42 protein-coding genes and 2 pseudogenes are annotated in these 50,239 nt (G+C 73.7%); 32 read left to right on the forward strand and 12 right to left on the reverse strand.

The genetic code is table 11. The annotated features are described in order from the left end of the window. The first annotated feature begins 34 nt into the window (after positions 1 to 34). From C3486_RS10870 to C3486_RS10885, 4 genes and pseudogenes are all read left to right on the forward strand, one after another. A pseudogene (locus tag C3486_RS10870) lies at positions 35 to 3,039 on the forward strand (GNAT family N-acetyltransferase). Between the two features lie 58 nt (positions 3,040 to 3,097). Beyond that, positions 3,098 to 3,688, forward strand: coding sequence for a DUF5998 family protein (locus C3486_RS10875; protein WP_103832415.1), 591 nt, complete (start codon positions 3,098 to 3,100; stop codon positions 3,686 to 3,688). Further along, positions 3,688 to 4,887: an alkaline phosphatase family protein gene (locus tag C3486_RS10880; protein ID WP_103832416.1), complete on the forward strand. Its 1,200-nt coding sequence runs from the start codon at positions 3,688 to 3,690 to the stop codon at positions 4,885 to 4,887. The genes C3486_RS10875 and C3486_RS10880 overlap by 1 nt, the downstream gene beginning before the upstream one ends. Before the next feature lie 282 nt (positions 4,888 to 5,169). Next, on the forward strand, positions 5,170 to 5,823 hold the full coding sequence (locus C3486_RS10885) for a thymidine kinase (protein WP_103832417.1): 654 nt from the start codon (positions 5,170 to 5,172) through the stop codon (positions 5,821 to 5,823). A gap of 59 nt (positions 5,824 to 5,882) precedes the next feature. Here the strand turns inward: C3486_RS10885 and C3486_RS10890 are convergent, their stop codons facing one another. Continuing rightward, positions 5,883 to 6,656, reverse strand: coding sequence for a VOC family protein (locus C3486_RS10890; protein WP_103832418.1), 774 nt, complete (start codon positions 6,654 to 6,656; stop codon positions 5,883 to 5,885). 277 nt (positions 6,657 to 6,933) lie between these two features. Between C3486_RS10890 and C3486_RS10895 the strand changes: the two genes are divergently transcribed. Then, the gene (locus C3486_RS10895; protein ID WP_103832419.1) at positions 6,934 to 7,770 is read left to right on the forward strand and encodes a sulfurtransferase; all 837 of its coding nucleotides are present in this window, start codon (positions 6,934 to 6,936) and stop codon (positions 7,768 to 7,770) included. Positions 7,771 to 8,123: 353 nt separating this feature from the next. Here C3486_RS10895 and sepH read toward each other — a convergent pair whose 3' ends face one another. Further along, positions 8,124 to 9,233, reverse strand: a complete 1,110-nt coding sequence (gene sepH / locus C3486_RS10900) for a septation protein SepH (RefSeq protein WP_103832420.1) — start codon at positions 9,231 to 9,233, stop codon at positions 8,124 to 8,126. 485 nt (positions 9,234 to 9,718) lie between these two features. On the opposite strand from sepH, the gene C3486_RS10905 reads away from it, so the two are divergent. After that, positions 9,719 to 11,131 (forward strand): hypothetical protein, encoded by a 1,413-nt coding sequence (locus C3486_RS10905; RefSeq protein WP_146074984.1) that lies wholly within the window; start codon positions 9,719 to 9,721, stop codon positions 11,129 to 11,131. A gap of 91 nt (positions 11,132 to 11,222) precedes the next feature. Here C3486_RS10905 and C3486_RS10910 read toward each other — a convergent pair whose 3' ends face one another. Continuing rightward, complete coding sequence (locus C3486_RS10910; RefSeq protein ID WP_103832422.1) at positions 11,223 to 12,542, reverse strand: D-arabinono-1,4-lactone oxidase; 1,320 nt, start codon at positions 12,540 to 12,542, stop codon at positions 11,223 to 11,225. After that, entirely contained in the window at positions 12,502 to 13,773 is a 1,272-nt protein-coding gene (locus tag C3486_RS10915) for an MFS transporter (protein ID WP_103832423.1), read from the reverse strand. Before C3486_RS10915 ends, C3486_RS10910 begins: the two co-directional genes overlap by 41 nt. A gap of 153 nt (positions 13,774 to 13,926) precedes the next feature. On the opposite strand from C3486_RS10915, the gene C3486_RS10920 reads away from it, so the two are divergent. Together C3486_RS10920 and C3486_RS10925 are read left to right on the forward strand one after the other, a co-directional pair. Beyond that, a complete protein-coding gene (locus C3486_RS10920; RefSeq protein WP_103832424.1) occupies positions 13,927 to 15,075 on the forward strand; it encodes a ferrochelatase in 1,149 nt (382 codons plus the stop codon). A 126-nt stretch (positions 15,076 to 15,201) separates the two neighbouring features. Then, on the forward strand, positions 15,202 to 16,032 hold the full coding sequence (locus tag C3486_RS10925) for an inositol monophosphatase family protein (protein WP_103832425.1): 831 nt from the start codon (positions 15,202 to 15,204) through the stop codon (positions 16,030 to 16,032). Between the two features lie 206 nt (positions 16,033 to 16,238). On the opposite strand, the gene C3486_RS37215 is transcribed toward C3486_RS10925, so the two are convergent. Continuing rightward, positions 16,239 to 16,412 (reverse strand): hypothetical protein, encoded by a 174-nt coding sequence (locus C3486_RS37215; RefSeq protein WP_169746148.1) that lies wholly within the window; start codon positions 16,410 to 16,412, stop codon positions 16,239 to 16,241. 356 nt (positions 16,413 to 16,768) lie between these two features. On the opposite strand from C3486_RS37215, the gene C3486_RS10930 reads away from it, so the two are divergent. From C3486_RS10930 to C3486_RS10945, 4 genes are all read left to right on the forward strand, one after another. Next, on the forward strand, positions 16,769 to 17,422 hold the full coding sequence (locus C3486_RS10930; RefSeq protein ID WP_103832426.1) for a response regulator transcription factor: 654 nt from the start codon (positions 16,769 to 16,771) through the stop codon (positions 17,420 to 17,422). A gap of 10 nt (positions 17,423 to 17,432) precedes the next feature. Further along, positions 17,433 to 18,677, forward strand: a complete 1,245-nt coding sequence (locus C3486_RS10935) for a cell wall metabolism sensor histidine kinase WalK (protein ID WP_103832427.1) — start codon at positions 17,433 to 17,435, stop codon at positions 18,675 to 18,677. 438 nt (positions 18,678 to 19,115) lie between these two features. After that, the gene (locus C3486_RS10940; RefSeq protein WP_003982531.1) at positions 19,116 to 19,418 is read left to right on the forward strand and encodes a DUF4193 domain-containing protein; all 303 of its coding nucleotides are present in this window, start codon (positions 19,116 to 19,118) and stop codon (positions 19,416 to 19,418) included. A 192-nt stretch (positions 19,419 to 19,610) separates the two neighbouring features. Next, positions 19,611 to 20,408, forward strand: a complete 798-nt coding sequence (locus C3486_RS10945) for a hypothetical protein (RefSeq protein ID WP_258052702.1) — start codon at positions 19,611 to 19,613, stop codon at positions 20,406 to 20,408. Positions 20,409 to 20,626: 218 nt separating this feature from the next. On the opposite strand, the gene C3486_RS10950 is transcribed toward C3486_RS10945, so the two are convergent. Then, positions 20,627 to 21,070 carry a DUF3093 domain-containing protein gene (locus C3486_RS10950; protein ID WP_103832428.1) on the reverse strand — a complete coding sequence of 148 codons (444 nt, stop codon included), beginning with the start codon at positions 21,068 to 21,070 and terminating at the stop codon, positions 20,627 to 20,629. A gap of 58 nt (positions 21,071 to 21,128) precedes the next feature. Between C3486_RS10950 and C3486_RS10955 the strand changes: the two genes are divergently transcribed. The 7 genes from C3486_RS10955 (at position 21,129) to C3486_RS10985 (ending at position 27,985) form a co-directional block, all read left to right on the forward strand. Further along, entirely contained in the window at positions 21,129 to 21,722 is a 594-nt protein-coding gene (locus C3486_RS10955; protein ID WP_103832429.1) for a PaaI family thioesterase, read from the forward strand. After that, positions 21,719 to 22,252 (forward strand): dUTP diphosphatase, encoded by a 534-nt coding sequence (gene dut / locus C3486_RS10960; RefSeq protein WP_103832430.1) that lies wholly within the window; start codon positions 21,719 to 21,721, stop codon positions 22,250 to 22,252. The genes C3486_RS10955 and dut overlap by 4 nt, the downstream gene beginning before the upstream one ends. A 1-nt stretch (position 22,253) precedes the next feature. Next, positions 22,254 to 23,015 (forward strand): DUF3710 domain-containing protein, encoded by a 762-nt coding sequence (locus C3486_RS10965; RefSeq protein WP_103832431.1) that lies wholly within the window; start codon positions 22,254 to 22,256, stop codon positions 23,013 to 23,015. A 405-nt stretch (positions 23,016 to 23,420) separates the two neighbouring features. Beyond that, entirely contained in the window at positions 23,421 to 25,967 is a 2,547-nt protein-coding gene (locus tag C3486_RS10970; protein WP_103832432.1) for an ATP-binding protein, read from the forward strand. A gap of 65 nt (positions 25,968 to 26,032) precedes the next feature. After that, positions 26,033 to 26,716 carry a response regulator gene (locus tag C3486_RS10975; protein WP_103832433.1) on the forward strand — a complete coding sequence of 228 codons (684 nt, stop codon included), beginning with the start codon at positions 26,033 to 26,035 and terminating at the stop codon, positions 26,714 to 26,716. Positions 26,717 to 26,806: 90 nt separating this feature from the next. After that, complete coding sequence (locus C3486_RS10980) at positions 26,807 to 27,205, forward strand: OB-fold nucleic acid binding domain-containing protein (protein WP_103832434.1); 399 nt, start codon at positions 26,807 to 26,809, stop codon at positions 27,203 to 27,205. A gap of 3 nt (positions 27,206 to 27,208) precedes the next feature. Then, complete coding sequence (locus C3486_RS10985; RefSeq protein ID WP_103832435.1) at positions 27,209 to 27,985, forward strand: DUF3159 domain-containing protein; 777 nt, start codon at positions 27,209 to 27,211, stop codon at positions 27,983 to 27,985. Between the two features lie 68 nt (positions 27,986 to 28,053). Here C3486_RS10985 and C3486_RS10990 read toward each other — a convergent pair whose 3' ends face one another. The 3 genes from C3486_RS10990 to C3486_RS11000 all read right to left on the reverse strand — a co-directional run bounded on the left by C3486_RS10990 (position 28,054) and on the right by C3486_RS11000 (position 30,274). Further along, positions 28,054 to 28,725 carry a TrkA family potassium uptake protein gene (locus C3486_RS10990; protein ID WP_103832436.1) on the reverse strand — a complete coding sequence of 224 codons (672 nt, stop codon included), beginning with the start codon at positions 28,723 to 28,725 and terminating at the stop codon, positions 28,054 to 28,056. Further along, entirely contained in the window at positions 28,722 to 29,390 is a 669-nt protein-coding gene (locus tag C3486_RS10995; RefSeq protein WP_103832437.1) for a TrkA family potassium uptake protein, read from the reverse strand. Before C3486_RS10995 ends, C3486_RS10990 begins: the two co-directional genes overlap by 4 nt. A gap of 188 nt (positions 29,391 to 29,578) precedes the next feature. Beyond that, positions 29,579 to 30,274 (reverse strand): acetoacetate decarboxylase family protein, encoded by a 696-nt coding sequence (locus C3486_RS11000; RefSeq protein WP_103832438.1) that lies wholly within the window; start codon positions 30,272 to 30,274, stop codon positions 29,579 to 29,581. A gap of 123 nt (positions 30,275 to 30,397) precedes the next feature. Here C3486_RS11000 and C3486_RS11005 point away from each other — a divergent pair, with 123 nt between their 5' ends. The 4 genes from C3486_RS11005 (at position 30,398) to C3486_RS11020 (ending at position 37,571) form a co-directional block, all read left to right on the forward strand. Further along, positions 30,398 to 32,434 carry an NAD-binding protein gene (locus C3486_RS11005; protein ID WP_103832439.1) on the forward strand — a complete coding sequence of 679 codons (2,037 nt, stop codon included), beginning with the start codon at positions 30,398 to 30,400 and terminating at the stop codon, positions 32,432 to 32,434. 87 nt (positions 32,435 to 32,521) lie between these two features. Continuing rightward, entirely contained in the window at positions 32,522 to 33,628 is a 1,107-nt protein-coding gene (locus C3486_RS11010; protein ID WP_103832440.1) for a CdaR family transcriptional regulator, read from the forward strand. 462 nt (positions 33,629 to 34,090) lie between these two features. Next, positions 34,091 to 36,142 carry an APC family permease gene (locus C3486_RS11015; RefSeq protein WP_103832441.1) on the forward strand — a complete coding sequence of 684 codons (2,052 nt, stop codon included), beginning with the start codon at positions 34,091 to 34,093 and terminating at the stop codon, positions 36,140 to 36,142. Between the two features lie 100 nt (positions 36,143 to 36,242). Further along, positions 36,243 to 37,571 carry a class I SAM-dependent RNA methyltransferase gene (locus tag C3486_RS11020; RefSeq protein WP_103832442.1) on the forward strand — a complete coding sequence of 443 codons (1,329 nt, stop codon included), beginning with the start codon at positions 36,243 to 36,245 and terminating at the stop codon, positions 37,569 to 37,571. Positions 37,572 to 37,574: 3 nt separating this feature from the next. Here the strand turns inward: C3486_RS11020 and C3486_RS11025 are convergent, their stop codons facing one another. Further along, on the reverse strand, positions 37,575 to 38,567 hold the full coding sequence (locus C3486_RS11025) for a GlxA family transcriptional regulator (protein ID WP_103832443.1): 993 nt from the start codon (positions 38,565 to 38,567) through the stop codon (positions 37,575 to 37,577). Between the two features lie 164 nt (positions 38,568 to 38,731). Here C3486_RS11025 and C3486_RS11030 point away from each other — a divergent pair, with 164 nt between their 5' ends. The 6 genes from C3486_RS11030 (at position 38,732) to C3486_RS11055 (ending at position 45,978) form a co-directional block, all read left to right on the forward strand. After that, positions 38,732 to 39,325: an isochorismatase family protein gene (locus C3486_RS11030; RefSeq protein ID WP_103832444.1), complete on the forward strand. Its 594-nt coding sequence runs from the start codon at positions 38,732 to 38,734 to the stop codon at positions 39,323 to 39,325. A 51-nt stretch (positions 39,326 to 39,376) separates the two neighbouring features. After that, entirely contained in the window at positions 39,377 to 41,002 is a 1,626-nt protein-coding gene (locus tag C3486_RS11035) for a CdaR family transcriptional regulator (RefSeq protein ID WP_103832445.1), read from the forward strand. A 374-nt stretch (positions 41,003 to 41,376) separates the two neighbouring features. Then, positions 41,377 to 42,744: a diaminopimelate decarboxylase gene (locus C3486_RS11040; RefSeq protein WP_374936850.1), complete on the forward strand. Its 1,368-nt coding sequence runs from the start codon at positions 41,377 to 41,379 to the stop codon at positions 42,742 to 42,744. A gap of 179 nt (positions 42,745 to 42,923) precedes the next feature. Continuing rightward, positions 42,924 to 44,378: an amino acid permease gene (locus tag C3486_RS11045; protein WP_103832446.1), complete on the forward strand. Its 1,455-nt coding sequence runs from the start codon at positions 42,924 to 42,926 to the stop codon at positions 44,376 to 44,378. An 88-nt stretch (positions 44,379 to 44,466) separates the two neighbouring features. Then, on the forward strand, positions 44,467 to 44,997 hold the full coding sequence (locus tag C3486_RS11050) for an NADPH-dependent FMN reductase (protein ID WP_103832447.1): 531 nt from the start codon (positions 44,467 to 44,469) through the stop codon (positions 44,995 to 44,997). Between the two features lie 219 nt (positions 44,998 to 45,216). Then, a complete protein-coding gene (locus C3486_RS11055) occupies positions 45,217 to 45,978 on the forward strand; it encodes a DUF4232 domain-containing protein (RefSeq protein WP_258052703.1) in 762 nt (253 codons plus the stop codon). Here the strand turns inward: C3486_RS11055 and C3486_RS11060 are convergent. After that, entirely contained in the window at positions 45,941 to 46,768 is an 828-nt protein-coding gene (locus C3486_RS11060; protein ID WP_103832448.1) for an AraC family transcriptional regulator, read from the reverse strand. The genes C3486_RS11055 and C3486_RS11060 overlap by 38 nt on opposite strands. Positions 46,769 to 46,818: 50 nt before the next feature. On the opposite strand from C3486_RS11060, the gene C3486_RS11065 reads away from it, so the two are divergent. Continuing rightward, positions 46,819 to 47,283, forward strand: a complete 465-nt coding sequence (locus C3486_RS11065) for a DUF2000 domain-containing protein (protein ID WP_103832449.1) — start codon at positions 46,819 to 46,821, stop codon at positions 47,281 to 47,283. 20 nt (positions 47,284 to 47,303) lie between these two features. Here the strand turns inward: C3486_RS11065 and C3486_RS11070 are convergent, their stop codons facing one another. After that, a complete protein-coding gene (locus C3486_RS11070; RefSeq protein WP_103832450.1) occupies positions 47,304 to 48,074 on the reverse strand; it encodes an IclR family transcriptional regulator in 771 nt (256 codons plus the stop codon). 197 nt (positions 48,075 to 48,271) lie between these two features. On the opposite strand from C3486_RS11070, the gene hutH reads away from it, so the two are divergent. Then, on the forward strand, positions 48,272 to 49,813 hold the full coding sequence (hutH, locus tag C3486_RS11075; protein ID WP_103832451.1) for a histidine ammonia-lyase: 1,542 nt from the start codon (positions 48,272 to 48,274) through the stop codon (positions 49,811 to 49,813). A gap of 33 nt (positions 49,814 to 49,846) precedes the next feature. Then, positions 49,847 to 50,239 (forward strand): annotated as a pseudogene (locus tag C3486_RS11080) (urocanate hydratase); the annotation flags it as partial.

Below are 50,239 nucleotides of genomic sequence, written 5' to 3' on the forward strand. Positions count from 1 at the left end.
CCCCCGTATACGCAGCCGGTCGTACGCTGTCCGCATGGAGACGCCGTCGGACACCGCCGCCTACCCCGCCCACTGGGAAGCCGACGTGGTGCTGCGAGACGGCGGCACCGCCCGGATCCGCCCCATCACCCCGGACGACGCCGCGCGCCTGGTCGCCTTCTACGAGCAGGTCTCCGACGAGTCGAAGTACTACCGCTTCTTCGCGCCCTACCCGCGCCTCTCCGACCGCGACGTGCACCGCTTCACCCACCACGACTACGTCGACCGGGTCGGGCTCGCCGCCTTCGTGGGCGGCGAGATGATCGCCACCGTCCGCTACGACCGCATCAACGCCGACGGCCGGCCCGCCACCGGCCCCGACGCCGACCAGGCCGAGGTCGCCTTCCTCGTGCAGGACGCGCACCAGGGCCGCGGCGTGGCCTCCGCCCTCATGGAGCACATCGCCGCGGTCGCCCGCGAGCGCGGCATCCGGCGGTTCGCCGCCGAGGTGCTGCCCGCCAACACCAAGATGATCAAGGTGTTCACGGACGCCGGGTACACCCAGAAGCGCACCTTCGAAGACGGCGTCGTCCGCCTCGAATTCGACCTCGAACCCACCGAGCAGTCCGTGGCCGTCATGCGCGGCCGCGAGCACCGCGCCGAGGCCCGCTCCGTACAGCGGCTGCTCGCCCCCGGCTCGGTCGCCGTCATCGGCACCGGACGCGCCCCCGGAGGCGTCGGCCGCTCCGCCCTCCGCAACATCCTCGACAGCGGCTTCACCGGCCACACGTACGCCGTCAACCACGCCTTCCCCGAAGGCGGCAGCACGCTGGACCCGGAGGGCGTACCGGCCTACCGCTCGGTCGGCGACATCCCCGGCCCCGTCGACCTCGCCGTCGTCGCCGTGCCCGCCGCCCACGTGCCCGACGTCGTACGGGACTGCGGCGAACACGGCGTACAGGGGCTGGTCATCCTCACCTCCGGATACGCCGAGGCCGGCCCCGAAGGACGCGAGAAGCAGCGCGCCCTGTTGCGCCAGGCCCGCTCCTACGGGATGCGACTCGTCGGCCCCAACGCGTTCGGCCTGATCAACACCGCACCCGGCGTCCGCCTCAACGCCTCCCTCGCGCCCCAGCCGCCCGGCGCCGGCCGCGTCGGCCTGTTCACCCAGTCCGGCGCCATCGGCATCGGCCTGCTCAGCGCCCTCCAGCAGCGCGGCCCCGGGGACGGCGCCATCGCCGGGGTCTCCACCTTCGTGTCCGCCGGCAACCGCGCCGACGTGTCCGGCAACGACCTGCTCCAGTACTGGTACGAGGACCCCGCCACCGACGTGGCCCTGCTGTACCTGGAGTCCATCGGCAACCCGCGCAAGTTCACCCGGCTCGCCCGCCGCACCGCCGCGGCCAAGCCCGTCGTGGTCGTCAAGGGCGCCCGGCACAGCGGCACCGTCCCGCCCGGCCACACCGTCCCCACCACCCGCATCCCCGACTCCACCGTCTCCGACCTGATGCGGCAGGCCGGCGTCATCCGCGTCGGCACCGTCACCGAACTGATCGACGTGGGCCTGCTGCTCGCCTCCCAGCCGCTGCCCGCAGGGCCCCGGGTCGCGATCCTCGGCAACTCCGAAGCGCTCAACCTCCTCGCCTACGACGTCTGCCTCACCGAAGGGCTGCGCCCGCAGCGCCCCCATGTGCTGCCCTTCGCCGCCACCACGGCCGAGTTCCGCGCGGCGCTCGCCGACGCCCTCGCAGGGGACCGCATCGACGCGGTCCTCCTCACCGCGATCCCCTGGGTCGCCGAGGGCAGCAGCGCCGACCCCGAGGAGATCGCGGCCCTCGCCACCGCCCTGCGCGAGGCCGCCGCCGACGGCCCGGCCAAGCCCGTCGCCGTCGTCCACCTCGCCATGGAAGAACTGGCGGGCGCGCTCTCGGGCACGGCGGCGACGGGCACGGCGGCCACGAGTACGACGGCCACGAGTACGGCGGGGGAGCGGGGAGCCGGGGATGCGCCGGAGGCCGCCGACGGTCCGCGCGCCCCGGAAGCCGCTGCCGGTCCCCAGGCCCCGGAAGCCGCTGAGGGCACCCCCGCCCCGGAAGCCGCCCAGCGTGCTGCCCAAGACGTCGCCGCGGACGCCGCCGAGGACGCCGCTGCGACGCCCGGGACGCGCCCCGGCGGTCTGCCCCGCATCCCCGCCTACCCGGCCGCCGAGCGGGCCGTACGCGCCCTCGCCGAGGCCGTCCGGTACGCGACCTGGCGCCGCGAGTCCGCGGCCCCCGGCAAGGTCCCCGAGTACGACGACATCCAGGAGGCGGCCGCCGGCGCCGACATCGAGCGACTGCTCGACGAGCTCACCAGCGACACCGAGCCGCACCGCTCCGTCGCGCTCCCCGCCGACGAAGCCGCGGCCCTCCTCGGCCGCTACGGCATCCGTGTACGCGCCGCCCTCCCCGCACCCGACGCGGACGCCGCCGTACGCGCCGCCGAGGCCCTCGGCTACCCCGTCGCCCTGAAGACCACCGCACCCCACCTGCGCCACCGCGCCGACCTCGGGGGCTACGCCTCGACCTCCCCGGAGAGCGCGCCCTGCGCCGCGCCTACCAGGAGCTGACCGACTTCCTCGGGAAGCCCGAAGAGCTGCGCCCCGTGGTGCAGGCGATGGTCCCGCGGGGCGTGGACACCGTCATCCGCGCCTCCATCGACCCCGCAGCCGGCGCGGCGCTCTCCTTCGGGCTCGCCGGCGCCCCCTCCCAGCTCCTCGGCGACGTCGCGCACCGCCTCGTCCCCGCCACCGACCGGGACGTCGCCGAACAGATCCGCTCCATCAGGAGCGCGCCGCTGCTCTTCGGGTGGCGCGGCTCGCAGCCCGTGGACAGCGCGGCCCTTGAAGAACTGCTGCTGCGCGTCTCACGGCTCGTCGACGACCACCCCGAGGTCGTCGGCGTCGACCTGGAACCCGTCGTCGTCTCCCCCCAGGGGCTCTCCGTCCTCGGCGCCTCCGTGCGGCTGGCCCGCCCGCCCGCCACCACCGACCTCGGCCCCCGCCGCCTCCCCGTGTACTGACCCCCGGCCCCGCCGCCTGCGGCCCGTACCGGGCCCGGCGCCCCGTAGGATGGACCCCATGGCTAAGACCGGTACGACGACCCAGGGGCTGCGCGCGGCGATCGAGCGCAGCGGCTATTACCCGGCACTCGTGGCCGAGGCGGTGCAGGCCGCGATCGGCGGCGAGCCCGTGGTGTCGTACGTGGTCCACCAGGAGACGACCTTCGACGCCAACGAAGTGCGCCGCCACGTCACCGTCCTGGTCCTCACCAACACCCGCTTCATCGTCAGCCACACCGACGAGCAGGCCGCCGACGCCACCTCGCCGACCCCGTACGCCACCACCTCCACCGAGTCGGTGAAGCTGGGGCGCATCTCCTCCGTCGTGCTGAGCCGCGTCGTCGCCAACCCGGAGGCGTACACCCCGGGCCAGCTGCCCCGCGAGGTCGTGCTGACCATCGGCTGGGGCGCCGTCTCCCGGCTCGACCTGGAGCCCGCCAGCTGCGGCGACCCGAACTGCGAGGCCGACCACGGCTACACCGGCTCCTCCACCGCCGACGACCTCTCGCTGCGCGTCAGCGAGGCCGGCGACGGCCCGGACACCGTCCGGCAGACGCTCGCCTTCGCCCAGGCGCTCTCCGAAGCCACCGCAGCCTCGGCCGTCCGCTGATGGCGGGGTACGCCGTGGACCCGGCGTCCGCCTGGCCCGAACCGCTCGACCTCGCCACAGCGCCCGTACCCCGCTACGGCACCGGCTCGCTCGCCGACCTGCTGCCCGCCATCACCGCGGGCCAGGGCCTCAGCCACCCCCGGCCGACCGGCCTGGAGCTGGCCCCCGCCGACCGCGCCTGCGTCTTCCTGATCGACGGCCTCGGCTGGGAGCTGCTGCGCGCCCACCCCGACGAGGCGCCCTTCCTGACCTCACTGCTCGGCACGTCCATGAACGGCACCGGGCGCCCCATGACGGCCGGTTTCCCGTCCACCACGGCGACCTCCCTCGCCTCGGTCGGCACCGGCCTGCCGCCCGGCGCGCACGGCCTCGCCGGGTACACCGTCCAGGACCCCGCCGCCGGCGCGCTGATGAACCAGCTGCGCTGGTACCCGTGGACCGACCCGCACGCCTGGCAGCCGTACCCCACGGTCTTCCAGCAGGCGGACGCCGCGGGCATCCACACCTGCCAGGTCTCGGCGCCGAACTTCGAGCGCACGCCGCTCACGGAGATCGCGCTCAGCGGCGGAACGTTCCACGGGCGGCTCTCCGGCGAGGAGCGGATGGACCTGGCCGCCGAGCAGCTGGCCGCCGGTGACCGGTCGCTGGTCTACACGTACTACTCGGAGGTCGACGGCAAGGGACACCGCTACGGCGTCGACTCCGACGCCTGGCGCGGCCAGCTGATGTACGTCGACCGGCTCGCCGAGCGGCTGGCCGAACAGCTGCCGCCGCGCTCGGTCCTGTACGTCACCGCCGACCACGGCATGATCGACATCCCGTTCGACGACGAGCACCGCGTCGACTTCGACGAGGACTGGGAACTGAGCGCCGGCGTCCGCCTCCTGGGCGGTGAGGGCCGCTGCCGTCACGTGTACGCGCATCCGGGCGCGGCCGAGGACGTGCTCGCGGTCTGGCGCGAGGTGGTCGGCGAGCAGATGTGGGTGGCCGGGCGCGAGGAGGCCATCGCCGCCGGGTGGTTCGGGCCGCACGTCGACGACCGGGTGCGGGAGCGGATCGGGGACGTGGTGGCCGCCGCGCAGTCCGACATGGTGATCATCGCGAGCGAGAACGAGCCGCGGGAGTCGGCCATGGTCGGCATGCACGGCTCCATGACCCCGGCCGAACAGCTCGTCCCCCTCCTGGAAGTCCGCACCTGACACGGCGGGCTCAGCGCCACGCCCGTACGTGCGGCGTGCCGATGCCGGAGTTCCGTGCGGTGCCGGAGTTCCGTGCGGTGCCGGAGGGACTCACTGTCAGAGGCGCTCGCTACTGTGTTGAGCAGGGGTTCTCCGCACCCCCAATGGGGGAAGTGGAGGGCGAATCGATACGGCGTGCGCCCTTCCCTGTGCGGCGCACCACTCAGCCCCCTGCCCCCTGTTTTGTACGACTCCTCGCCCGTCGGTACGGTCCGGCGGGAGCGAAAGGCGACCACACCCCCCATGGCTGAACTGGTGTTCTTCAGCGGCACGATGGACTGCGGGAAGTCGACGCTCGCGCTGCAGATCGAGCACAACCGCTCCGCCCGCGGCCTCCAGGGCATGATCTGCACGCGGAACGACCGCGCGGGCACCGGACGGCTCTCCTCCCGGCTCGGTCTCGCCGTCGACGCCGTGGAGGTCGCCGACGACCTGGACTTCTACGCCTGCGTCGTCGACCGCATCAGCGCCGGGGCCCGCGTCGACTACGTCATCACCGACGAGGCGCAGTTCCTGACCCCGGACCAGGTCGAGCAGCTGGCCCGCGTGGTGGACGACCTGGAGCTGGACGTCTTCGCCTTCGGCATCACCACCGACTTCCGCAGCAAGCTCTTCCCCGGCTCCCAGCGGCTGGTCGAACTGGCCGACCGCATAGAGGTTCTTCAGGTCGAGGCGCTGTGCTGGTGCGGTGCCCGCGCCACCCACAACGCCCGTACGGTCGGCGGGCAGATGGTCGTCGAGGGCGACCAGGTGGTCGTGGGAGACGTGCACGCGGCCGGGACCGAGGTCGGGTACGAAGTGCTCTGCCGGCGCCACCACAGACGCCGTCAGACCGCCGCCTCCGCCCACGCCGCTGCCCTCTCCCCGGACGTCCTCCCGGTCGACGCGGGGGAGTGAGGGAGGAGCGGCCCGCACTCCGAGCCCTCGTACCCCTCGTACCCTCGTACCACTCGTCCTCACCTCGGCGGTCGCTGGATCACCGTGAACGCCGCGCCCTCGGGGTCGGCGACCACCGCGATGCGTCCGCGCGGCGAGTCGCGCGGGGCGTCCGTCACGCGTCCGCCCAGCTCCACGACCCGGCGGGCCGCGGCGTCCGCGTCGGAGACGGCGAAGTACGTCGTCCAGTGCGGCCCCCGCTCCCGGAGGACCGCGTCGGCCGCGCTTCGGATGCTCGCCACCGGGCGTCCCTTGAGGCACAGCGTCAGCCGGTGGGAGCCGGCCACCGGCTCGGCCTCGAAGCCGAAGACGGCTTCATAGAAGCGGCCCGCCGCGGCGGTCTCCCGGGTGACCAGCTCGTTCCACACCAGGGTGCCCGGTTCACCGAACACCGCGGCGCCCTTCATCGTGTGCCCCTGCCACACCCCGAAGACCGCGCCCTGCGGGTCCGAGGCGAGCGCCATCCGCCCCGACCGCTCGGCGTCCAGCGGGCCGACGCCCACCGTGCCGCCGCAGGCGCGGATGCGCTCCGTCGCGGCGTCCACGTCGTCGCTGGCGAGGTAGGGCGTCCAGGCGAGGGACAGCTGCCGTTCCGGAGGCAGTACGCCGATGCCCGCCACCTCACGGCCGGCGAGCAGCGCCCTTACGTAGGGGCCGAGTTGCTGCGGCCCCGGACGGAACTCCCAGCCGAACAGGGCACTGTAGAAGTCCTGTGTCGTGGCCATGCCGTGCACCATGAGGCTCACCCAGCAAGGGGTGCCGGGCACCCGCGGACTCGCTGCCTCGGTCGTCATCTCGCTCGCTCCTCGGGCCTTCGGGGGGGACCGTACGGGTAAGGGCCGTGCCGTGCAGATGCTCGCACCCTCGGGCGCGTGCCGGGGTCCGGCCGCGCCGCCGGAGGCGCGACCTGATGGGCGGCGCTGTCGGGAAGCGCCCGATCTGATGACGCAGGTTCGTTTCTGCCGATGTCACCGTCCGGCGTGACCTTCTTGTGCGGCGGGCCGCGCACTTCCCTTGCGCGACTTGCCGATGATCGGCGTGGCCCGCCCGTGACTGCGCAAGGATGGGGCCATGAATGCCATCATCTCCGCTTCCGAACTGGCGAGCGAGCTTGCGGGCGATACGCCTCCGGTGCTCCTCGACGTCCGCTGGCAGCTCGGCGGGCCGCCCGGCCGTCCCGAGTACGAGGCGGGCCACCTGCCCGGCGCCGTCTACGTCGACCTGGACACCGAATTGGCGGGGCCCGCGGGCGACGCGGGCCGCCACCCGCTGCCGGACCCGGAGGTCTTCGGCGACGCCATGCGGGCCGCCGGGGTCTCCAAGGACCGTGAGGTGGTCGTGTACGACGGCGGGCAGGGCTGGGCAGCGGCCCGCGCCTGGTGGCTGCTGCGCTGGGCGGGGCACGAGTCCGTACGCGTCCTGGACGGCGGCCTGGCGGCGTGGCGGGCGGCGGGCGGTGAGCTGACCGACGAGAAGGCCGCTCCGGAGCCCGGGGACTTCACGGTGGCGCCCGGCGCCGTGCCGGTGCTGAACGCCGACGAGGCGGCCGCCCTGGCCCGTCGCGGGGTGCTCCTGGACGCGCGGGCGGCCGAGCGGTACCGCGGTGACGTGGAGCCGATCGACCGGGTCGGCGGCCACATCCCCGGGGCGCGGTCGGCGCCGACGAGCGAGAACGCGGCCCCGGACGGCACGCTGCGGCCGGCCGCCGAACTGGCCGAGCGCTTCGCCGCGCTGGGGGCGGTGCCGGGGGCCGAGGTCGGCGTCTACTGCGGCTCCGGCGTCTCCGCTGCGCACGAGGCGCTGGCGCTGGCCGTGGCGGGCGTGCCGGCCGCGCTGTACGTGGGGTCCTGGAGCGAGTGGTCCTCCGACCCGTCCCGGCCGGTGGCCACGGGCCCGGAAGCGGGCTGACCGGACGAGCCCGCCCGTCACCGCCGCTACCGCCGCCGGGTCGCACCGGGGCGGCAGCCGGCAGCCGGCAGGCGAAGGCCCGGCAGCGGCCCCTTGGACTGGGACGGCTGCCGGGCCTTTTGCGTCCACTCTGGAGGACCGTTTCCGCGCCGGATGCGATGGTGCGGGCGCGGGGCCTCTCGTGCTTGCCCCGCAAGATCCTCGTGCCCGCCCGCAGGACCGCTTCCGCGCCGGATGCGGTGCTGCGGGCGCGGGTGGCTCGTACTCGACCGCAGGACCGTTTCCGCGCCTGTGGATCCGGCCGCGAGACCGTCGTCGTGGGGCTCGGCCGTGTGCGCCTGACCGCTGGGCGGTCAGGCGTCCGGCTTCTTGCGCCGCGTGCCGAAGACGATCTCGTCCCAGCTGGGTACGGCGGCGCGGCGGCCGGGGCGGACGCCGTCCGCCTCGGCCTGGCGGTCGGTGGTGCCCTTCAGCCGGTCCCGGTGTCCCGCCACCGAACGCGGCATCAGCACGTCGGCGTACGCGGAACCCGCGCCCGCGCTCGCCGCGGGGGCCGGCGGCTCCTCGACCTCGGCCTCCGTCGACGGCTCGTCGTCCGGCGGCGTCTTCGGCTCGGGGACGACCAGGTCACCGCGGAAGCTCGGCACCGCCTCCAGGAGGCTGGTGAGCGAGTCGCGCGGGTCCCGCTCCTCGACGTCCTCGGCCGAGGACGCCGCGGAGGCCGCGGGGGCGTCGTCCTCGGCGGCCGGCGGTGCCGGCCGCTCGGCGGACTGCTGGTGGTCCAGGGAACGGTCCAGCGGCCGGTCCCGGGGCAGCCGCGCGATCCGCGGCACGAACGGGAAGCTCGGCTCCGGGGTGTCGTCGGTCTCGCCGATCAGCGCCCGCGCCTCGTCGTCCACGGCCTGCACGAGCCGCCGGGGCGGGTCGTACGTCCAGCTCGCGGAGTGCGGCTCGGCGGCGACGCGGTAGACCAGCAGCACTTCCCAGGTGCCGTCGTCGCGGCGCCAGGAGTCCCACTGCACGCTGTCCTTGTCGGCGCCGCGCAGCAGCAGCCGCTCGGCGACCGCCTCGCCCAGCTGCGGACCGGTGTTCTCACCGGGCCGGCGCACGGGTGTCTTGCGGGCCCGCTCGGCCATGAACGCGCGCTCGGCCAGCACGGGGCCCTCGAAGCGCCGCACGCGGTCGACGGGGATGCCGGCGAGCTGGGCGACCTCCTCGGCGGACGCACCGGCCCGTATACGGGCCTGGATGTCGCGTGGCCGGAGGTGGCTCTCCACCTCGATCTCGATCTGGCCCAGGCGTGCGCGGTCGTTGCGCACCGCGGCACGCAGCCGCTCGTCGATCGGCAGCGTGTACTCGGTGCTGTCCGCAGCCTTGAGCACCAGCCGTGTGCCGTCGTTCGAGACGGCCACGACACGCAGTTCGGGCATGGGGACCTCCCGGGTGGTGCCTGCCGACGTCACGTGCGTCGCTGCTTCCGCTAGTCGAGTGTGGCCTGCCCGGGTGCAGCCTGCCACAACATTGCCGAGTTGCCCGGCGCGTCAGGCTGTGGCCCTGAAACGCCGTTATGACACGGTAACCAGTTTGCAACCTCCGGTGACCGTACCGGTTGCCCTGTGTACCAGCACCCCGTGCCGGATGGCGGCGCCCGGGGCGAGTGCCGCCTTGGAGGCCCCTCCCGTGGGTCCGGGCAGCCGGACGGGAAACCGGGGCCAGGATTCGCAACAGTACTCCATTCGGACCACCGGGGGTGGGTCGCCGCGCCGCCGAGTTTCCGCTGGACAGCGGAGTTCGGTCGCCTTGTCGACCTCTCTACTTCCGGGCCGTGCGGTGACGTACACCGAAAATGTGGCGTGCTTCACAGAACAGTCAGAAACGGAACTATCCAGTTCGCCCAAATGTCCCTTCTTTGTGCAAGACCGATCGAAGCGTCGATCAAGGGCGTGGAATGGACGACAGAACCGATAGCCACACAAAGAAGACCGGGAAGGAGAAACGGCTCGACCTGAGCGTCGCCCAGGTGGCGGGCAGTGCGCTCGCGGCGGCGGTCGCCGCCTATCTGGCGGGTCGGCTCGGCGTCTACGGAACGGTCATCGGTGCGGGCGTGGTGAGCGTGGTCGCCACCACGGGCGGGTCGATCTTCCAGCATCTCTTCCGCCGTACCGGTGAGCAGGTCAAGGAGGTCACGGTCAGCACGCGGCCCAGGCCGCGCCGCCGGCAGCAGGTCCTCGGGGGCCGCGCCGCCGCTTCCGGTACGCGTGCGCGCGCGACCTCGGGGGACAGCCCGGCGGGGGCCACGATGGTGCTGCCGACGTTCGGCCGCGACGGCACGGAGGACGAGGTCACGTCCGTGGCGGCGGCCATGGACCGGGCAGCCGAGCGGGAACCCGCCGGCGGTACCGCGGTGGCGCCCGGGCTTCCCGGTGCTTCCGGAGCGGCGGACGCGACACGGGCCCTTCCGATGCTGTCGGAGGTGGCCACCCGGGCGCTGTGCCCCACCTCTGTGGAGGGCGCGGACGACGAGACCCGGATGCTGCCCCGGCCGGACCACGAGACGCAGCTCCTGCGGAGCGTCGGTCCTGAGACGCGGCCTCTTCACGACGCCGGCCAGGAGACGCAGCTTCTCCATGGCGCGGACCAGGAGACGCAGCTCTTCAATGGCGCCGACCGGGAGACGCAGCTCCTGAGGAGTGCGGACTCGGCGACGCGGTCCCCGAAGGGCGCCGACGAGAAGACGCAGCTCCTGAAAGGCGCCGGCCCGGAGGCGCAGCTCAACGATGCCGACCGGGAGACGCAGCTTCTCCAGGCGCCGCCGGACGCCGCCGAGGAGGAGCACGAGCCCGCGCTCTACGGCACCCGGTGGCGCGGGCGGCGCCGCACCTGGCTCGCCGGCCTGGCGGTCTTCCTGCTCGCGATGGCCGGGGTCACCGTCTTCGAGCTGGCCACGGGGCACGACGCGGCGGGCGGCACCGGCACGTCGGTCACCAACCTCTTCCACTCCCGCGGCAGCGGCGGCGCCCCCGCGACGCCCACGCCGTCGCCCGGCGCGGCCACCGAGGACACCGACCGGGGCGGCGCCACGGACGGGCCCACGCCGCAGCCGGACGCCACCGGCGGCACCGCCGACACCGGGTCGGGCTCCGGCTCCGGTACGGAGACCGGCTCCGACGGCGCCACACAGAAGGGCACCGGCAGCGGCACGGACGACTCGTCGGCCACGCCCGGCCCGACGCCGAGCGACGACGGCGGGAGCGCCGAGCCGACGCCCACGCCGTCGCCCTCCGACGGGACCGGGGGCGCGAGCGACAGCCCCGACTCCGCGGACCAGGAGACCGAGCAGCCCTCGGACTCCGGGAACTGACGCCGAAGGGGCCCGGGCACGACCGCCCGGGCCCCTTCGCGCGTCCCCGGCCGCCGGCCGCCGGGCCCGCCCGTGAGCCCGTCTCCGGCCGTCAGTCGCCGAGCACCCGGCTCAGGTACGGGTTGGCGAACACCCGCTCCGGGTCCAGCCGGTCGCGCAGCGCGGTGAACTCCCCGAAGCGCGGATAGGCCGCCGCCAGGTAGTCCGCGTCCCGGGTATGCAGCTTGCCCCAGTGCGGCCGGCCGCCGTGCGCGGTCATGATGCGCTCGGCGGCCGTGAAGTACGCCTCGTGCGGCGTGCCCCGGTACATGTGCATCGCGATGTAGGCGGTGTCCCGCCCGGAGGCCGTGGACAGGGGGATGTCGTCGGCGGGCGCGGTGCGCACCTCCACGGGGAAGCTGATCCGGAAGCCGGAGCGTTCGACCAGCGCGCGCAGCTCCCGTAGTGCCGCGACCGCGGCCTCCCGGGGGACGGCGTACTCCATCTCCACGAAGCGCACCCGGCGCGGGCTGGTGAACACCTTGTACGGGATGTCGGTGTACGTACGGGCGGAGAGCGCGCGGCTGGAGAGCTTGGCGATGCCGGGGATGGTGGCGGGCAGGGCCTTGCCGACCGCGCAGGCCACCTGGAAGACGCCGTTGGAGAGCAGTTCGTCGTCGACCCAGCCGCTGACGGTGCCGTTGGGCGCCGCGGGGCCCTGGCTGCGGTTGTTGCGCTTGGTGTTGCAGTTCCCGGTGTGCGGGAACCAGTAGAACTCGAAGTGCTCGTTCTCGGCGACGAGGGCGTCGAAGTCCTCGGTCACCCGGTCGAACGGCATCGGCTCTTCCCGGGCGGTGAGCAGGAACTCCGGTTCGACCGCGAAGGTCAGCTCCGTGAGGACGCCGAGCGCGCCCAGCCCCAGCCGGGCAGCGGCGAAGACGTCCGCGTTCTCCTGTGCGGAGCAGCGCAGTACGGAGCCGTCGGCGGTGACCATCTCCAGGCCGACGATCTGCGCGGACAGGGAGGCGGAGTCCCGGCCGGTCCCGTGGGTGCCGGTGCTGGTGGCGCCGGAGACCGTCTGCTCCATGATGTCGCCCATGTTGGTCAGCGACAGGCCCTGCCCGGAGAGCGCCGCGTTGAGGACCTTCAGGGGCGTGCCGGCGGCCACGGTGACGGTGCCGGCGGCGCGGTCGACCTTCCGTATGCCGGTCAGCCGCTCGGGGCGTATGAGGAGGCCGTCGGTGGCCGCGGCCGGGGTGAAGGAGTGGCCGGTGCCGGCCGCCTTCACGGTGAGCCCGTCGGCGGCCGCCTCCCGTACCGCGGCGGCCAGTTCCTCCGTGGAGGCCGGTGCGACGCTCCGTACGGGGTGCGCCTCGACGTTCCCCGCCCAGTTACGCCACGCGCTCTCCCGAGTCGCTCGAACCACTGTCATGTGCGCTCAGCCCTCCCGTGACCGGGGGCAGCGGCGCCCCCGCCCGCTTCGGCGCCGGCCGCAGCCGGCGGTATCCGAGGAACGCGACCGCGGCCGCGAGCGCTCCGGCCACGGCCGGCACGGCGTACCCCGCACGGGCCCCGGCCGCGTCCACCACCCAGCCGGCGGCCGACGAGCCGAGCGCCACCCCGACCGCGAGCCCGGTGCTCGTCCAGGTCATGCCCTCGGTCAGTTGCGCGCGTGGTACGTGCTGCTCGACCAGGGCCATGGTGGTCACCATCGTGGGAGCGATGGTCAGGCCCGCGACGAAGAGCGCCACGGCCAGGAACGGCAGGTTCCCGACCAGTTGGAGCGGGATCATACTCACGGCCATGGCCAGCACGCCCAGTATCCAGCGGCGTGCTGCCGGGCCGGCCGGGCGCAGCATCCCGAAGACCGCGCCGGCCAGGCAGGAGCCGAGCGCGTAGATCGCGAGGACGAGGCTGGCCGCGCCCTTGTGGCCCTCGGCCTCCGCGAAGGCGACGGTCACCACGTCGATGGCGCCGAAGATCGCGCCGGTGGCGGTGAAGGTGACCACCAGGACCTGCAGGCCCCGGGAGCGGAGCGCGGAGCCCTTGGTGTGGTGCTCGCGGGGGTGCGGCACGGGTTCGGTCGCGCGCTGCGCGGTCAGCCAGAAGACGCCAGCGGCGAGGAAGAGGCCGGCCAGCAGCGGCCCGGCCTCGGGGAACCACGACGTGGACAGCCCGATGGCGAGGATCGGCCCGACGATGAAGCAGAACTCGTCGACGATCGACTCCCAGGAGTACGCGGCGTGCAGCATCTCGGGGGAGCCGCGGTGCACCTCGGCCCACCGGGAGCGGACCATGGCGCCCACGCTCGGCACGCAGCCCGCGCAGGCGGCGAAGAGGAACAGCGTCCAGTCGGGCCAGCGCTGTTGGGCGGCGACCAGCAGGGCGGCGAGCGCGGCGAGCGACACGAGGGTGGCGGGGCGCAGGACGCGGCGCTGGCCGTGCCGGTCCACCAGCCGGGAGATCTGCGGGCCGAGCACGGCGGCGGACAGCGCCACCGTCGCGGAGAGCGCGCCCGCCAGGCCGTAGCGGTCGGTGAGCTGGGAGACCATCGTGACGATGCCGATGCCGGTCATGGACAGCGGCATCCGCCCCAGGAACCCGGCGGCCGAGAAGGACTTCGTGCCGGGCCGGGCGAACAGGGCGCGGTAGGGACTGGGCAAGGGGGGTGCTCCGCCGAGTGAGTTCCGCGGCAGCCGCGGTGAGCCGGGTCAGGACTGCAGTAAGGAACGTACTGCAGTCATACAGCTTACGGGCGGCGCGCCATCGGTGCCTCCGGTTTCCCGGCTGTCAGTGGCGGGTGGGAGGATCGCCACATGTCCGAACAGCCAGTGCCTGCTCCCTATGATGCTTTGCTCCTCCTCTCCTTCGGCGGCCCCGAGGGCCCGGACGACGTCGTCCCGTTCCTGGAGAACGTGACGCGCGGCCGCGGCATCCCGCGCGAGCGCCTGAAGGAGGTGGGGCAGCACTACTTCCTGTTCGGCGGCGTGAGCCCGATCAACGCGCAGAACCGCGAGCTGCTGGACGCCCTGCGCAAGGACTTCGCCGAGCACGGCCTGGACCTCCCGGTGTACTGGGGCAACCGCAACTGGGCGCCGTACCTCACCGACACCCTGCGCGAGATGGTCCGGGACGGCCGCCGCCGCATCGCCGTGCTGGCCACCAGCGCGTACGCCTCGTACTCCGGCTGCCGGCAGTACCGGGAGAACCTGGCCGACGCGCTCGCGGCGCTGGCGGCCGAGGGCCTGGAGGTGCCGCAGGTGGACAAGCTGCGGCACTACTTCAACCACCCCGGTTTCGTCCGCCCCATGGTCGACGGGGTGCTCGCCTCGCTCGCCGAGCTGCCCGAGGATGTCCGCGCCGGCGCGCACATCGCGTTCACCACGCACTCCATCCCCACCGCTGCGGCCGACACCTCGGGGCGGCCCGAGGAGCACACCGAGGGCGGCGCGGGCGGCGCGTACGTCGCCCAGCACCTGGACGTGGCACAGGTGATCGCCGACGCGGTCCGCGAGGAGACCGGCACGGCCCACCCCTGGCAGCTCGTCTACCAGTCCCGCAGCGGCGCCCCGCACATCCCCTGGCTGGAGCCGGACATCTGCGACCACCTGGAGACGCTGCACGCCCAGGGCGTCCCGGCCGTCGTCATGGCCCCCATCGGCTTCGTCTCGGACCACATGGAGGTCAAGTACGACCTCGACACGGAGGCCACCGCCAAGGCCGCCGAGCTGGGCCTGCCGGTCGTCCGCTCCGCCACCGTCGGCGCCGACCCGCGGTTCGCCGCGGCCGTCCGCGACCTGCTCCTGGAGCGTGCAGCGGCCGAGCGGGGCCGCTCCCCGGAGCGCTGCGCGCTGGGCGCCCTCGGGCCCAGCCACGACCTCTGTCCGGTCGGCTGCTGCCCGGCCCGCACCCCCCGGCCCGCCGCGGCCGGCGCCGACTGGAGCGGCGCGCCGGCGGGGGCCTGAAGCCCGTCCCGGGCCGCCCGACGGCGTGCGGCCCGGCTGCCCGGCCCGCGGGCGCCCACCCCGCGGCGGCCCGCCGACCCGCCCCGTGCGGCCTCGGCGGGACCTTCCGTACGAACAAGGAGCACCGTGTCCGATCCCCTGCAGGACGCCGCGCCGCACAGCGGTGAACCGACGGACGAACTTCTCGCGCTGGCTCTGGAGGCCGCCCGCCGGGCCGGTGAGCTGCTGCGCGACGGCCGCCCCGCCGACCTCGGCGTGGCCGCCACGAAGACCAGCCCCATCGACGTCGTCACCGAGATGGACGTCGCCTCCGAGAAGCTGATCACCGCGTTCCTCTCCGAGCGCCGCCCCGAGGACGGCTTCCTGGGCGAGGAGGGCGCCAGCACCGAGGGCTCCAGCGGCGTGCGCTGGGTGATCGACCCGATCGACGGGACGGTCAACTACCTCTACGGGCTGCCCTCCTGGGCCGTTTCCATCGCCGCCCAGAAGGACGGCGAGACGATCGTCGGCGTGGTCGCGGCCCCGGAGCGCGGCGAGACCAGCCACGCCGTGCTCGGCGGCGGCGCCTTCCTGAATGGCGCGCCGGTCCGGGTGCGGCCCGCGCCGCCGCTCTCCCAGGCGCTGGTCGGCACCGGCTTCGGGTACGTGGCCGAGCGGCGCGCCGCCCAGGCCGCCGTGCTCGGCTCCCTGCTCCCGCAGGTGCGTGACATCCGGCGCGGCGGCTCGGCCGCGATCGACCTCTGCGACGTGGCCTGCGGCCGGCTCGACGCCTACTACGAGCGGGGACTGAACCCCTGGGACTTCGCGGCCGGCGAGCTGATCGCCCGCGAGGCCGGCGCCCGCACCGGCGGCCGCCCCGGCGAGCCGGTGTCCCCGGAGCTCACCGTCGCCGGCTCCCCGGCCGTGTTCGAGGCCCTGCAGCCGCTGCTGGAGGACCTGGGCGCCTGGCACGACTGACGGGGCCCCGGAGGCGCCGTACGGGTCCCGCAGACCCGCAGGACGCCGTACAGCGCGTACAGCCCGTACGCCGCCGTACGACCCCGCCCCGGCCGCGTACGGCCCGCACAGCGGCCGTGCAGCCCCCGTACGGGCCCGGACACGACAAAGCGCCCCGGCACCGTCCCCTCGGTGCCGAGGCGCCCTCGTCACTGGGCGAGGCGGAGTCAGGCGCTCGGAGCGCCGACCTCCACGCCGTGCTCGGAGGCCAGCCGCTGCAGGTCCTCCAGCTCGGCCTGCTCGACGTCGGCGAGGAAGTCGTCGCCGGTTTCGCGGGCCCGGTCCAGGTCGGCTTCGGTGTTCTTTATGCGCTGCAGAATGCCTGCGGTGAACGCGTCCATGGTGCGCCCCCTCGTCGTGGGTCGGTGGCACGGGGGTGTGCCGACGGGTGTGGGCCCCTCGTCCACGGGGGTGTGGCAGAGGGAGATCACGGCGTGGTCCCTGCGGGCTGCCGTCCGGAGCATCTGGGTACGGCGTCGTGCAGGGCGTGATCGCGAGTGTGCAATCGTCCTCCCCATGCCGAACCTCACGGAAACCTCAGAGGGGCGGTGAATCGCTGCCAATCGGGTAGCCGCAGTCACCCTGTGGGCCCCCGCACCTCCTCTTACAGCCGGTTTACGGCTCTTCGGGGCAGGATGGACGTGCTCGAATTTTGTGTGCGCCCTGCCCGGCGGGGCCGTGAGGAAGGACTAGCGACGTGCGTGTACTCGTCGTCGAGGACGAGCAGCTGCTCGCCGATGCGGTGGCCACCGGACTGCGCCGGGAGGCCATGGCGGTCGACGTGGTGTACGACGGCGCGGCCGCGCTGGAGCGCATCGCGGTCAACGACTACGACGTCGTCGTGCTGGACCGCGACCTCCCGCGGGTCCACGGCGACGACGTCTGCCGCAAGATCGTCGAGCTGGGCATGCCCACCCGCGTCCTGATGCTGACCGCCTCCGGCGACGTCAGCGACCGCGTCGAGGGCCTGGAGATCGGCGCCGACGACTACCTCCCCAAGCCGTTCGCGTTCACCGAGCTGACCGCCCGCGTACGGGCCCTCGGACGCCGCACGACCGTGGCGCTGCCGCCGGTCCTGGAGCGCGCCGGCATCAAGCTCGACCCGAACCGCCGCGAGGTCTTCCGCGACGGCAAGGAGGTCCAGCTCGCGCCCAAGGAGTTCGCGGTGCTGGAGGTCCTGATGCGCAGCGAGGGCACGGTCGTCTCGGCCGAGCAGCTGCTCGAGAAGGCCTGGGACGAGAACACCGACCCCTTCACGAACGTCGTCCGGGTGACCGTCATGACGCTGCGCCGCAAGCTCGGCGAGCCCGCCGTGATCGTGACCGTACCGGGCTCCGGCTACCGGATCTGAGCACCCCACCATGGCCACCACACCCGCGGCGCCCCCGTCGCCGCCCGCACCGCCCAAGCCCACCTGGGACCCCAAGCCGCCGGTCCGCCCGTTCCCCTGGCTGCGCCCGACCATCCGCATAAGGCTCACGCTGCTGTACGGCGGAATGTTCCTGATGGCCGGCATCGTGCTGCTCGCCATCATCTACATGCTGGCCGCCAACGCGCTCCAGGACGGCAACCAGCTGCCGTTCAAGATCATCGGCTCGGACTTCCGGATCGTCACCGACCGCTGCCCCGGCGCGGCCACCAACAACGTCGACCAGCTGAACTCGGCCATCAACACCTGCATCTCCCAGCAGCGCGCGGTGGCCCTGAACAACCTGCTGAACCGCTCCCTGATGGCGCTGGTCGGCCTTACCATCGTGGCGTTCGCCTTCGGGTACGCGATGGCGGGCCGCGTCCTCTCGCCGCTGGGCCGCATCACGCGGACCGCGCAGCGGGTCGCCGGCTCGGACCTGCACCGCCGGATCGAGCTGGGCGGCCCGGACGACGAGCTGAAGGAGCTCGCCGACACCTTCGACGAGATGCTGGACCGGCTGGACCGCGCGTTCGAGTCGCAGCAGCGCTTCGTGGCGAACGCCTCGCACGAGCTGCGCACCCCCCTGGCGATCAACCGCACGCTCCTCGAAGTGCAGCTCGCCGACCCCGACGCCTCGCCGGAGCTGGCCCAGCTGGGCAAGACCCTGCTGGCCACCAACGAGCGCAGCGAACAGCTCGTCGAGGGACTGCTGCTGCTCGCGCGCAGCGAGAACAAGATCGTGGACCGGAAGCCGGTCGACCTCTCCGAGGTCGCCTCGCAGGCCATCGAACAGGCCCGCGCCGAGGCCGAGGCCAAGGGCGTGGAGCTGCGCGGGGTACGCAAGCAGGTCTTCGTGCAGGGCAACGGCGTCCTCCTGGAGCGCATCGCGCTGAACCTCGTACAGAACGCCGTGCGGTACAACGTCCCCGAGGGATGGGTGGAGGTCACCACCGAGGCGCAGCCCGGCTGGGCGGTGCTGGTGGTCTCCAATACGGGCCCGGTGGTCCCCGCCTACGAGGTGGAGAACATCTTCGAACCGTTCAGACGGCTCCGTACGGAGCGCACGGGCAGCGACAAGGGCGTGGGCCTCGGCCTGTCCATCGTGCGGTCCGTGGTCCGGGCGCACGACGGGCAGATCACGGCCGTGCCGCGGGAGGGCGGGGGCCTGGACATGCGCGTGGTGCTCCCGGTGTGAGTGTTCCGGCCACGCGCCCGCGGGTCCGGCTTGACGCGGCCCGGGGCGGCCGGTCATCCTTCGCCCCGAGTTCGCTTTGCGCGGAATTCGACCGGTCCGTTCGCGAGTCCGGACGTGTGTGATCGATCACAGGCGCGAATTCCGTGTCGTCTACTCTCCGTGATCGCCATGGCCTCCGGAAGGCCGGGAAACTCCGGGTTTCCCGGGGGTCCGATCACGGGAAGTACACGTGATGGCAAGCGCGAGGTGCGACTTTAGGACCGTGTACGGTCCTATCGCCATCCAATCCGATCACCTCTTCAGGGGTGCGGTTGGGTGTCGATTGAGTAACAGACCTTGATGTGAGGCAAAATCTCCGCCTCAGGTCGGGCACAAGTCCGGCCTCTCACGCGTTACGAGCGCTGAGACACCGCAGACACCCAGAGGGGGAGAGCGACCATGGCTACGGATTACGACACACCACGCAAGACCGATGACGACCTCAACGAGGACAGCATCGAAGAGCTGAAGTCGCGGCGGAACGACAAGTCCGCCTCGGCCGTCGACGTCGACGAGTTCGAGCAGGCCGAGGGCCTGGAGCTGCCCGGCGCCGACCTGTCCAACGAAGAGCTCGCCGTGCGGGTCCTGCCCAAGCAGCAGGACGAGTTCACCTGCATGAGCTGCTTCCTGGTCCACCACCGCAGCCAGCTGGCCGCGGAGGACAAGAACGGCCAGCCCATCTGCCGCGACTGCGCGGCCTGAGGGCGGGCCGGGGCCATGGCGCGCACGCACCCGCGAGGGAGACCCCCGGTGGTCTCCCCGGCGGACGCCGCAGCGAGCCCCGGTCACCGGGACGACGGCGTGAGGTGAAGCTCAGTGAAACCGTTCCGTAGAGGCAAGCAGGGCGAGACCGGTCCGGCGGCCGGCGCACGATCACGCGAGGAAACCGCGCCCGTGCCCGCCGACCAGGCCGCCCTCCCCGCGGAGCGGGACACCCGAGCGCCGAGGGAGCGTGGCCGCGCGGCCACGCTCGCGGCCAGAACGGCGGACGGCGCGCGCAAGCGCGGCGCCACGGTGCGGTCGGGGCTCTCCTGGGCCGCCGACCGGATCATCGAGACCGCCCCGCGGATCCCGGTCCGCGACCTGGCGACGCTGCGCCGCCAGTTCCCCGGCCTGACCCCCGAGGAGCTGGCCGACAAACTCGTCGCGGGGGCGACGAGGAGCACCGCCACCGTCGGTGCCGGAGTGGGCGCGGCGGCCATGCTGCCGGTGCCGCCCGCGATGCCGGCCGAGCTGGCCGCCGAGGTCGTCGGCGTGGCCACGGTCGAGATCAAACTCATCGCCGAGCTGCACGAGGTCTACGGCCTCCGTGCGCAGGGCGGCTTCGGCGCCCGTGGCCTGGCCTACCTCCAGGCATGGACGGAGGAGCGCGGCGTCGACATCGCCGCGCCCGCCTCGCTGAACCTCGCGCTCGGCGGCCAGATGAAGCGCGAGCTGCGCCAGCAGATCATGAAGCGCATGATGCGCAACCTCCCCAGCATGACCCCCTTCATGGTGGGCGCCGCCGTCGGCGCGGTCATGAACCGCAGGGACACCGCCAAGCTGGCCGCCAAGGTCCGCCAGGACCTGCGGCGCCGCCAGGTCCCCTGGGACGCGCTCCCCGATCCCGCCCGGCCCCGCCGCAAGTGGCTCGACGGACGTGCCAGACCCCGGCTGACCACCCGCCGCGAGCCCGGCAGAGACGACGACTGACCCGGCTCACGCCAGCAGCCCCGTACGGCCTCCCGCTCGCCATAAGCCCCTCGCCAGGAGCCCCATACCCCCGCGGCCCCGCGAGACCGCCCCGCGAGACCTCCGTACCGCTCTCTCCCCGAGCCCCTCTCGTCTCCGGCGCGACCGGCGGCCCCGGACCCGGACGACTCGAACAGCCCGGACACTCAGACGGCCCGGACGGCCCGGATGCCCGGCCCTCAGGCCCGGATCGCCGCCAGCGCCGCCGCCAGCTCCTCCGGACGCCGCGTCGACAAGTAGACGTACGGCGTCGGGTCCTCCGGATCGGTCACCTCGACCCGCACCGCCGTCGGGATGTAGCTCCGCATCACCATGAACGCCCGGGTGTCCGCCTTGTACGTACGCCACGCCCGCGCCTCCTCGGCGTCCAGGACGTGCGCCTCGCCCAGCGCCGCGGCCGGGATCTTCGCGTCCCCCGCGATCAGCGAGCCCGCCACGACCCGGATGCGGGCCGAGCCGTACGCGCTCACCAGCACCGCGGCCAGCGCCGCGCCGCCCACCAGCCCGCCCAGCATCGGCAGCGTCCCGAGCGGCAGCAGCATCAGCGCGCAGGCGACACCGACGGCAGCGGCGATCACCCACCAGGAACGGGGGGCGGTGAGGCGTTCTTCGTACGACTGCATGGGTCCAGCTTTGCACGTGCGCGCGCATGCTCCGCGCGCGCGGGTAGGGTCTCCACCTGTGAGTGGAGCCAATGATTCGCCGACCCGGCTGACGCCGCCCCCGGAGGCCACCCCGCCGGTACGGCACCCCGACGCCCCGGCGCCCGGAGAACTGCTCGGCGCGCACTACGACCGATGTTTCGGCTGCGGCGGTGAGCAGCCGCACGGCCTGCACCTGGAGGCGCGGGCCGGCGAGGGCGTACGCGTCAGCGCGGAGTTCACCGTCAAGGAGGCCCACCAGGGCGCCCCGGGCCTCGCGCACGGCGGCGTGCTGGCCACGGCCCTGGACGAGACGCTCGGCTCGCTCAACTGGCTGCTGCAGGCCATCGCGGTGACCGGCCGGCTGGAGACCGACTTCCTGCGCCCGGTGCCGGTCGGCACGGTCCTGCACCTGGACGCCGAGGTCACCGCCGTGCACGGACGGAAGATCTACTCCCGCGCCGAGGGCCGGATCGGCGGCCCGGACGGCCCGGTCGCCGTCCGCGCCGAGGCCGTCTTCATCGAGGTGAAGGTCGAGCACTTCATCGACAACGGCCGGCCCGAGGAGATCCGGGCCGCGATGGCCGACCCCGACCAGGTACGCCGCGCCCGCGCATTCGAGGTGAACCCGTGACCCCTCAGGCACAGGAGCCGCGGAACCCCGTGGACGTGCAGATCCGGCGGCTCGATCCGGAGGTTCCGCTGCCCGCCTACGGGCACCCGGGCGACGCGGGGGCCGACCTCGTGACCACCGAGGCGGCCGAACTGGCCCCGGGGGAGCGGACGGTGCTGCCCACGGGGGTGGCCATCGCGCTGCCCGAGGGGTACGCCGCGTTCGTGCACCCGCGGTCGGGCCTCGCTGCCCGCTGCGGTGTGGCGCTCGTGAATGCCCCCGGGACGGTGGATGCCGGGTACCGTGGGGAGATCAAGGTGATCGTGGTCAATCTGGACCCGCGCGAGACCGTGCGGTTCGAGAGGTTCGACCGGATCGCCCAACTGGTCGTCCAGCAGGTCGAGAAGGTGCGCTTCCACGAGGTGGCGGAGCTTCCCGGCTCGGCGCGGGCCGAGGGGGGATTCGGGTCCACCGGCGGCCATGCGGCGGTGGGCGGCCCCACGGGCGGGAATGGATACGCATCGGTCGGTGCCGACCGGGAAGGACAGTGACGTGTTCGGACGTCGCAAGAAGAACGAGGCTCCAGACGACGCGGTCGAGGCGGTCGATCCTGCCGAGGAGACGACGGACGAGTCCGGCGCGGACGAGGAGAGTTACGGCGTGAACCTGCCGCCGGCCCCGCGCCCCGACGGCCCCTGGGACGTCTCCGAGGTCGGCAACCCCGGCGAGGGCCGGGTGGACCTGGGCGGCCTCTTCGTGCCGGGCGTGGAGGGCATGGAGCTGCGGGTGGAGGTCGCGGGTGACGCGATCGTCGCGGCGACCATCGTGCTGCAGGACAGCGCCGTGCAGCTGCAGGCCTTCGCGGCCCCCAAGAACGAGGGCATCTGGGGCGAGGTCCGGCAGGAGATCGCCTCCGGCATCACCCAGCAGGGCGGCGTCATCGACGAGGTCGACGGCCCGCTGGGCTGGGAGCTGCGCGCCCAGGTGCCGGTGCAGCTGCCCGACGGGACGAACGGCGTGCAGGTCGTGCGGTTCGTCGGCGTGGACGGCCCGCGCTGGTTCCTGCGCGGCGTGATCTCCGGCCAGGGCGCGGTGCAGCCGCAGGCCGCCGGGCTGCTGGAGCAGATCTTCCGGGACACGGTCGTGGTGCGCGGCGACGGCCCGATGGCGCCCCGCGACCCGATCGTCCTCAAGCTGCCCGAGGACGCCCAGATGGTGCCCGAGGGCGTCCAGCAGGACGACGCCTCGCAGTCCCGCTTCGGCGGCGGCGTGGAGCGCCTGGAGCGCGGCCCGGAGATCACCGAGATCCGCTGACCGCGCCCGCACGCATCCCGGCGGCCCGCGACGCCCCGTACGGAGGGGCTTCGCGGGCCGCGTGCCGCCGTACTGCAGGGACTGCAGGGGTGCCGTCGCCCGTGCCGCCGTACTGCAGGGGCGCCGCGGGCCGCGGGGACGGCAGGGTGCGGCCGCGTGCCGCCTTACCGTTTCGCCCCTCGTTCCCCCTACGGGGGTGTTTTGGGGTCCCCTTCTCAACACAGTAATGGGCGGCACCGACAGCCCCGCCGCCCCCACAGCTGCCCGCCCCGCCGTGGCCGTCAGGGTCGCGTCAAAACCGTTCCGCCGGGTCCCCGTATGCGGCGTTCGTCCTGTTCCCGGTCGGTAGGGTCGGCAGCGGTAACGGCCCGGTCATGGGCAGCTCGACGGTAAGACAATGGGGCCATGGGACGCGGCAAGCTTCGCATCTACCTCGGCGCGGCGCCGGGCGTCGGCAAGACGTACTCGATGCTCTCCGAGGCGCACCGGCGGCTGGAGCGCGGCACGGACGTCGTCGTCGCCTTCGTGGAGCACCACGACCGGCCGCGCACGGAGGTGCTGCTGCACGGCCTGGAGGAGCTGGGCCGCCGCGAGCTGAGCCACCGGGGCACCACCTTCACCGAAATGGACGTGGACGCCGTACTGGCCCGCCGGCCCGCCGTCGCGCTGGTCGACGAGCTGGCGCACACCAACGTGCCCGGCTCCCGCAACGCCAAGCGCTGGCAGGACGTCGAGGAGCTGCTCGAGGCCGGCATCGACGTGATCTCCACCGTCAACATCCAGCACCTGGAGTCACTCGGTGACGTGGTCGAGTCGATAACGGGCGTGCGGCAGCGCGAGACCGTCCCCGACGAGGTGGTCCGCCGCGCCGACCAGATCGAGCTTGTCGACATGTCGCCCCAGGCGCTGCGCCGCCGGATGGCGCACGGCAACATCTACGCGTCCGACAAGGTCGACGCCGCGCTCTCCAACTACTTCCGCCCCGGCAACCTCACCGCGCTGCGCGAGCTGGCGCTGCTGTGGGTGGCCGACCGGGTCGACGAGTACCTCCAGCAGTACCGCGCCGAGCACTCCATCCGCTCCACCTGGCAGGCCCGCGAGCGCATCGTCGTCGGCCTCACCGGCGGCCCCGAGGGCAAGACCCTGCTGCGGCGCGCGGCCCGGATGGCCGCCAAGGCCTCCGGCAGCGAGGTCATGGCCGTCTACATCGCGCGCAGCGACGGGCTCACCGGCGCCTCGCCCAAGGAGCTGGCCGTCCAGCGGACCCTGGTGGAGGACCTGGGCGGCAGCTTCCACCACGTCATCGGCGACGACGTGCCCAGCGCCCTGCTGGAGTTCGCGCGCGGGGTGAACGCCACCCAGATCGTGCTGGGCTCCAGCCGCCGCAAGACCTGGCAGTACGTCCTCGGGCCCGGGGTGGGGGCGACCGTCGCCCGCGACTCGGGGCCCGACCTGGACGTCCACATCGTCACGCACGACGAGGTCGCCAAGGGCCGCGGGCTGCCGGTCGCGCGCGGTGCCCGGCTCAGCCGCTCCCGGGTGCTGGCCGGCTGGCTCACCGGCGTCCTGGGCCCGGTCCTGCTGACGCTGCTGCTGTACAACATCGACAGCGGCCCCGGGCTCGCCAACGACGTGCTGCTCTTCCTCTTCCTGACCGTGGCGGCCGCGCTGCTCGGCGGGCTGGCGGCCGCGCTCGCCTCGGCGGCCGTCGGGTCGGTCCTGCTGAACTTCTACTTCACGCCGCCCACCCACAGCGTCACCATCGCCGACCCCGAGAACATCGTGGCCATCGCGATCTTCTTCGCGGTCGGGGTGGCCGTCGCCTCGGTGGTGGACCTGGCGGCCCGCCGTACGCACCAGGCGGCCCGGCTGCGCGCCGAGGCGGAGATCCTCTCCTTCCTGGCCGGCAGCGTGCTGCGCGGCGAGACCACGCTGGACGCCCTGCTGGAGCGGGTGCGCGAGACCTTCGCCATGGACGCCGTGGCCCTCCTGGAGCGCGGCAGCGACGTGGAGCCGTGGACCTGCGCGGGCAGCGTCGGCGAGGGCCGGGCGCCGCGCCGCCCCGAGGACGCGGACGTGGACATGCCCGTCAACGAGCACATGGCCCTCGCGCTCACCGGCCGCAAGCTGCCCGCAGAGGACCGCCGGGTGCTCGGCGCCTTCGCCGCCCAGGCCGCCGTCGTCCTGGACCGCCAGCGGCTGGTCGGTGAGGCCGAGCGGGCCCGTGAGCTGGCCGAGGGCAACCGCATCCGTACCGCGCTGCTCGCCGCCGTCAGCCACGACCTGCGCACGCCCCTCGCCGCCATCAAGGCCGCCGTCACCTCGCTCCGCTCCGACGACGTGTCCTGGTCCGAGGAGGACGAGGCCGAGCTGCTGGCCGGCATCGAGGACGGCGCCGACCGGCTGGACCACCTGGTCGGCAACCTCCTGGACATGTCCCGGCTGCAGACCGGCACGGTCACCCCGCTGATCCGCGACGCCGACCTGGACGAGGTCGTCCCGATGGCGCTCGGCGGCGTCCCCGAGGGCAGCGTCTGCCTGGACATCCCCGAGGAACTGCCGATCGTCGCCGTCGATCCGGGGCTGCTGGAGCGGTGCGTCGCGAACCTCGTCGAGAACGCCGTCAAGTACAGCCCGGACGGCGCGCCCGTCACGGTCGCCGCCAGCGCCCTCGGCGAGCGCGTGGAGGTACGCATCGTGGACCGCGGCCCCGGCGTCCCGGACTCCGCGAAGGACCGCATCTTCGAGCCGTTCCAGCGGTACGGCGACGCGCCGCGCGGCGCCGGCGTCGGCCTCGGGCTCGCCGTCGCCCGCGGCTTCGCCGAATCCATGGGCGGCACCCTCGCCGCCGAGGACACCCCAGGAGGCGGTCTGACCATGGTCCTCACCCTGCGCGCGGCGCCCGGCCACCCGCCGGTCGCCCCCGGCCTTCCCGCCCGGGCGACGACATGACCGCGCCCGCTCCCCGTACACCGACTGCGGCGGCCACCGGGCCGTCCGCGGGAAAGGCAGGCCCGATGACCCGGGTGCTCGTGGTCGACGACGAGCCGCAGATCGTCCGCGCCCTCGTGATCAACCTCAAGGCGCGCAAGTACGAGGTGGACGCCGCACCCGACGGCGCCACCGCGCTCCGGCTCGCCGCCGCCCGCCACCCCGACGTGATCGTCCTGGACCTCGGCCTGCCCGACATGGACGGCGTGGACGTGATCAGGGGCCTGCGCGGCTGGACGCGGGTGCCGGTCCTGGTGCTCTCCGCGCGGCAGACCTCCGACGAGAAGGTCGAGGCGCTGGACGCGGGCGCCGACGACTACGTCACCAAGCCGTTCGGCATGGACGAGCTGCTGGCCCGGCTGCGCGCCGCCGTGCGCCGCGCCGAGCCCACCGGGTCCGCCGACGCCGCCGTGCTGGTCGAGACGGACGGCTTCACCGTCGACCTGGCCGCCAAGAAGGTCAACCGCGGCGGCCGGGACGTGCGGCTCACCCCCACGGAGTGGCATCTGCTGGAGGTCCTGGTCCGCAACACCGGCCGCCTGGTCAGCCAGAAGCAGCTGCTCCAGGAGGTGTGGGGCCCCTCGTACGGCACCGAGTCCAACTACCTGCGGGTCTACATGGCCCAGCTGCGGCGCAAGCTGGAGAGCGATCCGTCGCACCCGCGGCACTTCGTCACCGAGCCGGGCATGGGCTACCGCTTCGAACAGTGATCCGTATCCGGCGCCGTCGGGCGCCGCACGCGCGCGATCCCGCCGCTCGGGCCGGTGATCCCGCCGGGAGACGGCCGGTACGCTGGCTGCATGAGTGCTGGGACCCGTTCCGAGAAGCCGGCCGGACGCTTCCGCCGGATGCTCGACAGGCTGTCCTCCTCCGAGGAGGAGCTGCAGTCCGCCGAGCTGCAGCAGGACACGCAGGACGTGGGCTGCACCCCCATCCGTGACTGCGGCGACCGCCAGATCGTCACGGTGACGGGTACGCTGCGGCACGTCACGCTGCGTCCCCGGGCCGGGGTGCCGGCGCTGGAGGCCGAGCTGTTCGACGGCTCGGCGGCGCTGGACGTGGTCTGGCTCGGCCGCCGCGCCATCACGGGCATCGAGCCGGGCCGTAAGCTCATCGCCTCCGGCCGGATCTCCATGAGCCACGGGCGCCGGGTGCTGTTCAATCCGAAGTACGAACTCCGACCGCTCGGACAGGAGTAGCCGGTGACGTCGTTCGAGAAGACGACCACGAGCCACGAGGACCAGCCCGCGGGCGACGCGACGGCGCCGTCCGGCCATCGCAGGGGGGCGCACGCCCCCGGCAAGGCATCGGCCGAGAAGGCGCTCCTCGAAGCGTTCGGCGGGGTCTGGGGCATGGTGGACACCACCGTGCCCGGCCTGGTCTTCGTCCTGATCTACACGATCAAGCGGGACATCCAGACCGCCGCGATCGTGGCCGTCGGCCTCTCGGTCGTCCTCGCGCTGGCCCGGCTCGCCCGCAAGCAGACCCTCAAGCACGCCTTCAGCGGCGTCTTCGGCGTGGCCTTCGGCGCGGTCTTCGCGATGATGTCCGGCGACGCCAAGAACTTCTATCTGCCCGGCATGCTCTACACGCTGGGGCTCGCGGTCGTCTACATCCTCTCGGCGCTCTTCCGGTTCCCGCTGATCGGCGTGCTGCTCGGCCCGATCCTGCGCGAGAACCTCTCCTGGCGCACCCGCAACCCCGGCCGCTTCCGCGCGTACACCAAGGCCACCTGGGCCTGGGGCATCATCCTGCTCGCCAAGTCCGCGATCCTCTTCCCGCTGTACTGGTGGGGCGACGCGACGCAGCTGGGCTGGGTGAAGGTCGCGCTCGGCATCCCGCCGTTCCTGCTCTGCGTCTACCTCACCTGGATCTTCCTGGCGAAGGCCCCGGCCCCGATCGACGTGATCGCGGAGATGGAGGCCGAGGAGAAGGCCAAGGAGGCCGAGCAGGCCAAGGCCGACGCGCCCGGCATGTGAGCACTCCGCGTACGGAGAAGGGCCCGGGACCACGACGGTCCCGGGCCCTTCCGTACGTCGGCGAGCGCCTACTCCGCGGGCTTCCGCATCGACAGCAGGTCCTCCAGCTGCTCCTCCCGCGCCTGTGCCGCGACGAACAGCAGCTCGTCACCGGCCTCCAGCGCGTCCTCCTTGTTCGGCGTGAGCACCCGCGTACCGCGGATGATCGTCACCAGGGAGGTGTCCTCGGGCCACTCCACGTCGCCCACCTGCGTGCCCGCCAGCGCCGCCTCCGGCGGCAGCGTCAGCTCGACGAGGTTGGCGTCGCCGTGGCTGAAGCGCAGCAGCCGTACCAGGTCGCCGACGCTCACCGCCTCTTCCACCAGCGCGGACATCAGGCGCGGCGTGGAGACCGCCACGTCGACGCCCCACGCCTCGTTGAAGAGCCACTCGTTCTTGGGGTTGTTGACGCGGGCGACCACCCGCGGCACGCCGTACTCGGTCTTGGCCAGCAGCGAGACGACGAGGTTGACCTTGTCGTCACCGGTCGCCGCGATGACGACGTTGCACCGCTGCAGCGCCGCCTCGTCCAGCGAGGTGATCTCGCAGGCGTCGGCCAGCAGCCACTCCGCCTGCGGCACCCGCTCCACCGAGATGGCGGTCGGCGCCTTGTCGATCAGCAGGATCTCGTGGCCGTTCTCCAGGAGCTCGCCCGCGATGGAACGCCCGACGGCTCCCGCACCAGCGATCGCGACCCTCATGCGCCTGCCTCCTCGGGGCCCTCGGCGAACGCCGCCTCGACCTTCTCCACGTCATCGGTGCGCATCATCACGTGCACCAGATCGCCTTCCTGCAGGACGGTCTGCGAGGTCGGCAGTATGGCCTCGCCCAGCCGGGTGAGGAACGCCACCCGCACGCCGGTCTCCTCCTGGAGCCGGCTGACCTTGTGGCCGACCCAGGAGGCGTCGGTGTGCACCTCGGCGAGCTGCACGCCGCCGCTGGGGTCCCGCCACAGCGGCTCGGCGCCCGAGGGCAGCAGCCGGCGCAGCATCTGGTCCGCGGTCCAGCGGACGGTCGCCACGGTCGGGATGCCCAGGCGCTGGTACACCTCGGCGCGGCGCGGGTCGTAGATGCGGGCCGCGACGTTCTCCACGCCGAACATCTCGCGGGCCACCCGGGCGGCGATGATGTTGGAGTTGTCGCCGCTGGAGACGGCGGCGAAGGCGCCGGCCTCCTCGATGCCCGCCTCGCGCAGCGTGTCCTGGTCGAAGCCGACGCCGGTCACCCGGCGGCCCCCGAAGGAGGAGCCCAGCCGCCGGAAGGCGGTCGGGTCCTGGTCGACCACGGCGATCGTGTGCCCCTGGTTCTCCAGGGTCTGTGCGAGCGCGGATCCGACCCGCCCGCAGCCCATGATGACGATGTGCATCGTCCCGCTTACCCCGCACTCCTCGTAGGCCAGCTGGCCTGCCTCAACACCCTGCTCACAACTTTCTTTCCGGCGCACCGGCCCGCCCGGGGCACCCGGCCCCGGCACCGCCCGGTCACGAGCTTATGCGGCAACGGGGCGGTTGCCCCCGCTGATGTGCGACACCACCGTAACGGGCACGCCGGGCGTCAGGATGCCTGCCCTTGGCCGGACGGCCCGACCCCTTCCCCGGGCCGCGGGTCCGGTGCCCCTGCCCGGCCCAGGCGGGTTCCCGCGGGGAAGAAGAAGCGCGCGGGGCGCACGGCGAGGGTGCCGACGGGCTCCGGGCGCCGCAGTTCCGGCAGCCGCGCCCCCCACTCCAGCACCTCGGCCCGGCCGGCCCCCAGCCGCCCCGCGACCCGTCCGGCGAGGTGGGTGCGGTCCGCGCCGATGCGCCCGAAGCAGGAGGCGGGGGCGTACGGCACGGGGACGCGCCACCCGGTACGCGTCCCCACGCGGAGGGCCGCGAGCGTTCCCGTGTCGTCGGCCACGCGCACGGTGTCCTCGCCCCAGGAGAAGCGGGCCGGCTCCTTCGGGATGCCCCACAGGCCCCGGCCGCCGCGCAGCGACGCCGCGGAGTCCACCCAGATGCCGTGGCAGTACAGGCCCACGTGCCGGCCGCGGCGGGCCGGGGAGCCGACCGCGAACTCGTCGTACCGGAGCGTCCCCGTCACGTACCGCACGAGCAGTACGGCGAGCAGGCGCCGGCTGCCGAGGGGCGCGAGGTCGGCGGGGAGCGGCAGCGGATCGCGCGCGGTGACGAGGGACAGCCACAGGGTGCCGCGGGCCCGCCAGGGCGGTGCGGGGTAACCGGGTTCCGGCGGCGTGCCGGTCGGATCGGTCATGCGGTACTCCTCGGTCCGGTCCGGAAGGGGCTGTCTTCGTGATCTTCGGAAGGCATCCTGTTCGATGTGTCTTCCCTGTCACCTGTGCCACAGCAGTCCCCGCCGATGCCGTCAGCGCCGCACATGGTGGTGTGCGGCGACGACTCACTGGCCCACCGGCTCGCCGTCGAGCTGCGCGAGGTCTACCGCGAACAGGTCACCCTCGTCGTCCCCTCCGTACGCGACCCGCGCGGCCCCCGCGTCCCCGAGCCGGCCCGCGGCGGCCTCGGCCGGGCGAGCGCGCTGTTCGGACGGATGACCGCTGCGGTGGGCCGGACGGGCACCGGCGACGGCGGCAGACCCGGCGACGGCACGGGCGGGCCGGACGCCGCGGACGAGGCCGGGCCGGTACGCGTCCTGCAGGCGGCGGAGCCGGACGACGAGACGCTCACCGCGGCGGGTGTGGAGGAGGCCGGCGCGCTGGCCCTGGTCTATGACGACGACGAGACCAACATCCACGCCGCGCTGCGCGCCCGCCGCATGAACCCCGCGCTGCGGCTGGTCATCCGCCTCTACAACCGCCGCCTCGGGCAGCACCTGGAGGAGCTGCTGGACCAGGCGGCCGCCGTCGTCTGGTCCGACACCTCCGACATCGACGCCTCCACCACCGTCCTCTCCGACGCCGACACGGTCGCGCCCGCGCTCACCGCCACCGCCGTGGCCGGCACCAGCAAGGTCATCGAGGTCGACGGGCTGCTGCTGCGGGCCGTGGAGCACACCCCGGGCGCGCAGCCCCCGCCGCGCGCCGACCGCAGCCTGGCCACCCTCGCCCTGCTGTCCCCCGCCGCCTCCGACGAGACCGCGCACGAGGGCGGGCCCGCGCCGGTGCCGCCGCCCGCCCGGTCCCGGCACGGCCGCGGCCACCGGCGCCCGGCCGAGGAGGACGAGGGGCCGACGCTGCTGCCCGACGAGGCCACGGCCGCGGCGGCCGCCGGCCGGGCCACGGTCGCGCTGGAGACCGTTTCCTACCGGGGGCGCCGGCCGCCTGCCCGCCGTCTCACCGGCCGCGGCGCGCCCCTCGGCTCGCTCTTCTCCCGGCGGCTGCGCTGGGCCGTCGCCGGCATCGTCGCCACCGTGCTGACGCTGGCCGTCCTCTCCACGCTGCTCACCGGCGCGCGGCCCGCGCACGCCGTCTACCTCTCGCTGCTGGACCTCTTCGCGATCAACGACCCCGCGCTCGACGAACCCATGGCCCGCAAGGTGCTGCAGCTGCTCTCCGGGGTCACCGGGCTGCTCCTGCTGCCCGTACTGGTCGCCGCGGCCCTCGAAGCGCTCGGCACCTTCCGCAACGCCGCCACGCTGCGCCGCCCGCCGCGCGGCCTCTCCGGGCACGTCGTCCTCCTCGGCCTCGGCAAGGTCGGCACCCGCGTCCTGGCCCGGCTGCGCGAGCTGGGCGTCCCCGTGGTCTGCGTGGAGGAGGACCCCGAGGCGCGCGGCATTCCGCTGGCCCGCCGGCTGCGGGTGCCGACCGTGCTGGGCGACGCCACCGAGGACGGCGTGCTGGAGGCGGCCGGCATCGCCCGCGCCCGTACCCTCCTCGCCCTGACCAGCGAGGACAGTACGAACCTGGAGGCGTCGCTGTACGCCAGGTCGGTCAAGCCGCAGCTGCGTGTGACGCTGCGGCTCTTCGACGACCGGTTCGCCACCGCCGTCTACCGCACCCTGCGCGCCGCCCACCCCACCGCCGTGACCCGCAGCCGCAGCGTCTCCTTCCTGGCGGCGCCCGCCTTCGCCGGCGCGATGATGGGCCGCCAGATACTGGGCGCCATCCCCGTGGAGCGCCGGCTGCTGCTCGTCGCGCACGTGGACGTGCGCGGCCAGCCCGAGCTGGTGGGCCGCAAGCCCGCCGACGTGTTCCGGGCCGGGCGGCTGCGGGTGGTGGCCGTGAACAGCGGCGCGTCCACCGATCCGGTCGAGGACCCGGAGACCATGGCGGCGCACGCGCAGCACTGGGAGCCCGCCCGGCTGGTCCGCGACCTGCCGCCCGACTACGTCCTGCGGCCCCAGGACCGGGTGGTCATCGCCGCCACCCGGGAGGGGCTGGGGGAGCTGCTGGGCCGCCGGCCGGGCCCCGCGGAGGACCGGCAGAGCGAGGGATCTGCCGGATCCCGGCAGGATTGATAGCGTCCCGATGTCCGGGAGTCGGCAATCAAGGCCCCGGAGCCGGCCCGCGGGAGCCGGCAGGCACGGTGGCAGGGAGCACGACCAGTGGAGCGCGCCGCAGCGGAACCGCACGACCTCGGTGAGTACGCCGACCTCCTCGACGAGGTCTCGCGGACCGGGCGGCTGCCCCGCCGCGAGGAGCTGGCGGCCCTGCGCGAGCTGGGGGAGCGGGCCGCCGAGGACGGCCTGGGGCTGCGCGAGCTGATCGGCCGCTATTTGGCGGAGACCCGCCGGCTGTGGGGCTCGCTGCCCGGTGTGGCGCGGGCGGCCGGCGCCGGGGAGCGGGCCCGTACCGGGGACGCGCTGCTCGCGGCCGTCGAGGCGGCGGTCGCCGCGCTCGGCGAGGGCCACGAGCGGGCCCAGCGGCTCGCGGTCCGGCAGGAGGAGGCGGCGCGCCGCGAATTCGTCGACGACCTGCTCTACGGGCGCAGCGACCTGGGCCGGCTGGCGGAGCGGGCCGAGCGCTTCGGGCTGCTGCTGGCCGGGGAGCACGCGGTGGCCGTCGCCGAGGGCCCGGAGCGCTTCGACGACCTGCACCCGGTGGCCCGGCGCGTGGAGCGGGAGCTGCTGAGCCGGTTCGGCGACCGTGATGTGCTGATCGCCACCAAGGGCGGGCGGCTGGTGTGCGTGGCGCCGGGCGGCCGGGACGGCACCCTGGACGCCTTCGCGCGGTACGCGCGTGCTTCGGGCCCCGGCGGGCGCGGCGCGGACCGGGTCGCGCTCGGCCGGCCGCACGCCGGCGCAGGCGGCGTCGTCACCTCGTACGAGGAGGCACTGGGCGCGCTGGAGCTGGCGACCCAGCTGGAGCTGTCCGACCCCGTACTGCACGCGGCCGACCTGCTGGTCTTCCCCGTCCTGCTGCGTGACCGGGCCGCCATGGCCGACCTCGTGCGCAGCGTGCTGGGGCCGCTGACCGAGGGGCGCGGCGGCGCGCGGCCGCTGCTGGAGACGATCTGGGCGTGCGCGGCGACCGCGTACGTGAACGCCGAGGCGGCCCGCCGGCTGCAGGTCAGCGTGCGCACCCTGTCCTACCGGCTGGCCCGCATCAAGGAGCTGACCGGCTACGACCCGGCCGACGGGCTGCAGCGCTACACGCTGGAGACGGCGGCGATGGGCGCGCGCGTGCTGGGCTGGCCGGAACGGCCGCTGTAGCCGCCCCGTCCGTCCGCCCCGCACCCGCCTTCCCGGGCCGTCCGGCGGGGGCCAAGCGAGGGTTGGCAGGCCATCAAAATCCCGTAAAGATTGCCGGGAACCGGCAATGTGCCGAGGCCGTGGCGAATGCCACCATCGGGGCGCACCGGCGGGTGCACGGCGGGCGGCACAGCGTCAGGGGTCTGGCCGCCCGCCGGGCCGCCCGCAGCGGATCGGATGTCTCCACCCTCCACGGGGGTGAGGGTGCGGACACCCCGCCCGGGGCAGGCAGTTCCGCCGTTCGAGGGGTGCGGAAGGGGTCCTTCCGAAGCCGTCCGGCACCGCGGGGACAACGGATTCCGCACCCCCCGGCGGGCCGCCCGCAAGGCCCTGCGGACCAGTCGGGCGGCATCCCCGGCAGTCCCTTCGCCCCCTCGGGTGGCGGGTGGGCGACGCCCTTGACGAAGGCTTAGCATCCTCTGCGTGTCCAAACTGACCGACGTGCCCAAACGCATCTTGATCGGGCGCGCACTGCGCAGCGACAAGCTGGGAGAGACGCTTCTCCCCAAGCGCATCGCACTCCCCGTCTTCGCCTCCGACCCGCTCTCCTCCGTGGCGTACGCGCCGGGGGAGGTGCTGCTCGTCCTGTCCGTGGCCGGCGTGTCCGCGTACCACTTCAGCCCGTGGATCGCGGTCGCCGTCGTGGTCCTGATGTTCACGGTCGTGGCGTCGTACCGGCAGAACGTGCACGCGTACCCCAGCGGCGGCGGTGACTACGAGGTGGCCACCACCAACCTCGGCCCCAAGGCGGGGCTCACCGTGGCCAGTGCGCTGTTGGTCGACTACGTCCTCACCGTCGCCGTCTCCATCGCCTCCGGAGTGGAGAACCTGGGCTCGGCGATCCCCTTCGTGGTCGAGCACAAGACGTTCTGCGCCATCGCCATGATCGTCCTGCTCACGCTGATGAACCTGCGGGGCGTGAAGGAGTCGGGCAAGCTCTTCGCCATCCCCACGTACATCTTCGTCCTCGGCGTCTTCGCCATGATCCTCTGGGGCGCCTTCCGCGGCCTGGTCCTCGGCGACACCATGAAGGCCCCCACGGCCGACTACACCATCCACGCCGAGCAGGGCGGCCTGGCCGGCTTCGCGCTGGTCTTCCTCCTGCTCCGCGCGTTCTCCTCCGGCTGTGCGGCGCTCACCGGCGTCGAGGCGATCTCCAACGGCGTGCCCGCCTTCCGCAAGCCCAAGTCCAGGAACGCCGCCACGACGCTGGCCCTCATGGGCGGCCTGGCCGTCACGATGTTCTGCGGAATCATCGTGCTGGCCATGACCACCGGCGTGAAGATGGCCGAGAAGCCGGCCACCGACCTGCTGCACAACGGACACCCGGTCGGCTCCGGCTACACCCAGAACCCGGTGATCTCGCAGGTCGCGGCCGCGGTCTTCGGCGACGGCACACTGCCCTTCATCATCCTGGCCGCCGCCACCGCACTGGTCCTCTTCCTCGCCGCGAACACCGCCTACAACGGCTTCCCGCTGCTCGGCTCGATCCTCGCGCAGGACCGCTACCTGCCGCGCCAGCTGCACACCCGCGGCGACCGGCTCGCGTTCTCCAACGGCATCGTGCTGCTCGCCGGTGCCGCCGCGATACTCGTCTACATCTACGGCGCCGACTCCACCCGGCTCATCCAGCTGTACATCGTCGGCGTCTTCGTCTCCTTCACGCTCAGCCAGATCGGCATGGTCCGGCACTGGAACCGCCACCTGACCACCGAGAAGGACCAGGCCAAGCGGCGCCGGATGCACCGCTCCCGGGCGATCAACGCCTTCGGCGCCACCTTCACCGGGCTGGTCCTGGTCGTCGTGCTGGTCACCAAGTTCAGCCACGGCGCCTGGGTCGCCCTGCTCGGCATGGTCATCTTCTACGTGACGATGACCGCCATCCGGAAGCACTACGACCGGGTGGCCGACGAGATCGCCGCGGCGGACTCGCCCGACGACGAGATCGCCCGCCCCTCCCGCGTGCACTCCATCGTCCTGGTCTCCAAGGTCCACAAGCCGACCCTGCGGGCCCTGAACTACGCCAAGCTGATGCGCTCCGACTCCCTCGAAGCGGTCAGCGTGGACGTCGACCCGGCCGACACCAAGGCGCTGCGCGCCGAGTGGGAGCGCCGCGGCATCGAGGTCCCGCTGAAGGTCCTGGCCTCCCCGTACCGGGAGATCACCCGCCCCTTCATCGAGTACGTGAAGTCGCTGCGCAAGGAGAGCCCGCGCGACGTCGTCTCGGTCTTCATCCCCGAGTACGTCGTCGGCCACTGGTACGAGCACCTGCTGCACAACCAGTCCGCGCTGCGCCTGAAGGGCCGGCTCCTCTTCACCCCGGGTGTGATGGTCACCTCAGTCCCCTGGCAGCTGGACTCCTCCGAGGCCGCCAAGGTCCGCGCCCGCAAGCGCGCCGAGTGGAACGCGCCCGGCTCGGTCCGCCGCGGCCCGGTCGCCCAGCCGAAGAAGGAGAAGGCGGCCACGAAGAAGTAGGGAGCACGCTCCCCGGTGGTCATGGGGGTGGTACGGCGGGACGTAGACTCGAAGGCTGTTGTCCCGCCGTACCACCCACGTTTTTTGGAGCTCGCCCGCCATGCAGACAGAACCGAGGAAGTCGCTGGTCGGCGAGGAGTACGAGGTCGAGGTCGGCCCCGTCGCGCACGGCGGCCACTGCATCGCCCGCACGGAAGCGGGCCAGGTCCTCTTCGTACGCCACGCCCTGCCCGGCGAGCGCGTGATCGCCAAGGTCACCGACGGCGAGGAGGGCGCCCGCTTCCTGCGCGCCGACGCGGTGCAGGTCCTCACCGCCTCCAAGGACCGGGTCGAGGCCCCGTGCCCGTTCGCCGGGCCCGGCCGCTGCGGCGGCTGTGACTGGCAGCACGCCAAGCCCGGCGCCCAGCGCCGCCTCAAGGGCGAGGTCATCGCCGAGCAGCTGCAGCGCCTGGCCGGCCTCACCCCCGAGGAGGCGGGCTGGGACGGCACGGTCGTGCCCGCGCCCGGCGACAAGGTGCCCGCCGGGGAGGTCCCGGCCTGGCGCACCCGCGTCCAGTACGCCATCGACGCCGAGGGCCGGGCCGGCCTGCGCAAGCACCGCTCGCACGAGGTCCAGCCCATCGACCACTGCATGATCGCCGCCCCCGGCGTCTCCGAGCTGGGCATCGAGAAGCGGGACTGGCCGCAGATCGCCACGGTCGAGGCCATCGCCGCGTCCGGCTCGCACGACCGCCAGGTCATCCTCACGCCGAAGCCCGGCGGCCGCCTGCCGATCGTCGAGCTGGACAAGCCCGTCTCCGTGATGCGCATCGGCGAGAAGGACAAGGCCGTCCACCGCGTGCACGGCCGCCCCTTCGTCCGCGAGCGCGCCGCCGACCGCACCTGGCGCGTCGGCAACGGCGGCTTCTGGCAGGTCCACCCGCAGGCCGCCGACATGCTGGTCGAGGCGGTCATGCGCGGCCTGATGCCCAAGAAGGGCGACATGGCGCTGGACCTCTACTGCGGCGTCGGCCTCTTCGCGGGCGCGCTCGCCGACCGGGTCGGCGAGAAGGGCGCCGTCCTCGGCATCGAGTCCGGCAAGCGCGCGGTGGAGGACGCCCGCCACAACCTCGCCGACGCCGACCGCGTCCGCATCGAGCACGGCAAGGTCGACCGGATCCTGCCCCGCACCGGCATCACCGACGTCGACCTCGTCGTCCTCGACCCGCCCCGCGCCGGCGCCGGCCGCGCCACGGTCGAGCACCTCGCCTCCCTCACCCCGCGCCGCATCGCCTACGTCGCCTGCGACCCGGCCGCGCTCGCCCGCGACCTGGCCTACTTCGCCGACGCCGGCTACGCCCCGAAGCGCCTCCAGGCCTTCGACCTCTTCCCGATGACCCACCACGTGGAGTGCGTGGCGATCCTGGTGCCGGCGGAGAAGAAGGGCTGAGCCTCAGCCGGGGACGGTGCGGAAGCGGAGCCGGTACTCCGTCGGGGTCGTGTCCAGGCGCCGGCGGAAGGCCCGGACCAGGGTGTCCGTCGTGCCGAACCCGCAGGCCGACACGATGCGTTCGAGGGTGTCGTCGGTGGACTCCAGCTGCTGACGCGCCCGTTCGACGCGGGCCGACTCGACGTACGCGCTCGGGGTCATGCCGAGTTCGGTCTTGAAGAGCCGGGTCAGGTGCCGCTCGCTGACGTGCGCGTACCCGGCCAGGTCCGCGACGGTGAGCCGTTCGTCCAGGTGGCGCAGGATGTGGTGGCGCAGGTCCTCGATGCGCCGGGTCGTGGAGACCGGTTCGAGGGGAACGCTGAACTGGCTCTGTCCGCTCGGCCGCTTCAGGTACATCACGAGCTGCCGGGCGACCCGCAGCGCGACGTCTTCGCCCAGGTCGTCGGCGACCAGGGCGAGCGAGAGGTCGAGGCAGGAGCTGATCCCCGCGCCGGTCCACACGTCGCCGTCCCGGATGAAGATCGGGTCGGGATCGACGTCGACGTCCGGGTGCTCGGCGGCGAGCTGCCGCGCCGTCGACCAGTGGGTGGTGGCGCGCTTGCCGTCCAGCAGCCCGGCGGCGGCGAGGAGATGCGCCCCCACGCAGACGGAGGCGACCCTCCGGGACCGCCCGGCGAGCGCCTTCACCCGGCCGACGACCGCGGGGTCGGCGAGGGCCCGCACCCGGCGCCGGCCGTCGGCCTCGACCGAGCCGGGCACCAGCAGCGTGTCGATGCGCTCCGTGGCCACCTCCTCGAAGGTGGCGTCGGGCAGCACCCGCACCCCCGCGGAGGTCGTGACGGGCTCCGGGGTCTCGGCGGCGAGGACGACGCGGTACCCCGTCGCCTCGTCCGTCTCGCGCCGCACCAGGGAGAACACCTCCGGTGGTCCGGTGACGTCGAGCAGGTCGACGCCCTCGAAGAGGACGATCACGATGAGTCGTTCGACGGCGGTCACCAGGTCTCCGCGGGGTCAGGGGCCGCCACCTCCCCGGCAGCGGCCATGTCCGGATCTGCGGGTGAGACGTCATTGTGGACACCCCCCCGTGGGCCATAGCTTTCCAGAGGCGGCTCCCGAACGGGCGAGCCGCGGAAACCGGCACCTGACCCTGGGGGACTGCCATGGCCACCACGACCCTGCGCGCGCTCAACGGCTTCGACGAGACGCCCGCTTCGCTCGCCGACGCGACCGTGATCCTGGTCGACTACCAGAACACCTACGTCGGCGGCGTGCTGGAGCTGGAGGGCTGGCGGGCCGCCCTCGACGCCGCCGCCGCCCTGCTGGCCAGAGCCCGGGCGGCCGGCGCGAGGATCGTGCACGTCATGCACGACGGCGGCCCCGGCACCCCGTACGACATCCGCGCGGAGATCGGCCGGATCCACCCGAGCGTGGCGCCGGCCGAGGGCGAGCCCGTCGTCGTCAAGCAGGCCCCCAACGCCTTCGTCGGCACCGACCTGGGCGAACACGTCGACGCCGCCGGGCACAAGGACGTCATCGTCATGGGCTTCATGACGCACATGTGCGTGACGTTCACGGCGGAGGGCGCCTTCCTGCGCGGCAACCGCCCCACGGTCGTCGCCGACGCCTGCGCCACCCGCCCCCTGCGGTCCGCGACGGGCGGCGACCTGACCGCGGCGCAGATGCACGACAGCGCCCTGGCCACCATCGCCGACCTCTACGGGGTGGTCGTCCCGTCGGGCGCTTCACTGACGTGAGCGTCGCGGGCCGCCGTCGCCCGCACCCCGGCCATCGGTGAGACTGGCCCCATGACCTCCCGCACCCCCGACGAACCGCCCGCTTCCGGCCCGCACGGCGGGGCCCCGTCCCTCGCGCAGGTGCTCGGCGTAGGCGGCATGGACCTCGTCGAGGTGGTGCGGGCGCCGCGGGGGACGGACGTGGCGGTGCGGGGGGTGGGGGTCTTCGACGCGGGGGAGACGCTGGAGGCCGCCGGGCAGGTGCTGGTCGCGGTGGGGGTCGACACCTCGTCGGCGGAGGCGGCCGGGGTGCTGCGGGCCGCGGCGCGGGCCGGGGCCGCCGCGCTGATCATGCGGCGCGGGGCCGAGGGGATCTCCGAGGGGCTGCTCGCGGCGGCCGGCGAGGCGGGGACCGCGCTGCTCGCGCGGGCGCCGTGGATCGAGTGGGGGGAGCTGATCGGGCTGCTGCGCGCGGCCCTCAGCCGGAGCGGGGCGAAGCCCGAGGCGGCCGTCGACGTGGCCCTCGGGGACCTGCCGGGGCTCGCGGTGGCGCTCGCGGCCCTGGTCGGGGGCGCGATCACCATCGAGGACCCGGACTCGAACGTCCTTGCGTACTCGCCGACCGCCGACACCGCCGATCCGCTGCGGCGGCTGACGATCCTGGGCCGCCGGGTGCCGCAGTGGCGGGTGGCCGAGCTGGCGGAGAGCGGGTTCCTCAGCACCCTGTGGGCCACGCCCGACGTGGTGCACCGGCCCGCCGACAGCCGGTTCCCCGAGCGGCTCGCCATCGCCGTACGGGCCGGGGACGAGATCCTGGGCTCCCTGTGGGCCGCCGCCGACGGGGAGCCGCTGCCGCCCGGCGCGCGCGACGCACTGCGCGCCGCCGCTGCCACCGCCGTACCGCACCTGCTGCACCACCGGCTGCGTTCCCGGTCCGCCGCGAGCCGCCGCAAGCAGGCGGTACGGGCCCTGCTCGAAGGCCGTACGGACGTACCGGCGGCGGCCGCGGCGCTGGAGGCCGATCCGCAGGTCCCGTGCGCGGTCCTCACCGTCACGGTGGCACCGCCCCCGCCGTCCCCCGACGCGCTCGACCGCGCCCTCCACCTCGCGTCCCTGCGCGCCGCCGCGCACCACACCCCGGCCTTCGCTCACCGCGACGGCGACCGGCTCGACGTCCTGCTCACCGACCCGGCACCCGGCGCCGCCCATCGCTTCGGAGGCGAGCTGGCCGCCGTGCTGCGCGGCAGCGGCGTACGGCCGCTGGTGGCCGTCGGGCCCGTCGGCCAGGGGCTGGGGGAGGCCGCCAGGTCCCGTACGGAGGCGGCCCTCGTCCTGCGTGTCCTGCGCGAACGGGGCACGCCGGAGGTCGCGGCGGCCGACGACGTGCGGCACGCGCTGGACGCGCTGCGGGTCGTCGACGCGGTGGCCGCGCTCAGCCCCTCGGCGACGGACGCGGTGCGGGAACTGCTCGCGTACGACGCGGAGCACGGCACGGACCTGCCGCGCACCGTCGCCGTGCACCTCGCCTTCTTCGGCGACGCGGCGGCGACCGCGCGGCACCTGGGCATCCACCCGAACACGCTGCGCTACCGGCTGCGGCGGGTGCGGGAGCTGTTCGGGCTGGACCTGGAGGACCCGGACGTCCGGCTGCTGACGGAGCTGGGGCTGCGGCGGGCCGGGCTCATTCCGCCGGGATGACCCGGGGTGAGCCGCCGAGCCCGCCGGGGCCGGTTGTGGGCATGCACCACGCGGTCGCGCTGCCGTAGTGCCGGGGCACTACGGCGTGCACGCCGCTGCCCGGGCGTTGTGCGCCCGGACAGCGCCCGGTGGCAGTACTTCGTGCTCCGGCACGCAGACACCGCCCCGCGCCGGCCTGCACAGTGACGGGGTCGGCTTCTGGCGTTCCGCATCGGCGACTTCCGCCGTCGCGCATCGGCTTCCGCCGTTCCGTATCGGCTTCCGCCGTTCCGTATCGGCGGCGGTTGCCGTCACGCATCGGTTTCCGCCGCTCGCAGCGGAGTACGCAGCCGTCACCCAGCCCCTACAGCCCCCAGAGAAGGCAGGACACCCCGATGGCAGACCCCGTGGCTCTCGATTCCGTCGCCCGCAGGGAAGCGGCCGTGCGCGCCGCCGTCGAGCAGGGGCTGGTCGGTCCGGACGCGCCCGTGCTCGGGCTGCTCGACGTGGCCGGGGTCCGGGACGCGGTGCGCGCGCTGCGGGAGGCGTTCGCCACCGAGGGCGGCGGGCCGGTCCTGCACACGTTCGCGGTGAAGGCGGCCTCGCTCGTGCCGGTCCTCGCGCTGCTGAACGAGGAGGGCGTGGGCGCGGAGGTGGCCAGCCCCGGAGAGCTGGAGCTGGCGCGTGCCGCGGGCGTGCCCGCCGCGCGCATCGTCTTCGACTCGCCCGCCAAGACGGTCGGCGAGCTGCGCGACGCCCTCGCGCACGGCATCGCCGTGAACGCCGACAACGCACAGGAGCTGGCCCGCATCGACGCGCTCGTGGCCGAGGCGGGTGAGGTGGCCTCGCCGCTCGGAATCCGAGTGAACCCGCAGGTCGGGACCGGTGCCATCGGCGCCATGAGCACCGCGACGGCCACCTCCAAGTTCGGCGTCGCGCTGCGCGACGAGGGCGCTGAGCAGTGGCTCCTCGACGCCTTCCGGACCCGCCCGTGGCTGACCCGGCTGCACACCCACACCGGCTCGCAGGGCGTCCCGCTGGAGCTGATGGCCGAGGCCGTACGGGTCGTGTACGAGCTGGCCGAGAAGATCAACGCGCAGGCGGGGCGGCAGCAGATCGACACGCTCGACATCGGCGGCGGGCTGCCGGTGAACTTCGCGTCGGACGAGGTCACGCCGGACTTCGCGGAGTACGCGGCGCTGCTGCGGAAGACCGTGCCGGGGCTGTTCGACGGGCGCTACGCGCTGGTCACCGAGTTCGGCCGCTCGCTGTTGGCCAAGCAGGGGCTGATCGCCGCGCACGTGGAGTACACCAAGACCTCCGGCGGCCGGCGCATCGCCGTCACGCACGCCGGCGCGCAGGTCGCGACCCGTACCGTCTTCGTGCCCGAGTCCTGGCCGCTGCGGGTCGGCGCGTTCGACCCGCAGGGCCGCCCCAAGACGGCGCCGGAGCTGGTGCAGGACGTGGCGGGGCCGTGCTGCTTCGCGGGTGACCTGGTGGCACGCGGGCGCGAGCTGCCGGAGCTGGCGCCGGGCGATCTGGTCGCGCTGTACGACACGGGCGCGTACTACTTCTCGACCCACTTCCAGTACAACAGCCTGCCCCGCCCGGCCGTCGTCGGGTACGTCGTGGACGAGGCGGGCGCGGTGACGTTCGCGCAGGTCAGGCCCGCCCAGACGGTGGCGGAGGTGCTGGCGGAGAGCGGCGCCGGACAGCCGGCGGCGCTGACGGGGCTGCGGCCGGCAGGTGCTCGGGCGCGGTAGCTACCCGCCAGTTAATTGTTGCCCGAGCAAACGGTTTAGGGTGGCTCGGTCACCGAATCGACATTCCGGCCCCGGTTCCCGGGGCCGGTCCACTTCTACAGGTACGCCGCGCCGTATGCGCGCACCCGCGCACGCCCGGAAACGGGCGGTGCGCGGCGTACCGCCCTGCACGGAGAACCATGGAGCACACAGCAGAAGCGGAGCAGGCGGCACCGCCCGCGCCGGCCACCGGGGGAGCGGCCCCCGGAGGCCCGGTCCGCGAGGGCGGCTACGCCGCGGGCCTGCGCAACCGCCAGGTCCAGATGATCGCGGTCGGCGGCGCCATCGGCACCGGCCTCTTCCTCGGCGCGGGTGAGCGGCTGCACGCGGCGGGCCCGATCCTCGTGGTGGTCTTCGCGGTCACGGGCCTGTTCGCCTTCTTCATCGCCCGCGCCATGGGCGAGCTGGTCATGCACCGCCCGACCTCCGGCTCGTTCGTCTCGTACTCGCGTGAGTTCCTCGGCGAGAAGGCGGCGTACACGGCCGGCTGGGTCTACTTCCTGCACTGGGTGTGCAGCGGCATCGCGGAGATCACCGCGGTCGCCATGTACCTGCACTACTGGGCCCTCTTCCGCGACATCCCGCAGTGGACGCTGGCGCTCTTCGCGCTGCTCGTGGTGCTCACCGCCAACCTCATCTCGGTGCGCTGGTTCGGTGAGTTCGAGTTCTGGTTCGCGATCATCAAGGTCGCCGCGATCATCGCGTTCCTCGCCATCGGCTGCTGGCTGCTCGCCGGCCGGCACCCCGTCGACGGCCACAGCACGGGCCCGCAGCTGATCGCGGACAACGGCGGCATGATGCCCAACGGCCTGCTCGCCTCCGTCGTCCTCATCCAGGGCGTCGTCTTCGCGTACGCGGCGATCGAGATGGTCGGCATCGCGGCCGGCGAGACCGAGCACCCGCGCAAGGTCATCCCGCGCGCCATCAACTCCGTCTCCTGGCGCATCGTCGTCTTCTACGTCGGCACCGTGCTGCTCCTCGTCCTCCTGCTGCCGTGGAGCGCGTACAAGGCGGGCGAGTCCCCGTTCGTCACCCTGCTCGGCAAGCTGGGGGTGCCCGGCGTCAGCGGGGTCATGAACTTCGTGATCCTCACGGCCGCCCTCTCCAGCTGCAACTCGGGCCTGTACTCGACGGGCCGCGTGCTGCGCTCCATGGGCCTGGCCGGCTCGGCGCCGAAGTTCACCACGCTGATGAACAAGCGCGGCGTGCCGTACGGCGGCATCCTGCTCACCGCCTCCTGCTACATCCTCGGCATCGTCCTCAACTACGTCGTACCGGAGCGGGCCTTCGCGATCGTGCTGAACTTCTCGGCGATCACGATGATCGGCACCTGGGTGATGATCATGATCTGCCAGATGGTGCTCCGTCACAGGGCCGCCCGCGGCGAGGTCGAACAACCCGCCTTCCGCCTCCCCGGCGCCCCCTTCACCTCCTGGCTCACCCTCGCCTTCCTGGCCGCCGTAGTCGTCCTCATGTGCGTAGCCGGCGGCGACGCCGCCTGGTCCGTGGCCTGCGTCCCCCTGATCGTCGCCGCACTGGTCGGCGGCTGGTTCCTGGTCCGGGGCAAGGTGTCGGACGAGTCGCAGCGACGGTAGGACCGTCGCGCCGGGCCAGGCAGCCGGGTCCGGTCGTCGGCGCCGGTCGGGCACCGGTTCCGGCCGTCGGCTTCGGTAGGTTGGTGGGATGAACATCCTTGCCCTGTGCGGCAGTTTGCGTGAGCGGTCGTTGAACGGGGCGGTGTTGCGGACGGCGGCCGAGCTGTGTGCTCCCGGCGCGGTCCGCCGGGAGCCGGGGCTCGACCGGCTGCCGTTCTTCCGGCAGGACGTGGAGGAGTCGGGCGTGCTGCCGCCGGAGGTCGAGGAGTTCCGGGAGCGGGCGGGGGCCGCGCAGGGGGTGCTGATCGCGACGCCGGAGTACGCGCGCGGCACCTCCGGCGTCCTCAAGAACGCCCTGGAGTGGCTGGTCGGCGGCGGCCGGCTGTACGCCAAGCCGGTGGCGGTGGTCAGCGCGTCGCCCTCGGCTCTGGGTGGCGACCGCGCCCAGGCGTGGGTCCGCGAAACCCTCACGATGATGGGCGCCGACGTCCTCCCCGACGGCCTCCTCATTCCCCAGGCCACCGCAAAGATCACCGACGGCCGCCTCACGGACGAACCGACGCTGAAGGAACTGGACGCACTGCTCCAGCGGCTGCTCGCCGCGGCTCTGACGAAGTAGTCCTCGACGTCGGGGGCGTGCACGCCGGCGTGGACGCTGGGTGAGCCGGTCCGGCGCCCTGGGGGAGACAGGCGTCCGGCGCGCGGCTGAAAAAAGGGGCTTTGGGTGGCGCGAATGGCGCGTTAGTGGCGTGTTAGTGGGTCATCAGTGGGACCCGGCAAGGTGAAGGGTGCGGGACGACGAGTGCCCCGCGCCGAACCGACGAGGAGATGGATTCCCATGTCGCACCAGACCGGTCTCCGCCGCGGCCGCAGGGCCGCCACCGCCACGCTGATCGCCGCTGCCGCCGCGGTCGCGCTCACCGCTTGCGACGCCGGGGCCGGTACGCAGGGCGCCGGGTCCGGGTCCGGGGCGGGCTCGTCGGCGTCGTCGGCCGCCCCGTCGTCCGCCGGCTCCTCCGCCGGGGCCGAGAACGGCGGCAACGGTGGCAGCGGCGGGCAGGATGCTTCGCAGAGCGCTTCGCAGGGCGCCACGCAGGGCACCTCCAAGGCCCCGGCCGGCGCGGGCGGCGCGACCGTCGCGCAGACCGCCTCGGCGCGTACCGCGGCCTCCGCGTCCAGCGACACCTCCGCCAACCGGTGCACCGCCGATGAGCTGGGGCTCCGCCTGGGCCGCGAGGACGTGGGCGCGGGCAACATCCACATCCCGCTGGTCTTCACCAACAAGGGCAAGTCCGCCTGCACGCTCACCGGCTTCCCCGGCGTCTCGCTGATCCAGCGCGACGGCCAGATGATCGGGAAGCCCGCCACCCGCGAGGGCGCGGCCGGCAAGCCGGTCACGCTGAAGCCGGGCGGCAGCGCGTACGCCGTGCTGCACACCATCCAGGACGGCCTGAAGGACACCCCGTGCTGGAAGAGCCCGTACCTGCTCCAGACCTACCCGCCCGGTTCCAAGGAGGCGATGACCCTCCGTACGTCCAGCCCCCGCGTGTGCGGCGGCGAGTTCACCGTGACGGCGCTGGAGCCGGGCACCGGCCTGTGAAGCGCCCCGGCGGTACGCCGAGGACGCGCTTGAAGTGCCGGGTGAGGTGCGGCTGGTCGTGGAAGCCGGCGGCCACGGCGGCGTCCCGCGGCGCCATCCCGTCGAGCAGCAGCCGCCGGGCGGCGTCGACGCGGCGCGCGGTGAGGTACTGGTGCGGGCTGATCGCGAACTCCCGGCTGAACGCCCGTACCAGGTGCGCCGGATGGGCGTGCAGCAGCCCGGACGCCTCCCGCAGGGTCAGCCCCTCGGCGAGCCGCGCGTCGAGCAGGTCACGCAGCGCGTGCGCGAGGCCCGGGGCCGCGGCCGGCGCGGCCGGCCCGCCGCGCCGCTCCAGGTGGCGCCGCAGCCGCTCGGCGATGAACGCGAGCCGGCTCTCGGACTCCAGCTCCTCGCCGGGCAGGACGAGGGCGTCGTGCAGCCGGTGGATCCGGTCGCGCAGCGCCGCGTCCGCCAGTACGGGCGCGTCGACCGCGAGTCCGATGTACTCCTCGCCCAGGCCCGCCGCCTCGGGATCGAGGTAGAGCACGCGTTTGCGGAAGCCGTCCGGCGTGATCGGCGAGCCGTTGTGCGGTACGTGCGGGGGCAGCAGCGTGACCCCGGTGCGCAGGGCGCCGTGCTCGTGCCGGTCCAGGTCGTAGCGGACCATGCCGTCGTCCACGATGAGCAGCGTCCACGCGCCGTGCGTGTGCAGCGGATACGCGTGCCCCGTGAGGTGTGCGTGGTAGACCTCGGCGATGCCGGCCACCGCCGGGCGCCAGGCCCTGACCTGTGGCTGCGGACGGCGGACCATGCAAAGAACGTACAAGACCGGGCCCGGGGCGGGTCGGAACAATCCACGATATGGAAACGCCGAACCCCGTTGAGCACCCCGCACCCGCCTCCGCCTCCGCACCCGTCCGCTTCGACACCAAGATCGCCGTACTGCTCCGCGCGGACCTGGAGACCTGGCAGCGGCTGAACGTCACCGCCTTCCTGGTCAGCGGCCTCGGTACGGAGGTGCCCGAGGTGATCGGGGAGCCGTACGCGGACGCCGACGGCAGCGACTACCTGCCGATGTTCCGCCAGCCCGTGCTGGTCTTCGAGGGCACCAAGGAGGCGCTGACCGCCTCGCACGGGCGCGCCCTCAGCCGTGGCGTCGCCCTCTCGGTGTTCACCTCCGACCTCTTCGCGACCGGCAACGACCGGGACAACCGGGCCGCGGTACGGGCCGTCGGCCGGGACCAGCTGGATCTGGTGGGGCTGGCCGTGTACGGCCCGAAGAACGCCGTCGACAAGATCGTCAAGGGTGCGCGCATGCACCCGTGACACCTGTCCGCCGGAAGCCGTCACGGCGCCGGCAGCGTGCCGCCGATGCGCAGGGTCAGCTCCCGCGCCGTGCGGGCGACCTGCTCGGCGATGGCCGCCTGCTGCTCCGCCGTGACCTCCACGGCCGGGTAGGTCACCGCCACCCCGGCGACCGGGTGCGCGCTGTGGTCGAGCACCGGCGCGGCGACCGAGGAGAACCCCGGGGTGACCTCCCCTTCCTCCGTCGCGTGCCCGCGCCGCCGCACCTCCACCAGCAGGTGCCGCAGCGCGGAGAGCGAGCCGGGGCCGTGCCCGTGCCGGACGACGAAGGCCGAGGCGTCGGGGAAGAGGGCGCGCACCTGGGCGTGCGGCAGCCGCGCCAGCATGGCCCGGCCGCTGGCCGTCAGGTGCGCGGGCAGCCGTACGCCGACCTCCGTGACCAGCGGCGCCCGCCCCGGTGCCCGCTCCTCGATGACGTAGATGACCTCCCGGCCGTGCAGCACCGCGAGGTGCGCGCTGTGCCCCGTGCGGTCGACGAGCGCGGTGAGCGGCGCCCGGGCCAGCCGCTGGAAGGGCGCCTGGCGGCTGTAGCCGGAGGCCAGCTCGAAGGCGCTGACGCCGAGGCCGTACCGCCGCTCGTCCGGCAGGTGCACCACGAAGCCGTCCCGCGCGAGCGTGTCGAGGAGGTGGTACGTCGTGGAGCGGGGGAGCCCCACGTCCCGGCTGATCGCGGCGGCGGGAACCGGCCCGAGCTGGCCGGCGAGGTACCGCAGGATCGCCAGGACCTGGGCGGCTGCGGGGACGATTGCCATGAGGTCGAGATTAACCGTCGCCGGGGAGCCGTCCGGTGGCCCGGTGCCGCGCCGCCGTGGCCGCTCGCGCAGGCCCCGCGCCCCTGGCGGGGCCGCTCACCGTGCGGGTCCGGCTGCTGTGCGTATGTCTGGGATACCAGACACAATGCTTCCGAAGAGCCTGGAACAGGCGGTCTGACCTGGTGCTTCATTGAGGCATGTCACCTGTTGTTGTTATTGACGTCGGTGCGCTGTCCGCCGCCGACGTCGTGGCCGTCGCGCGCCACGACGCCCCCGTCGAGCTCTCCCCCGCCGCCCAGGAGGAGATCACCCGCAGCCGCAAGGTCATCGAGGCCCTGGCCGACGACGTCACCCCGCACTACGGCGTCTCCACCGGTTTCGGCGCCCTGGCCACCCGGCACATCCCCACCGAACTCCGCGCCCAGCTCCAGCGCAGCCTGGTCCGCTCGCACGCCGCCGGCTCCGGCCCCGAGGTCGAGCGCGAGGTGATCCGGGCGCTCATGCTGCTGCGCCTGTCCACCCTCGCCACCGGCCGTACCGGCGTCCGCCTGGAGACCGCCGAGGCGTACGCTGCCCTGCTCAACGCGGGCATCACCCCGGTCGTCCGCGAGTACGGCTCGCTCGGCTGCTCCGGCGACCTCGCCCCGCTGGCCCACTGCGCGCTCGCCGTCATGGGCGAAGGCGAGGTCCGGGACGCCGACGGCGTACTGCGCCCGGCCGCCGAGGCGCTCGCCGCCGCCGGCATCGAGCCGGTCACGCTGCACGAGAAGGAGGGCCTGGCCCTCATCAACGGCACCGACGGCATGCTCGGCACGCTCGTCCTCGCCTGCCACGACCTGCGGATGCTGCTGGCCACCGCCGACATCAGCGCGGCCATGAGCGTCGAGGGCCAGCTCGGCACGGACCGGGTGTTCGCCGCCGACCTCCAGGCCCTGCGCCCGCACCCCGGCCAGGCCGACAGCGCCGCCAACCTGCGTGCCGTGCTCGACGGCTCGGCGATCGTCGCCAGCCACCGCGGCCCGGAGTGCACCCGCGTCCAGGACGCGTACTCGCTGCGCTGCTCGCCGCAGGTCCACGGCACGGCCCGGGACACCCTCGGCCACGCCGAACTGGTGGCCTCCCGCGAGCTGGCCGCCGCCGTCGACAACCCCGTCGTCACCGTCGACGGCCGGGTCGAGTCCAACGGCAACTTCCACGGCGCGCCCGTCGCCGCCGTCCTGGACTTCCTCGCCATCTCCGTCGCCGACGTGGCCTCCATCGCGGAGCGCCGTACGGACCGCTTCCTGGACGTGGCACGCAACCACGGCCTCAACGCGTTCCTGGCGGACGACCCGGGCGTGGACTCCGGCCACATGATCGCCCAGTACACGCAGGCCGCGATCGTGTCCGAGCTGAAGCGGCTCGCCGCGCCCGCCTCCGTGGACTCCATCCCCTCCTCCGCCATGCAGGAGGACCACGTCTCCATGGGCTGGGCCGCCGCGCGCAAGCTGCGCAAGGCCATCGACGGGCTCACCCGCGTCGTCGCGGTCGAACTCCTCACCGCGGCCCGCGCGTTGGACCTGCGTGCCCCGCTCGACCCCGCCCCGGCCACCGCGGCGGTCGTCGCCGGCCTCCGCACCGACGTCCAGGGCCCCGGCACCGACCGCTACCTGGCCCCCGAGATCGAGGCCGCCGTGCAGTACGTCGCCACCGGCGGGGCCCTGCGCGCCGCCGAGTCGGTCACCGGCACGCTCCGCTGACCCGCCCTCCGCTCTTTCCGAAAGGACACACACATGACAGGCCCCCGCCCCGTCCGTGCCGCGCGCGGCACCGACCTCTCCGCTCTGGGCTGGCAGCAGGAAGCCGCCCTCCGGATGCTGCAGAACAACCTGGATCCGGAGGTGGCCGAGCATCCGGACAAGCTGGTTGTCTACGGCGGTACCGGCAAGGCGGCGCGTGACTGGCGTTCGTTCGATGCGATGCAGCGGACGCTGCGGTCGCTGAAGCAGGACGAGACGATGCTGGTGCAGTCGGGTCGTCCGGTGGGGGTGATGCAGACCCATGAGTGGGCGCCGCGGGTGCTGATCGCCAACTCCAATCTGGTGGGGGACTGGGCGAACTGGGAGGAGTTCCGGCGGCTGGAGCAGCTGGGGCTGACGATGTACGGCCAGATGACGGCCGGCTCC

The sequence above is a fragment of the Streptomyces sp. Ru73 genome, assembly GCF_002920575.1.
Classification (GTDB): Bacteria; Actinomycetota; Actinomycetes; order Streptomycetales; family Streptomycetaceae; genus Streptomyces.

Coding starts and splice junctions, on each gene's coding strand:
- C3486_RS10950 (WP_103832428.1), bottom strand. CDS start 21,070: ATGCAGTCGTACGAAGAACGCCTCACCGCCCCCCGTTCCTGGTGGGTG.
- C3486_RS10935 (WP_103832427.1), top strand. CDS start 17,433: ATGGCCACCACACCCGCGGCGCCCCCGTCGCCGCCCGCACCGCCCAAG.
- hutH (WP_103832451.1), top strand. CDS start 48,272: ATGTCACCTGTTGTTGTTATTGACGTCGGTGCGCTGTCCGCCGCCGAC.
- C3486_RS11030 (WP_103832444.1), top strand. CDS start 38,732: ATGGCCACCACGACCCTGCGCGCGCTCAACGGCTTCGACGAGACGCCC.
- C3486_RS10995 (WP_103832437.1), bottom strand. CDS start 29,390: ATGCACATCGTCATCATGGGCTGCGGGCGGGTCGGATCCGCGCTCGCA.
- C3486_RS11035 (WP_103832445.1), top strand. CDS start 39,377: ATGACCTCCCGCACCCCCGACGAACCGCCCGCTTCCGGCCCGCACGGC.
- C3486_RS11055 (WP_258052703.1), top strand. CDS start 45,217: ATGTCGCACCAGACCGGTCTCCGCCGCGGCCGCAGGGCCGCCACCGCC.
- C3486_RS11045 (WP_103832446.1), top strand. CDS start 42,924: ATGGAGCACACAGCAGAAGCGGAGCAGGCGGCACCGCCCGCGCCGGCC.
- C3486_RS37215 (WP_169746148.1), bottom strand. CDS start 16,412: ATGGACGCGTTCACCGCAGGCATTCTGCAGCGCATAAAGAACACCGAA.
- C3486_RS11065 (WP_103832449.1), top strand. CDS start 46,819: ATGGAAACGCCGAACCCCGTTGAGCACCCCGCACCCGCCTCCGCCTCC.
- C3486_RS11000 (WP_103832438.1), bottom strand. CDS start 30,274: ATGACCGATCCGACCGGCACGCCGCCGGAACCCGGTTACCCCGCACCG.
- C3486_RS10980 (WP_103832434.1), top strand. CDS start 26,807: ATGAGTGCTGGGACCCGTTCCGAGAAGCCGGCCGGACGCTTCCGCCGG.
- C3486_RS11060 (WP_103832448.1), bottom strand. CDS start 46,768: ATGGTCCGCCGTCCGCAGCCACAGGTCAGGGCCTGGCGCCCGGCGGTG.
- C3486_RS10910 (WP_103832422.1), bottom strand. CDS start 12,542: ATGACAGTGGTTCGAGCGACTCGGGAGAGCGCGTGGCGTAACTGGGCG.
- C3486_RS10905 (WP_146074984.1), top strand. CDS start 9,719: ATGGACGACAGAACCGATAGCCACACAAAGAAGACCGGGAAGGAGAAA.
- C3486_RS10920 (WP_103832424.1), top strand. CDS start 13,927: ATGTCCGAACAGCCAGTGCCTGCTCCCTATGATGCTTTGCTCCTCCTC.
- C3486_RS10975 (WP_103832433.1), top strand. CDS start 26,033: ATGACCCGGGTGCTCGTGGTCGACGACGAGCCGCAGATCGTCCGCGCC.
- C3486_RS10875 (WP_103832415.1), top strand. CDS start 3,098: ATGGCTAAGACCGGTACGACGACCCAGGGGCTGCGCGCGGCGATCGAG.
- C3486_RS11020 (WP_103832442.1), top strand. CDS start 36,243: ATGCAGACAGAACCGAGGAAGTCGCTGGTCGGCGAGGAGTACGAGGTC.
- C3486_RS10895 (WP_103832419.1), top strand. CDS start 6,934: ATGAATGCCATCATCTCCGCTTCCGAACTGGCGAGCGAGCTTGCGGGC.
- C3486_RS10940 (WP_003982531.1), top strand. CDS start 19,116: ATGGCTACGGATTACGACACACCACGCAAGACCGATGACGACCTCAAC.
- C3486_RS11050 (WP_103832447.1), top strand. CDS start 44,467: ATGAACATCCTTGCCCTGTGCGGCAGTTTGCGTGAGCGGTCGTTGAAC.
- C3486_RS10990 (WP_103832436.1), bottom strand. CDS start 28,725: ATGAGGGTCGCGATCGCTGGTGCGGGAGCCGTCGGGCGTTCCATCGCG.
- C3486_RS10880 (WP_103832416.1), top strand. CDS start 3,688: ATGGCGGGGTACGCCGTGGACCCGGCGTCCGCCTGGCCCGAACCGCTC.
- C3486_RS10890 (WP_103832418.1), bottom strand. CDS start 6,656: ATGACGACCGAGGCAGCGAGTCCGCGGGTGCCCGGCACCCCTTGCTGG.
- C3486_RS10970 (WP_103832432.1), top strand. CDS start 23,421: ATGGGACGCGGCAAGCTTCGCATCTACCTCGGCGCGGCGCCGGGCGTC.
- C3486_RS11040 (WP_374936850.1), top strand. CDS start 41,377: ATGGCAGACCCCGTGGCTCTCGATTCCGTCGCCCGCAGGGAAGCGGCC.
- C3486_RS11070 (WP_103832450.1), bottom strand. CDS start 48,074: ATGGCAATCGTCCCCGCAGCCGCCCAGGTCCTGGCGATCCTGCGGTAC.
- C3486_RS10885 (WP_103832417.1), top strand. CDS start 5,170: ATGGCTGAACTGGTGTTCTTCAGCGGCACGATGGACTGCGGGAAGTCG.
- C3486_RS11005 (WP_103832439.1), top strand. CDS start 30,398: ATGGTGGTGTGCGGCGACGACTCACTGGCCCACCGGCTCGCCGTCGAG.